Consider the following 57,671-nt stretch of genomic DNA (forward strand, 5'->3'; position numbering starts at 1 on the left):
ATATTGATTATTATAACAATATCCGAATTCAATTGAAATTAAACAGCCAGTCACCAAAAGAGTTTCGGCAACTGGCTGTTTTATAAAGGTGTTTTGATCCCTGTCTCAAAAACGGGGGTCAGTCCCTCTTCTGCAGGCTTTTTGATTATTGACAAAGGGCTAAAATGATCTTGATTTTAGCCCTTTGTCTTCTTTTCAGCGTGATAGAAAACCTTTGCAGTCTAGGAAGGACGAGCATCGGAGCGGAGCGAATTTGACATTCGTGAGCACCGAAGCGCAGAACTGACAAAGAATGCGAGGGTTTGTCTACACGCTGAAGCCTGCAGGTCTTCTGCAGGCTTCTTTCTATAGCTGTGGCAGATGCCATACCTTTTCAAGCATGAGATCGTCTAGACTTTTAAAGGAATATCCTTGTTTTTTCAAAGCGGTGATGGCATCATCCAGCGCTTCGGCATTGTCTCTTGAGACGGTATGAAGTAAGTAAATGGCACCTGGGTGCGCCTGCTTCATCATTTGATCATAAGCATACTGTTTTCCTTTTTGATGATGGATATGCCAGTCGACAAACGCCACTGACCAGAAAACCGTTTGGTAGCCGAGCTGTTTTGTTTCTTTTAATACCCTTTCACTGAACACACCGCGCGGCGGACGAAGATAGAGGTTATCCTGTTTTCCTGTGATTTTGTACACAGCTTCATTGACACGATCCAGCTCTTCTTTGATTTCCTTTGTACTCTTTGTTGTTAAATCTGGATGATGATAGGAATGGTTGCCAATGATATGACCTTCTTCTGCCATACGTTTGACAAGCTCCGGCTGGTCCTTTACAAAGTGACCTGTCACAAAAAAGGTGCCTGGTACTTGATGTTTTTTCAGCACGTCTAAGATCTTGGGCGTGTACCCATTTTCATAGCCATTGTCGAAAGTAAAATAAATCTCTTTCTTTTTCGTGTTGCCTAAATAGAACGCATCATACTTTTTTAAGAGTGCCGTCAATTCTTTGCCCGCATCCGGCGGCCTGTGCTCTTTACTTTTCGCAAATCCCCAGTGGATGGGCTTATTAGACACGGCTCCTGCTTCTGAAAGAGGCATGGAAACAAAAAGCGCACATAAACAGATCAGCATGAATTTTTTCATTTACGTCACTTCCCGGTTTTTCTTCTATTGTGCAGAATAAGACCGAGACTCATACACCGATTCACCTGCCAATTTAAAGAAAAAAGCCCGCACTGCGCGAGCTATTCTTCCTTCCAATCATTTTTAAACCGTTCATATTTCGCTTCCAGGTCGTCAATCATCTGGATCAGTCTGTCTATATCCTCAACGTCTGTTGATTCAGGATCTAATGAATCAATCACATTCATAAACATATCTAACCGGTTCTTTAAATAATCAACCTGCTGCTCTTTGCTGTCTGCTGCCTTACCCATCGATACACTCCCTTTAGCATTTGTTTATAGCTTATCTTTTTTTCCCTTGTAAATCAATTGTGTCCCCCTTGCGTATAACCGTGATGAGGCTTAAAATTAACTGTTGGCGGGTCTACGTTTGCCCGAATGAAAAGGAGATAGATACCATGAACCAAAAAACAGCACTTCGTCCGATCACACCTGCATACGACCCTTGGGAAGCCTATCTCGATGTGCAGGATTACGGAGAAATGAAGCTGACAAATATTGAATTTACGACAACAACGCTGTGTAACATGAGATGTGAGCATTGTGCGGTCGGTTATACCTTACAGCCTAAGGATCCGAATGCGCTGCCGATTGATTTGTTACTTCGCCGTTTAGATGAAGTTCCGCTTCTGCGCTCACTTAGTATTACAGGCGGAGAGCCCATGCTTTCTCTTAAATCTGTACGGGAATATGTCGTCCCTTTATTAAAGTATGCCCATGAACGCGGCGTGCGTACACAAATCAATTCAAACTTAACCCTTGATTTGGCGCGATATGAAGAAATTATTCCATACTTAGATGTCCTTCACATTTCACATAACTGGGGCACTGTCGAAGAGTTTGCAACGGTCGGTTTTGCCATGATGGATCGAAAACCAACCTTTGAACAGCGCGAGAAATTATTTAACCGCATGATTGAAAATAGTCAGGCACTTGTCAAAGCGGGCGTCACCGTATCCGCTGAAACCATGCTGAATAAGCGCACGCTTCCATATATCGAACACATCCACCGACAAATCGTCGAGGAAATGAAATGCCAGCGCCACGAAGTTCACCCGATGTATCCAAGTGATTTCGCCAGCGCTCTTGAATCATTGACGCTTCCGCAAATGCGGGATGCGATTCATCAGCTGCTTGATATTCGTGATCAAAACACATGGATGCTGTTTGGCACCCTGCCATTTTATTCATGCAGCACAGATGAAGAAGACCAGCGACTCCTCAACCGATTGCGCCAGGAGAAAAATGTCACGGTACGAAATGACCCTGATGGACGCTCACGGTTGAATGTGAATATTTTTGATGGGAATATTATTGTGACAGACTTTGGCGATACACCACCGCTTGGAAACATTGCAACTGATACATTGCAATCAGCCTATACACGCTGGATGGACACGAAATTAGCAAAAGAACTAAATTGTCATTGCCCAAGCGTGCAGTGCCTCGGTCCGAATGTTTTAGTGAAAAACAGTTATTATCAAGATGTTGATTTTACTTCTCGTACAGCCAGGGGGTAACCGATAGATGGACGATACATTTCTGACAGTGGTCAAAAATAAATATATTGAAATTCTCCTTGTTGGACTCGTTCTTTGGCTTGCCGTCTTTATGATTAACAAAGCCCTTCAAATTTTCTTTAAACGAACTGAGTTTATAGAGGACAAAAAGAAGAAAACGATCGAGAGCTTGGTCAAATCGGTCACGCAATACACCGCTTCGATTTGCTTTGTGCTCTATGTCATTTCTCTTTTCTTTCATGACTTTGGGAAAATTCTTGCGGGTGCTGGTGTCGCTGGGATCGTCATCGGTTTTGGCGCTCAGACGCTGATTCGTGATATTTTAGCAGGCGTTTTTCTCATCTATGAACGCCAGATTCATAAAGGAGATTATGTGACGGTGAATAACCTCTTTAATGGAACCATTGAAGAGATTGGTCTCCGCTCTCTGCAAATTAGAGAATGGAGCGGCAAGCTGTTAACCATTTCTAACGGAGATATCCGGCAAATCCAAAACTATAACATGCACTACATGCGGATTACGGAATCTGTGTTAATTAGTGCGAATCAAAACCCTGATATCGCCTTTCAAGCACTTGAATCAGCATGTGACAATTTAAATCAAATGCATCATGATTTTCTTAAAAAAGATGAATTCCAAAACGCCATTGAACCCTTTCAGGTTCATGGAATTATGGGTCTGAATAAGCTGAATCGCGGGATTGAAATCACAGTAAAGGGAATGGTCGAAGACGAAAAATACTTCGACGCCGCCCTCGCTGTGCGAAAAGAAATGATCAAACAACTTCATCAGCATGATGTCAAATTGCTTGAGGATCTCGCTTATCCCCAGCCTGCAAAATAACCTCATTTATGATGGGGTTATTTTTTTATTTGTTTTTTGTTAACCAGTTAATTATAATGTAATTTAGTTAATCAGTTAACAAAAGAGAGGATGTATGAAATGACAAAAACAGAAGCAATTTCTTTCATCAAGGAGATGTATCAAGAGGTGTTAACCAAGTTCGATGTAAAAAAGGTGGAGACTTATTTTTCACCTGACTATCAGCAAGTGACCGATGGGAAGGTTTCCACTCTTGATGAATTTAAAAAGCATCTATCCACATTAAAAGAAATGACAACACAGCTTGATATCCCCACCTTTCATGATGTGTTATTTGATGAAGAAACGCAGCAGGCGTGTTTTCGTTACACGGTACATGTTGACCTCACAAGCGGAGACGGGGGTTTAATAGATGTCACAGCTCTTTTCACCTTATTAGATGGCAGGATTATCCGATGTGACGAGCTGACTCGGGCTCACGAAAAACATGAAATGCTTGAAACGCTTGGGCACATTTGCTAACAATTCTCTTCACTTCAGCCCTCTTACTTCTATCCCCTTGACTGATTCATGTATAATAGATAGCAGAATGATTTCATGCAGCATGGGGACCCTCATACTGTGTATTTTCTAAGTGAAAGAGAGTGAATAAGATGGGTCGTAAGTGGAACAACATTAAAGAAAAGAAAGCATCAAAGGATGCCAGTACAAGTCGTATTTACGCAAAATTCGGGCGTGAAATCTATGTGGCTGCCAAACAAGGTGAGCCAAACCCAGAATCAAACCAAGCACTTCGTTTTGTCCTAGAACGTGCAAAAACATATAGTGTCCCAAAACATATTGTGGACCGTGCCATTGAAAAAGCCAAAGGCGGTGCGGAAGAGAACTTCGATGAGCTGCGCTACGAAGGATTTGGTCCAAACGGATCCATGGTGATCGTTGACGCCCTCACCAATAACGTGAACCGTACAGCTTCAGATGTTCGAGCAGCATTTGGGAAAAACGGTGGAAACATGGGCGTAAGCGGCTCTGTTGCCTACATGTTTGACGAAACAGCTGTCATCGGTGTCGAAGGAAAAAGTGAAGAAGAAACGCTTGAGCTTTTAATGGAAGCTGACGTTGATGTACGTGACATCATGGAAGAAGATGAAACGGTGATTGTGTACGCTGAACCAGATCAATTCCATCAAGTACAAGAAGCATTCAAACAAGCCGGCGTAGAAGAATTCACTGTCGCTGAAATCACAATGCTCCCACAAAACGAAGTGACATTAGATGATGAATCGAAAGCACAATTTGAAAAGCTGATCGATGTATTAGAAGAGCTTGAAGACGTGCAGCAGGTTTATCATAATGTGGATTTAGGGGAATAAAAAACTTAAGCCATAGTAGTCGTTAGGTTCATTCAACTTCTACTATGGCTTTTTTATTTTCTTTAAAAATCATGGATAAAGCGTTAATGTCTCTCCTATTGATAAGGAGATTAATTCATCCCTTGAAACCCAAACGTCAAGTGATCCTGAACAGGAATCCAAGCGCCGATTCCTTGTGAGGTTACGTTTTTCACGACGAGTTTTCGTTTATTTCCTTTTAGCACAAGGTACACTTCTCCGTATGTGACCTTACCTTTTTCGTTAATCGCTGGTGCATAGGCATGAAGCGATGCTGCTTTTTTCGGAGAGACGTGGTATGACTGATCTCGTTTTGTTCCTGCACCAATCACGGTGTCAAAAGCGAGGGGCAGCTTTGTTTTTTGAATCGCTTTTTGCATCATCAATGTTTTCACATCTTCTGGGTTCGGCACTTTTGCTGTGAGCCCGCCGCTTACTTTCACTTGCTGCTTTTGAACGTATTTTCCAATGGCTGTTTTGTTGCCGCCTCTGTTATCAATGTGGTTCGTATTCACTTTTTTGTATTCCCAGTTGGCGACCGTTTCGTTTGAATCGTAGCTCAGCGCCCATCTCCCGAGGAAAATGGTCGCACGGTATCCAACCGCTAACGGCGTCCCTGAAATGCTGGATTCATTCAGCATTTTAATCAAATGAGTATTCTCAATCGGTACACTTGTTGTTTTGAACAATTCAGCCGTCAGCTCGCTCGGCTGGAGCAGCGGCTGATCCTGTGACGCGTTTGGATACGTATTCTCCTTGGAGATACTGGCGACAGAGGATGGCACTTTAAATGGCTTTGCCGCCTCCGCTGGAAAGCTGTATAGAAAACTTAAGGATAAGAGAACAACAAACATGATGCGTAGCATCTTTTTCATATCATCACTCTTTCTCATTCATTTTTCCATAGTATTTTCCGCAAAGACGTCCCTTATCCACAAAAGATTATAAAAGGAAAAATCCAATCGCCATAATAAAATAGGCAGCGAGTAATGTGGCGCCTTCAAACCAGTTTGTATCCCCATCATTTGATAAAATCACCGTGAGCAGCACAGAGGATGCCATAGCAATGAGCTCTGGCAAGGAGAAAATGAGCGGCATCTGCTTGTCGAAAAATAGCGAGCTGATGACAAGAATCGGCGCGACCATCATGGCAACCTGAAGCGTGGAGCCAAAGGCGATTTCTACTGCGACATCCATTTTGTTTTTATACGCCATGATGACAGCTGAGGCATGTTCTGCTGCGTTGCCGACGATGGCTACAATAATGACCCCGATAAACAGCTCGCTCCAGCCAAACTGTTCTCCCACCGTATCAAATGTATGAACGAGGCGCTCTGAAATGTACGCTACTGCGATCGTCGAAAGCAGCAAAATCACGGTGGCAAACTTCCCAGACCATTCAGGTGTTTCTTCTTCCGTCTCCGCTTCACCTTCCATGCCCTCCTGCTTGGCAACATAGACACCGCGGTGGCTGACCAGTTTGAAATAGAGCGCCGCGACATAAAGCAAAATCATCACAATGCTGATCCCAATGCTTAAAACAAACTGTTTATTCTCTGCCATCTCCATCGAAAACACTTCTGGAATGACAAACGCTACAATAATGGCAAACATGAGCAAGCCTGAATTGTGCCTTGCATCATGGACATTGAACACTTGGCGCTTATATTTTAATCCGCCAACGAAAAAAGACAGCCCCGCCACAAGCAGTAAATTTCCAATGACTGATCCAGTTAATGAAGCAAGTACGATGGCCGTCAGTCCTTGCTTTAAGGCAAAAAACGATATGATTAATTCCACTGCATTTCCAAATGTGGCGTTTAAAAGTCCGCCAATTCTAGGTCCCGCAATGATGGCAAGACTTTCTGTGGCTCTTCCCATAAAACTAGCAAGGCCAATAATGGCGATACAATAAACGGCAAACATGATGACCTGCGGGAAATGAAGAAAACTGCCAATCACCGATAGCGGAACACCGATTGCGACAATCACAAGAAATAAACGATTCATACAGCCATTCTCCTTTACATATGTCTGACTGTTATTCTTTCGTGAGTGCCGGCATCGTATACATTTTAGATTCGCGCGTGTGAGAAGGTGATATCAATACTCCCTTTCACGGACTGCACCATAGAGCAATGCTTCAATGCAAGGGTGATCACTTTATCGATTTGTTCATCAGATGTATTGATGTCTTCAAATAAGATATGTAAATGAATGCAGGAAATTTTGTTTACAGCTCCTGCCCTTGTCGTTTCAGGTGTGATCGTCATCCCTTCATAGGATATTCGCTTTTTATGGCATACATGAGTGAGCATTTCTCCAAAGCAGCCTGCAATGGCTGAGGTGAACAACTGTGATGGGCGGTACCCCGTTTCTTCTTTTCCTGAAATATGCAGCTGCCCGTCTTCAATATGTGAGATCCAATGATCCTTTTCGTATGTCAGCTTCATTCCTTTCCCACCTTTCTATTGAAACCCCTATGGTTCCATTGTACGATGAAAGCATGAACTTGTAAGGAGCATTTTATGTCGAGAATTCACTTTATGATTTTAATTTTACTTGTATCCGTATCTGGTTTTTCACAGGGTGCATTACTCCCTGTTATTTCCATTATCTTTGAACATGCCGGTACTTCTCCTACGTTAAACGGCCTGCATGCCACAGGCTTATATCTCGGTGTGCTGCTTGCGTCTCCTTTTATGGAAGCACCGCTTCGCCGGTTTGGATTTAAGCCGTTAATCGTCATTGGAGGCGCCGCTGTCTTTTTAAGCTTGTTTAGCTTTGTGTTTTTTGAATCTTATGTCGTCTGGTTCTTTCTCCGGCTCATGATCGGGATTGGTGACCATATGCTGCATTTCTCTACACAGACGTGGGTGACCTATGCTTCATCATCAAGAAATCGCGGACGAAATATTTCATTGTATGGATTATCGTTTGGACTCGGTTTTGCAGCCGGCCCCTTTTTAACGCCGCTCATTGAGATCAATCCATCTTTGCCTTTTATTGTTTCTGGTGCCGTTAGTTTATGTATTTGGCTGCTTGTGTTTGTTTTAAAAAATACATATCCAGATACAGGCGAAGTGCAAACGTCAGAGCAGACAAACAGTTTGAAGCGCTTTAAAAAGGCCTTTCAATTTGGCTGGGTCGCCTTTATGATGCCATTTTGCTATGGCTTTTTAGAAACGACGCTTAATAGTAACTTCCCTGTGTATGCACTCAGAAGCGGTGTGACAGTAGATGCGGTTGCGTTTATTTTACCTGCGTTTGCCATAGGAAGCATTGTCTTTCAGCTTCCTCTTGGGATGCTCAGTGACCGGTTTGGCAGGCGCCGCATCATTTTATGTGTGACACTCGCTGGATCATTCTTTTTCCTTTTGGCAGGAATTTTCATTCAATCCGTTTTGGCTGTTGCCATCTGTTTCTTTATTGCCGGAATGGCTGTAGGCTCTACCTTCTCACTTGGCATCAGTTATATGACCGACTTATTGCCAAAGCATCTGCTTCCCGCCGGGAATTTGATGTGCGGGATGGCGTTTAGTGCAGGCAGTATTCTCGGGCCGGTACTCGGAGGATTCTTTGTGCAAACGTTTGAAGGAATGAATTTACTTTACCTTGTCAGCATCGTGATATTATTTGTGTTTTGCTGCGTTCGATTTGGGAGAACGCAGGCAGTGCTGGAAAGTCACTAAAATGGGGGATCAATCGTTGTTTACACATCACATCACAAATGACTTGACTTTGGCATCTCTACATTTAGATGATGCGGACACACTATTTAGTCTTATTCAAAAGAATAAGGTCCATTTAGGGGAGTGGCTGCCTTGGGTTCATCACTGCAAAAGCATAGAAGCTGTCAAAACGTTTATTCAATCAACTCAAACCACCTACAATGAACAAAAAGGATTGGAAGCTGGCATTCAGCTGAACGAGCAATTAATCGGTGTGTTCCGTCTGACATTTAATCAACAATTAGGCAATATCGGTTATTGGATTGATGAAGACGCGCAAGGACAGGGCATTGTGACAACCATCGTCAAATCTATGACAGAAACCTTTGCTCCTAAAGTCGATGGATTTGAAATTTTTTGTCCTGCTGGTCATGTCAGGAGTGAACGTGTAGCGATAAACGCAGGTTTTCAGCATGATCCTCACTACCAGTCAAAACCTGATACAGCTTTTATCCTTAAGCAATATATACGATTGTCGAAATAAAAACTCCCCTGCACCGCAGAGGAGTTTTTTCATTTAATGATAACCATTTTGCCCGTTTGCACTGCCGCTTGTTTTGTGCTTTGGCTGATGGCCTTTGTTTTGTTTCGTGTTGCTTCCGCCTTTTTTTGATTGTTTGGACATATGTGATTCCCCCATCCATCAAGATTGAACATGTTCGTTCTTCTTTAGGATGCCCGAATTTCTTCACACCTTGCCTGGTACGATTTTACGCTTATGTAAAAGCGCATTGAGCTCGCCGCCCAGGATAATCATGATGCCGGTTAAATAAAACCAGATCATCAAAATAATGATTCCCCCAATACTTCCGTACATCGCGCTGTAATTCGCAAACTCGCCTACGTAAAATGAGAACAGCATGCTCACTAAGATCCATCCAATTGACGCAAAAATGGCACCTGGCAGAACAAATTTCAATTTCAGCCTAATGTTTGGGGCGAAATAGTACAAGGATGTAAACACAATCAATAAAATCAGCGGGCTAATGATCCATCTCATGGCCGTCCAAACGGTGAGAAAGGCATCTGACTGCCCGACTAATTCAGCGAGAAATAAGCCAAGTTCTTTTCCAAAGACAGGCAGCATTAAGGCAAAAATAATCGTGAGAACCATTGCGATGGTTAAGATGATTGATGTTAAACGTACGAGAATGAAGGAACGATTTTCCTCAACTTCGTAAGCATGGTTAAATGCTCTGACGACGGCATTAATCCCGTTAGATGCAGACCAAAGGGCGGCAATAATCCCGAAAGACAGCAGTCCGCCGTTACGGCTGTTCAGTGTCTCTTCGGCAATGGATTCAATCATCGAAAGCGCTCCTTCTGGCGCATAACCAGAGATGACGCTTAGGACATCCTTCGACGTCAGCGGCAAATACCCAACGAGTGTCAGCACGAAGATGAGAAACGGAAATAATGAAAGCAGAAAGAAATAAGCAAGCTCAGCAGATTTTGCCGGTCCTTCATGCAGCAAAAAGCGTTCAATTAACGCTTTAATAAAACCCATACGCCTCATCTCCAATGATCAATCTTTCTATTTCGATCGAAAGTGATCCTTTGTTTCTTCAATAATCTCTAATACTTTTGGGGTTGTTTCCTTTAACTGATTGACTTGTTCATTTAAAAATGACAAATCATCTGAGACTGTTCGCATCAGCTGCTTCGTTTCTTCCATTTTTTCTTTCATGCAAGCAGAAATTCTGGCTGGCTCCTGACGGTATTCCGCCAGCTTTTCCTGACAGTCATCCCATTTGTCTTTGAGCGCGATTCTCGTTGGCCGATGAAATAATGTCAGCAGTGCACCGCAAGCTGCTCCTATCACAGCTCCTCGAAGCATGATTTGATTTTTTTCTTCCATCTCGTCTGATCTCCTTTCAGTTAAAGGTGTTTCTCTTTTTTTACATACGTCAAAAAACGATCAATTCCTTTTTCAATTAAATCATGTACTTCCTCAAAGTTTCCAGTGTAATAAGGGTCTGGCACATCATCTCGATCGTCGTCTTCAACAAAGTCAAGAAGACGGCCAATAAAGTGATGTTTCCCATAGCCGGCTATACTGCGAAGTGCTCCTACATTTTCAGCATCCATCGCAATGATATAGTCGTATGCTGTGATGTCCTCATCTATGATTTGTCTTGCGGACATCCCTTCATAGCTGATTCCTTTTTCATCAAGCAGCTTTCGTGTTCCTTCATGCGGAGGACTGCCTTGATGCCAGCCGCCAATGCCTGCTGAATCAATGACAAAGTGCTCGCTTAGCCCCTCATCTTCTACTCGTTTTCTAAACATGGCCTCTGCCATCGGTGATCTGCAAATATTGCCAAGACATACGAATAATACATGAATCATCCTTCATTCTCCTCCTATCTTTTCCCTAAGACTCCCTTTTGAAAACCTTGACTTTATCATATCAAGTCCTTTTTCTTTTGGAAACTTTGCAAGAAAAGCTCTCATCGCCATTGACAAAATACACAAAAACAGGAGAAACTTTAGGAGAATTACACAAACAAAGGGGGATATTAGATGGGAATAATTGAGCAGTTTGTCACGACGATGAACAATTTTTTGTGGGGGCCTCCCCTGTTGATTTTAATTGTTGGTACTGGAATATACCTCACCTTTCGCGTTCTCTTCATTCAAATTAGATTACTTCCTTATTCTTTAAAGCTCGCTTTTTCAAAACAAGACAAAATATCAGAAGGAGATATTTCTCATTTCCAAGCGTTAATGACGGCTCTTGCTGCAACTGTCGGTACAGGGAATATCGTCGGTGTGGCCTCCGCTGTTATAGCCGGTGGTCCTGGTGCAGTTTTCTGGATGTGGTTTGCTGCATTTTTCGGGATGGCCACCAAGTTTGCAGAAGCTGTTCTTGCTGTAAAATACAGGGTCAAAAACGAAAAAGGCGAAATGTCTGGCGGACCAATGTATTATTTAGAGCATGGATTAAAACAGAAATGGCTAGGGGTACTATTTGCTGTTTTCGGCGCCAGTGCTGCCTTTGGGATCGGCAATCTGGTCCAGTCTAATTCCATCTCAGGCGTCATGAATTCTACATTTCAAATTCCAACATGGGTAACAGGTATCATCATTACGGCTTTTACAGCGCTTGTGATTTTAGGCGGAATCAAAAGCATTGGCCGGGTCACATCTATCTTTGTACCCGTCATGGCTTTATTTTACGTCATTTGCGGTCTAATTATCCTTGTTATGAATGCTGATCTTGTTCCAGGCGCAGTCAGTCTTATTTTCTCAGATGCCTTTACTGGTCAAGCCGTAGCAGGGGGTGCAATTGGGACTGTCATTCGCTGGGGTGTCGCACGAGGAGTTTTTTCCAATGAAGCAGGTCTTGGGTCAGCACCAATTGCTGCTGCAGCTGCGAAAACGGATATGCCTGCCCGCCAGGCTCTCGTCTCTATGACTCAAGTGTTTATTGATACCATCATTGTTTGTTCTATCACTGGCATTACCATTGTCATGGCAGATATGTATTTAACAGTGAAAAGCGATGCGCTGACTTCGTTATCCTTTGCTCACTTCCTCGGTCCAGCTGGCTCAACCATTGTGGCAATCGGACTGCTCTTGTTTGCCTATTCAACCATCATTGGCTGGTCCTATTATGGAGAGAAATGCTTTACATATTTGGCGAAGGATTCGTACGTCATGTATTATCGCATCGTCTTTGTGATGGCTGTCTTTTTTGGTGCCGTGTTTAAGAATGACTTCGTATGGGGCGTAGCAGATATGCTGAATGGTCTGATGGCCATTCCAAACTTAATTGGCCTTATTGGTTTATCGGGCGTTGTCGTATTTGAATCAAAACGAATCATTGAAAAAATTAAACAGGAGAAAAAAGAGAAAAACATCTCGGTGTCGTCTTAATAGCCCTTTTATTCTTTTGCTTTTCTGTTAAAATAGACATATTATTCAACACATATGCAGGAAAGGACGTGCCGCCCTTGTCAGAGCAAAAAGCGGCTGAAGTCAATCAGCTGATTGAAGACATTTCGCAAAAGTTAAATATGCTGAACATTGGAGTCATCAAAGCCGAGGACTTCAGTCCAGACAAGTACGAAGATATTGAATTTCTACACCAAATGGTGATGAAAAAATCTTCATTCAGCCCAAGTGAAATGCAAGCCATCGCAAGCGAGCTAAAAAACTTAAGAAAATAATCGTGCAAAGGAAACTGAATTGCGGTTTACGCCGCTTTCTTCCATCCATGCACAGAAAAAGCCAGCACCCCGCAAGGTGCTGGCTTTGTTTATCCTGTCAAAACTGCTTATTTTGCGAGCAGTTTTAATGATTCACGGTTAAATGCTGGAATGTCATCAGGTGTACGGCTTGTCACAAGCTGATCCTGACAAACAACAACTTCTTCATCTTTGAATTTTGCGCCTGCGTTTTCCATATCTACTTGAATGGATGTATAGCCAGTCGCGCCTCTGCCTTCCAGCGTCTTCGCTGTAATGAGCAACTGTGGTCCGTGACAGATCGCAAATACTGGTTTTTTCTCGTCCATAAATGCTCTTGTGAACTGGACATAGCGGTCATCTGCACGCAGAATGTCTGGTGAGAACCCGCCAGGAATTAGCAGTGCATCGAAGTCTTCAGGCTTCACGTTATCAATGGACGCATCCACTCTCACTTCTGCTTCTCCTTGCTTCCCTTTCACTGTTTTTCCTTTTTCGTTTTCAATTACTGTGATCTCATGGCCTGCATCTTTAAAGGCTTTTGCAGGCTCGGTGAATTCAACATCCTCAAAGTAATCTGTTAATACAACTGCAATTTTCTTACCCATGTAGAAACCCTCCTGCTTGATTATCGTTTACACTACACACTATACCCGGGTACATAGAAATCAAACATCCTATCCCGATCAGAAAACCCCTTATGATAAAAATAAGCATTTAGACTTATTTATATTTCCTCAACAAGGTAATTCGTATGATTTATGTTATCTTTACAATAATCTGCAAAAAATAACTACAAAAGTTAACGAAACATTTCTACAATAGGTATTGTGGTCAAAAAAATTAGAAAGGCGGAGATCAGGTGAAGAAGCAAGCACATAGGTCTAAACGAAGGAAAAACCTGTCTATTCTGCTCACTTCCATTATGATGATTAGTCTCATTCTCCCAGCAGTACCTACTCATGCAGCAATAGAAAACGGCGATGCCGTAAAAGTCAGCATCTTAGCCACAACGGATGTACATGCGAACATGATGAATTACGATTATTACAGCGACAAAGAAACAAATGAATTTGGTTTGGCAAAAACAGCCGAGCTGATTGAAAAGCACCGTTCACAAAATCCAAATACCCTCCTTGTTGATAACGGAGACCTGATTCAAGGGACCCCTCTTGGAGAATACGTTTACAAAAATGAAAAAGACAGTATTATCAATCAAACAAAGGTTCACCCCATTATTCATACACTCAACAAACTAAAGTACGATGCAGGAACACTTGGCAATCATGAATTTAACTACGGATTATCATTTCTTGATGGTACCATTGCCGGCGCTAACTTCCCGATTGTCAATGCGAACGTCAAAAAGCTAAATGGAGAACACCGTTTTACGCCTTATGTGATCCAAGATAAAACCTTTAAAGATGCAAACGGAGCTTCACAAACTGTGAAAGTCGGTTACATAGGATTCGTTCCACCGCAAATCATGACGTGGGATAAGAAGCATTTAGATGGACAAGTTCAAGTGCAGGATATCGTCGAATCTGCCAATGAAACCATTCCTGAAATGAAGGAAAAAGGCGCAGATATCATCGTCGCTCTTGCCCATACAGGAATTGAAAAAACCGCTTCGCCTAAAGGATCAGAAAATATGATCTTTGACCTTGCCACAAAAACGAAAGACATCGATGCGATCGTGTCCGGCCACCAGCACGGCACATTCCCAAGCGCTGAATATAGCGGCGTCGACAAATTCGATGTCTCAAAAGGAACGATCAACGGCATTCCAGTCGTCATGTCAAAAAACTGGGGAAGCTACCTCGGAGTCATTGATTTAACATTAGAGCCTGACGGCAGCAAATGGAAGGTCACAAACGGAACAGGAAAGATTGAATCAGTTGCAGGAGTCACCTCTCAAAACAGCACTGTGAAAGATGCCATTCAAACAACGCATCAAAACACACTTGATTATGTGAGAAAACCTGTCGGTAAAACAGAAGCAGACATTAACAGCTTTTTTGCTCAAGTGATGGATGACCCTTCTATTCAAATTGTGACAGATGCACAAAAATGGTATGCACAAGAAAAAATGAAGGACACGTCATACAAAAACTTACCGATTTTATCTGCAGGCGCCCCGTTTAAAGCCGGCGGCCGAAACGGTGTAAATTATTATACAAATATCGCAAAAGGTGATTTAGCAATTAAAAACATCGGCGATCTCTACCTTTACGATAACACCGTGCAGATTGTCAAACTGAAAGGCAATGAAGTGAAAGACTGGCTTGAGATGTCTGCCGGACAGTTTAATCAGATCAAACCAAACAATTCAAATGAACAGCCTATTTTAAACGAAGAATACCGCTCGTATAACTTTGATGTGATCGATGGTGTCACCTATCAAGTCGATGTGACGCAGCCTGCTAAGTACAGCACAACAGGCACTCTTGTTAATGCGAATGCAAACCGCATCAAAAACCTGTCCTACAATGGGAAACCAGTCTCTGACAATCAAGAATTTTTAGTCGTAACGAACAACTATCGAGCTTCTGGCGGCGGGGGCTTCCCGCATCTGACGCAAGATAAAGTGGTGCTTGCCTCAGCTGATGAGAACCGCCAAGTGCTGATGGATTATATTATCGAACAAAAAACCATCAATCCAAGTGCGGATCAAAACTGGTCCATTGCACCAGTCAAGGGCGCAACAGTCACATTCGAATCTTCTCTTTTGGCTAAGCCGTTTGCTGAAAAATCAAGCAGCGTAGACTTTGTTCGTAACGCCAGCACAGATGGTCTTGGCGTGTACAAGCTAGCCTTTAAAGAGGATGGCACAACAGAACCGCCTGCATCAGACAACTGGAACTTAACGGTGATGCATACAAACGATACACACGCACACCTTGATGATGCGGCAAGACGTGCAACAAAGATTAAAGAAGTTCGATCCGAAAGCAAGAACAACATTTTATTAGATGCTGGAGATGTCTTCTCTGGTGACCTATATTTCACAAAATGGCAAGGACTTGCCGACCTAAAACTCATGAACTTAATGAAATATGATGCCATGACGTTTGGTAATCATGAATTTGACAAAGGTCCTTCTGTTCTTCGTCAATTCCTGACAGGTGATGCATCAGATGTAGATGCGAAAAACCGTCATCAATTTGAAAAGCCTGCATTCCCGATTGTGTCATCAAACGTTGATGTCTCTAAGGAAAAACAATTGAGCGGCTTAGTGAAAAAGCCAGCGACATTTAAAGCTGGTGAGAAAAAAGAAGCTGGGATTTACCCATACATCCTGCTTGATGTAAACGGTGAAAAAGTGGCTGTATTCGGCTTAACCACTGAAGACACGGCCATTACATCCAGCAGCGGTCCTAACATTCAATTCAAGGATGCATACAAGAAAGCAAAAGAAACAGTCAACACGATTCAAACAAAAGAAAAAATCAACAAAATCATTGCTTTAACACACATTGGCTATAACCGTGACCTTGAGCTTGCTCAAAAAGTAGACGGTATTGATTTAATCATTGGCGGTCACACGCACACCCTTGTTGAAAAATTAAAGGTCGTCAATAAGAAAGAACCAACGATTGTCGCCCAGGTAAAAGACTACGGACAATTCTTAGGAAAAGTAGACGTGGCCTTTAATCAAAAAGGAGTCGTACAGCCAAAGGAATCTTCTTTTGACCTCATCACCATCGATGACTCTGTCAAAGAAGATGCCGATGCAAAAGCGATCCTCGATCAGTACAAGGCAGATATTCAAGATTTAAAAACGGAAAAAGTCGGGTCTACCGATGTCCTCTTAGATGGACAACGCGAGCATGTCCGTGCGAAGGAAACGAACCTTGGGAACTTTATTGCTGACGGCATGCTGAAAAAAGCACAAGAATCTGCTGGTGCTGATCTTGCCATCACAAACGGCGGTGGTATTCGAGGCAGCATTGAAAAAGGAGATATCACTTTAGGTGATATTTTAACGGTCATGCCATTCGGAAACACACTCTATGTCGCAGATCTAAAAGGCAGCCAAATTAAGAAAGCACTCGAACAAGGGCTTTCAGGCATTGAGGAAGGCGGCGGCGCATTCCCTCATGTAGCCGGCATTGAATATACGTTTACACTGAGTAAACCAGCTGGCAGCAGACTCATTGATGTCAAACTGAAAGACGAAAACGGCAAACTAACAGACATTGATGATAAGAAAACATACCGCGTGGCGACAAACGCATTTGTCGGCACAGGCGGAGATGGCTACAGCGTCTTTACAGAAGCCTCTCACGGCGAAGACTTAGGCTATGTTGACTATGAAATCTTCAAAGAGCAAATTGAACAGGCAGACGGCGGGCATATTTCTCCTGTCATCGATCACAGAGTGAAAGAAGTGTTCCTTCCGCGTGCGAAAGGAAAAGGCGCCTATGACATTCAAGATGATGAGAAATTCCAAACGTATGTGCAGCATACAAACAAAGCATTGCTCTATTTAGACAAAGCGAGCGAAGCGAAAAACGTTCAATTGTCTCTATCAAAAGCGCAGGTAGCCGAGCTGAAGAAAAGAGAGCAAGATCCAAACGTCACCATCTATCATGACAAAGTGGGACTCGCATTACCGCTCTCCAACTTATCCGAGAAAAGCGCAGATATATGGATGAAAAAGACGAATAAGGTGAAAAATGCATTAACGGATACGTATGATTTCCAAATCAAACAAGATCAGAAAAAGGTTTCTACCTTTAAAGATCCTGTCACACTATCCTTTACATTAGATGAGCCTCAAAAGGCGAAGAAACCTGGTGTATATTATGTAGACCGCAAGAAAAACCGTTATGCCAAAACAAGTAACGGAGCGTTCGAAAATGGGGTCGTATCAGGTCAAACTGAACACTTCAGCGAATATACCGTACTCAACCAAAGCGGGGCAGCTGGAACAACGCCAGATCAAACTGGCGGAGACGGCGGTACATCAGCGCCAGGCGGAGGTACAGATCCAAACCAAGATGGAACCAGACTCCCAGGCGGCACACTGCCAAATACAGCAACGATGATGTATACAGCTGTATTGATTGGCGTACTCATGCTTGCCTCAGGCGGTATCCTATATTACTACCAGCGCAAGCGTACAAGAAATAATGTATCATCCTAAAAAAAGGACAGAGCCTAGGCTCTGTCTTTTCTCATCTCAATCTTGGGATAAATAAATCCAATTGCGTTTATCAAATTGTTTCACATCATCTGATCCTATATGACGCAGCATTCTATTGAAGAATGTGATGTCATCTTCATCATCGACGGCATATAAATCCTCTTGAACATAATCTCTCGTAATAAAATTCGTTAAATTCGTATTATTTACAAATTCAGCAAAATACGATTGAACAAGAGTTAAATCCTCTTCACTTAACTTTTCATCATTAATAATTGAAATATGAAACACATTCAAAATCGCCTGTATATCTTCTTCATCCATATAACATAATGGATCTAGTTTTCGATCTTCTTCCGTAAACGGTTTTCGAGTATCTTCAATAATCACGTAACATAATATTCGATGATCTTTCATCACGCTAAAAATTTCTAAATCCCGTAATTTTAGTGGTCGATTCAGTCTAATCATTTTTCCTCCTATAAATCATGATCTTGTCGTTGTATATCCCCGCTTCTCCAAAACCTGAAAAGGACAGAGCCTATGCTCTGTCCGTTTTTTCTCTTCTAGCAAAATCGACGAATCTGAAGCGGTCTAATCGGTGACGGCTTTCTGTGTATTGAAATAGACTCGTATCCTCTAAGAACACATAATTCTTTACCACAACGACATGGTCAAATCCCTTCAAATCAAGGTACTTGGCATCCTCTTCTGTACATGGCTCTACCACAAATTCCTTTTGAGCATAGCTGATCGATACACCGAGTTCTCCCTCAATATACTCGTAGATTGATCCTTCGCATATGTCTTTAGACAATACTTCGACATGCTTTTGCAAGAAGTAGTCCTTGTCTAAAATCACTTCTTCTCCGCTAATATTACGAGATCGAATGACTTTCCAGACGTCTGTCTGTTCATCAATTTTCAGCTGAGACTGAATATACTGATCCGGTTTAATTAAGCCAAATTCATGAACCGTTGTGACTGTCTTTCGGCCAAGCGTTTGGGAAAGCTCTTTAAAGCTGACAAGACCTGATACAGGGAACTGCATTTTCTCCCGATTCAGTAATACAGAGCCTTTCCCGCGGATTTTTTGAATATAGCCATTTTGCACAAGAATATTTAATGCCTTTCTCACCGTCTCCCGGGACGTGTCGTACATGATAGAAAGTTCATGCTCTGATGGGAGGATGCCTTTATCCTGCCATTCACCTTGCTCAATTCGTCTTGCGAGCTGATCATAAATCACTCGAAACTTATTCTCTTTCATTTTCCCTCCGCCCCATTTTCTAGCGTTTGGTTAAATGATAAACGATTGACTCATATGGGCGCAACGTAAATCCCTTGATATGTGCCGGCACATCCTCATAATTGGATAACAGGACTTGCCCCTCCATCTCATCTACAGCCTGCACAAGCTCATCAGGAAGCGTGAAGTCCGCCTCCCCTGGATAAAAGTGATTGATCACGAGGAGCTTCTCATCCTTGCTTTCTCTAACATAAGCAAACACCTTTGGATCTTCTGCTAAAAGTAAGGAGAAGCTGCCATATGTGATCACATCAAGTTCTTTACGCAGTCTGCAAAGGGCTTGGTAATGATAGAAAATGGACGTCCGGTCTTTTAACGCAGCTTGGACCGAAATGTCGTTATGGGCTGGCTCAATCCAAGGTGTTCCTGTTGAGAAACCTGCATTCTTCTCTGAGGTCCACTGCATTGGTGTTCTCGCATTATCTCTTGACTTGACCTGTAAAATGGCGAGTGCTTCTTCCTTTGATTTTCCCTTTTCAAGCATGACTTCGTACATATTAAGTGATTCGATATCACGGTAAGACGAAATGTCCTCAAAGCGGGGATTCTTCATGCCAATTTCCTCACCTTGATAAATATAAGGAGTCCCCTGCATCAGATGAATCGTGGTCGCCAGCATCTTCGCTGATTGCTGATGATACGTGTCATCATCACCATACCTTGAAACGATCCGCGGCTGATCATGATTGCACCAGAACAGCGCATTCCAGCCGCCGCCCTCATGCATTTTCGTCTGCCATTCAGACAGAATCGACTTCAATTCTTGAAAATCAAATGGTGCGATCGCCCACTTTTCGCCGTTTGGATAATCCACCTTTAAATGATGGAAGTTAAACGTCATATCCAGCTCCTGCCGATCAGGTCTTGTATACCGAATACAGTCTGCGATATTCGTTGAAGACATTTCTCCAACTGTCATGCTATCGTATTTCGAAAAAACCTCCTGGTTCATTTCATGCAGAAATTCATGAATTCTCGGCCCGTCCGTATAGTACATGCGGCCGTCGCCTTGCACAGATTGTCCGGCGTCATCTAAGAAGCGCTGATCCTTTGAGATGTTGTTGATGACATCCAGCCTGAACCCATCAATTCCTTTTTCAAACCAAAAGTGCATGATGTCATATACTTTCCTGCGCACCTCATCCTTCTCCCAATTGAGATCTGCCTGAGTGACATCATATAAATGGAGATAATAATCTCCTGTTACTTCATCTAGCTCCCAGGCTGGACCGCCAAATTTCGACTGCCAATCATTCGGCGGAGATCCGTCCGCTTTTGGCTCCTTCCAAATATAATAATCTCGGTAAGGGTTATCCTTTGACTCACGCGAGGCTTGAAACCACTCATGGAAAATGGATGTATGGTTAACGGCTAGATCCATGATGACCCGTATTCCTCTCTCATGCGCTTCCTTCAGCATGTGTTCAAAATCTGTCATTGTGCCGTACATGTCATGGATTTTTGTATAATTACTAATATCATAGCCGTTGTCATGCTGCGGGGACTCATACATTGGCGTGAGCCAAATACAATCCGCCCCAAGCTCTTTGATGTAATCAAGCTTTTTCGTCACGCCATTGATATCACCTGTACCAGAGCCCGTTGTATCTAAAAAGCTCTTCGGATAAATTTGATAGACCACCGCTTTTTTCCACCATGGTTCATTTGATTGCTGATTCAATTTCCTTCACCACCACTAGTTAAGTTCTTCTGAAAAATCCTTCTTCTTTTTTAGTTTTGCATATAAAAGAGTACCGATGAATGGGAGGATGAGTACAATCACCATTCCAATTGCAAATGCCCCCCAATATTTCGGGATAATGGAGAAAATTCCTGGAATGCCTCCAACACCAACTGAGCTTGCCAGCACCCCTTGAGAGGCGATAAACATACCGGCTAATCCTGAGCTGATCAGTGCAAAAATAAATGGGAATCGATAACGCAGGTTGACCCCAAACATGGCCGGTTCGGTAATTCCTAAATAAGCAGAAATACTTGATGTCAGCGAAAGTCCTTTTTGCTTTTCATCTTTTAAGACAAACATCATTGCCAGTGCAGCTGATCCCTGTGCGATATTGGACAGTGCAAGCATTGGCCATAGGAACGTGCCATGCAGCTTTGAGTTAATCAATTGAATATCAACAGCGAGGAACGTATGGTGCATTCCTGTAATGACTAATGCTGCATACAGACCGCCGTATAATAGACCGCCAAGTGCTGCGAATTGCTGGAATACGGCTACAAGTCCAGATGTTAAAACATTACCGATTGCAAAGGTAACAGGTCCAATGACGATAAATGATAAAAATCCAATGACTAATAACGTAATCGGTGCAACAACTAACAACTGAATACTTTCAGGTGTCCGTTTTGTAATAAATAATTCGAGCTTTGCAAGTAAATAAGAGGCAACGAGTATCGGAAGAACCTGTCCTTGATAGCCTACTTTCTGCACTTCAAGTCCAAATAAGTTCCAAACAGGAATGTCACCGGTCTTTTCAGCCGCACCATAGCCCCATGCGTTTAACAAGTCCGGGTGTACGAGCATCAGACCAAGGACCATCCCTAAAAGCGGATTCCCCCCAAACCGCTTCACAGCTGACCAGCCAATTAATGCTGGCAGAAATGTAAAGGCAGTGCCTGCAATTAAGTTGATCATATTCGCTAAGTCAGCCCATGCCGGATACACATCCACAATCGATTTTTGATCGAAGAAAATATCAGGAGCTGTTAAAATATTATTAATCCCCATTAATAAACCGGCTGTGACGATGGCAGGAAGAATCGGTATAAAGATATCCGCAAGCGTTTTCACAGCACGCTGCAATGGATTTAATTTTTGATCAGAGGCACGCTTCACGTCCTCTTTTGTGGCTTCCCCAATCCCCGTCCTTTTGACCATTTCGGCATATACTCGATTGACAGCCCCTTGGCCGATAACAACTTGGTATTGACCGTTCGCTGAGAAAGATCCCTTCACTTCATCAATTTGTTCAAGTGCTTTCTCATCCACCTTGCCTTCATCTTTCAGCACAAAGCGCAGTCTTGTTACACAATGTGTCGCTTGATCAATATTTTCTTTGCCGCCGATGGCTTTCACAATCTGATCTGCTGCTGCCTGATAATCAGCCATACTATCCCCTCCGAGATCGTTTTTTTATATAAGAAAAAAGAACCAAAAAACTTGTATATACATGTTTGATTCTTATTTTATATTTGTATATACATGTAGTCAACAACAAAATGTAGCGCTTACATAAAAAAAGCTCCCTCAATGTGCTCAGGGAGAGGCAGCGTGTCATCATCTTTTTTTATGCTCCGTTAATTTCTCGTAGACCTTATTTTTATAAAAGGAGGAAGCTGGACGGGCAAAAGTTTGGCGCTTAGATGTAAGTTCATCCAGACGTTTTTGTTTTTCTTCACATATGAGAGACAGCTTTTTTCTCTCCTCTCCGTCTATACTGGAGTGAAGCAGCTCTTTGACAGTCATGAGTTCTTTTTTCAGCGCTGTTTCTTCCCCAGCAAATCCGGCATTTTTCATGATGCGGTAGCCCATTCTAAGTTCTTCTGGTACATGAGCAGCATCATCTTTTGGCAGAGGTTTCCCAAAGCCAGATAATCCTTCAAAAGCCCCGTTATCCATCGCTTTTTTGATCCGTTCTTCTGATAATCTCTGCGCAAAATCCATAGCGTTTCTCCTTTCGCCGCAAGTATTTGATTAAGCATAGCAAAAAAGCTGGCTCTCTCACAAGAGCCGGCTTCAGCATCTAGACACCCCTCGCATTCGGTGTGAGTCCTGCACTCAGGTGCTCGTCCCTTCTTCGCTGAAAAGAGAAAAAGGGCTAAAATATTTTAGCCCTTTCTCGTTATTTATTGTCGACTTTGAAGGTAGAGACCATTTGTGCTAAGTCATCCGACATATCAGAGAGCTGTTCAATCGCACTTGAAATTTGCTGCATACCAGCACTTTGCTGTTCTGTTGCTGCCGCCACTTCTTGAGAGCTGGCTGCATGTTCTTCCGATACAACAGAAATTTGCTCAATCGATGTAGAAATCGTTTGATATGCTTGCTCAACTTGCTTAATAGAAGCAAGCAAATTGTTCGTTCTTCTTGAAAATTGAGATACACCGTCGTAAATCAAAGCGAAATTTTGTGACGTGCCTTCCATTTGCTCACGTCCTTCTTCCACTGCTTTACTGCTTTCCTCTACACTTTCAAGAACGCGCTGACTGTTTTCCTGTGTGCCGATGACAAGGTCTGAAACGGTTTTAGCCGCATCCGCTGATTGTTCAGCTAACTTGCGCACCTCATCTGCCACAACAGCAAACCCTTTTCCTTCTTCTCCAACACGTGCAGCTTCAATTGAAGCATTCAGTGCAAGCAGATTTGTTTGGGCTGAAATGTCCGTAATAATTGAGATGACACTTTCAATCTCCGTTGAATGAGATTGTAATTCTTCTGCTGCCTGCTTTGAGTTGGTCATCTTGTCATGTAGCATATTCAGATGATCAAGCACATGGTTCACTAATTTTTGACCAGATTCTGACTGCTCTTGTACGTTAGATGAAACAGATTTCATTTCATCAACTTCTTTTGTGACGCCTTCGATTTGCGTATCGATCTCAGCAACGGATGTCGTACAATCCGTGATATTTGCGACAGAATCATTGATTCCTTCACTCATATTCGTCATGGCTTCTGATACTTGCTGCGCACTTTGACTTGATTCAGTCGTCACCGTACGAAGCTGTGAAGACATTTTCGACACTTCACTAGATGAGTTTGAGATTTTCGAAATGAGCTCTTTAATCCGTCCCTGCATCTTTTGGAAGGATGCGGCAAGCTGGCCGATCTCATCTTTACTTTCAACCTCTACCATACCAGTTAAATCACCGTCAGCAATTCGGTTCGCTGATTCCATCAATGTACGTGCTGGTTTCGCAATTCTTCTTCCCATAAAGTATGAGAAGAGTAATCCACCGATGAGCACAATGGCAGATGCCACTGTGATATAGATCGTCAGCTTCTGCGTTGTTTGAGGCACGACAGACGCATCTAAATCAATGCCTAAAATCCCTGTCAGCTCACCGCCTGAATCCTTGATTGGCAAAAAGACTGATTTATGTGTACCAAATGAATCTTTGTAAATATCACTTTTGACCATTTTATCTTCAGAAAGAGCTTGTTTCATCTCATCTGAGAATGCATAATCCTGGTCAAAATCATTGTCTTCTCCAGTTAATACGATAATTCTTTCTTTACCGCCTTTATTAGATAACACGTATAAGTTCTCAAGCGTATGATCTTTTTGAAGCTCTGTGAATTTCGTTTTGATCTCGGCATAAATGGGATCATCCTTCCCGCTAATGCTGAGCACGTTTCCATCGATGTTATCGATTTCTTTTTTGGCGGTATCAATATCTGTTGTTAATCGATAATCAAATTGCTTTAATAACTGTGATGATAAATCCTGGCTGACTAGATAAAAGGTTAGAACGAATAATGCAACGGTTGCGAGTAATGTTACGGTAACGACTGACATGATTTTAGAGGATATCGTGTATCCTCCAAATTTCCTTTGTTTCGCCATTTTTTCCTACATCTCCACTCTCAGATTTGATTTAAGCATGTACATTTTCAAATTGTCCACAAACAGATGCAATCACATCTTTTAAATAAGATACGATATGAGGGATATGCTCTGGTAACGTATAAGGTGAGATGACAAAAAACTTACTAACACTTAGATAGAATTCTTGGCCTTCTTTTGAGTTGACAAGTAAAAACTTCGTTGTATCGCCAAAGAACATCTCGTCTCTTTTCTCTCCAAGTTTTTCAAACAGCATTTTGTTCAATTCATTGTTTCGCTCAATTTCCATTGAAGTCGCTTCGCCAGAAATCTCTTCTTGAAAACGCGGTGAGCCGTCTAGGTAAATTCTAAATAATGTAGCCATTCCGACGTTGTCATCATTCACGACTTCTGCTTGCGGAATTTCCCTACTAAGTGCTTCTCTAAAGGCAAGGTTCACTTCTAAAAATTGACCGAGCAAACGCTGATAGCCTTCAATCCCAAATGTTAAGAGCACACTCAGCATACTGATCGAGCTTCCCATTCTTGAGCATTCAAGTGTATAACCCGTATGGTATTCCCCGTAGCCTCTATGGCCAACATATGGTGTCTCCTGTTCTTCCAAGTCCAAACGCTTTAAGTCAGCAGCGTTTTTCACTAAGAATAAACTGGATGTGTAAGGTGTTTGGCCAAGCTTTTGAAAATCAAAGCACATCGAGTCTGCAAGAGACAGATGCTGGAATTTCGCCTTGATTTCTTTTAGCATACGAAGAACACCATCTGAGAATTGCAGCGGGTTTTCAGCTACATCATACTCATTAAAGAAAGCAAAGAATCCGCCGAGCGCTGAATCTGCATGAATATGCGGCACCTTCAGATCATACTTTTCAGCAATTGCTTCTGCTGTTTCACGTACCCCTTTTACATCATCAATTGCAATGGCATCTGTTGTTCCGGTTGTTGCGACAATATAAACGGGAATCCCGCCACCCTGTGCAACACGTTCCATTTGACAACGCAAATCTTCCATATCCATTGAATGATCTTTATTCGTCTTAATTCTGATCAAGTTGTCTGTGCCAAGTCCTGTTGCTTCCATTGACTTAAATAAGCTGTAATGTGCAGCATCAGAACAAAACGCATAAAGATTTTGTGGAACTCCTTTTCGCAGTGACTCCGGCGCAGCTTTTGAAACAGCTAAACGAAGCCCTGAGAAAATAGCCCCTTGACCTCCCCATGTTGTATAACCCCCGCTCATATTTGGATCATATCCGATGAGCTTAGACATCATTGAGACCACTCTGACCTCAGCTTCCGCACCTGCTGGTCCATAAACATCCCAAAGGTTATTTCCATTTACCAGCATAGCTGTCAGCATGCCTAAAATTCCTGGTGTACTTGCCATTGGCAAAATGTTCGTGAAGAAATACTTGGTGTGGTATGGATGGTTATGTAAAAGCTTCAGTAATTCTTCATTCACAAGTTCCGCTTGCTGGCCGTTCATCGGAATTTGACTTGTTTCAGTGAGCTTTTTGTAAAAGTCCTCCCCACGATTCTTTTCACCTTTAAGGTGTGCACGGTTGGGATCTTTCAGGTCATCGACCCCTGAAATGATCTGCTCCATCAATTTGATGAATTCTTTACGCTCTCCTGCATTTCCGTCCTCACTCGGAAACCAGTTCTGAACGAGGTTCTCTGCTCGTACAGTCATATACTATCAATCCTTTCAATGGAAGATTTCCTGTCACTGTCTATATCGACCCCAATTCAGAAGTTTATAGTCTCGATATGTTCACTTAAGTATATTTAGATAATTTGTTCACTTATTAAAATAAATGAAACCCTTAAAAAATACATGAAAACCATTATTTTCGTGGAACACAAAAATATATTGATATATTGTTTGGGAGGAATTTTTATCCATCGTCTTATTCCATTCCATGGCTCATTTTTTTTGTTTAATCTGCATAAACATTAATAAACAATGGAAATACTCTCTAAATGACCATTGTAGAAATCAAATTAATTCTTTAGACTTGTGTCTTTTTGCCTGTTTTATTGATATAGCAACTGGGAAATTGCTGAATTTTCTGTCAATAATAGGTCGTTTTTCATAAAAAGTTTTTCGACGGGCGAATATTTTCATTTTCTCTCCTTTTATTGCTCGGACAGGCTTGCAAAGGCTCTTCACCGGTTATGACTTTTCTATTTGTGCATTTCGTGGTATATTCTAATGGTTCGTTTTCTTTCGTTCCGCCTCTTCCGTTTAACGGAGAAAAGGAGTGTTTATATGAAAACATTTATTCAAAAAAGAGGTCTCGGCTTCTTTCTGATTGCAGCCATCTTACTATGGCTCAAAACGTATTCAGCGTATTTAATCGAATTTAAACTTGGTATATCAAATGTGCTTCAGCATATTTTGCTTTTCGTGAATCCTATTAGCTCCAGCTTGTTCTTTCTTGGCTTTGCTTTATTGTTCAAGAAAAAATGGCAGCCTGCCGCTATCATTGTGATTCACTTTTTCATGTCTTTTTTACTATACGCAAACATCGTGTACTATCGATTCTTCAATGACTTTATCACGCTGCCTACAGTGATGCAGGCAGGAACGAATGGCGGACAATTAGGTGATAGTGCATTTTCACTCATGCGTTGGACTGATGTGTTTTACTTTATTGATACAATCATTTTGATTGTACTTGCAGTCCGCATGAAAAGGCAGCAGCAAACAAGTACAGCCACTGTACCTGTTCAAAAGTCAAAATCGTTTAGACTCGTCCTTGTGTCCTCTGTTGTGATCTTTGTTTTAAACTTAGTGGCTGCAGAGATCGATCGTCCAGAGCTTTTATCAAGATCGTTCGACCGCAATTATTTAGTTAAATATTTAGGTGCTTATAACTTTACTGTGTTTGATGCCATTCAAAATGTGAAATCAAACAGCCAGCGTGCTCTGGCAAATTCAAATGACGTGACAGATGTAGAGAACTATTTAAAAGCGAACAGCGCTGATCCTAACCCTGCTTATTACGGGAAAGCGAAAGGCATGAACGTCATTACAATTTCTCTTGAATCTCTGCAAAACTTTGTCATTGATTATAAGGTGAATGGAAAAGAAGTAACGCCATTCCTTAATTCATTGGCACACGACAACAAAACGTTTTACTTTGATAATTTCTTCCATCAAACAGGACAGGGAAAAACGTCTGATGCTGAATTTATGATGGATACTGGGTTATTCCCATTATCACAGGGCTCTGTTTTTATTAACAAAGCGCAAAACACATATCAAGCACTTCCTGGTATTTTGAAGAAGGATCAATATACGTCAGCAGAATTCCATGGCAATACGAAAACCTTCTGGAACCGTAATGAAATGTTTAAATCCTTTGGATATGACAGATTTTACGATTCTGAGTACTACGATATGAACGAGCAGGATACGAAGAACTATGGACTGAAAGACAAACCGTTCTTCAAAGAGTCAATGCCAATCCTTAAAAACATGAAGCAGCCGTTTTATTCGAAATTCATTACATTATCGAACCATTTCCCATTTGGAATGGATGAAGGTGATACTGATTTCGAACCTGGTGATTTCGGTGACTCTGTCGTAGATAACTACTTCCAATCGGCTCATTATTTAGATGAAGCGATTGAACAGTTCTTCAACGATTTGAAAAAGTCAGGTCTCTATGACAACACAGTCGTCATTATGTACGGAGATCATTACGGTATTTCTGAAAATCATAATGAAGCGATGGAAAAAGTGACAGGGCAAAAAATCGGAGATTATGAAAATGCGCAGCTCATGCGTGTGCCGCTCTTTATCCATGTTCCTGGCGTAAAAGGCGGACAGATTCATAAATACTCTGGTGAAGTCGATGTCGCACCAACCCTTCTGCACCTGCTTGGCGATGATACGAAGAACTATTTAATGTCTGGTTCTGATATCTTATCGAAGAACTTTAAAGAGCTTGTGCCATTTAGAAACGGTGACTTCGTGTCTAAAGACTACACGAAAGTAGGCAATAACTATTACAGCAACAAAACAGGCGAGAAAATCGAGCCAACTGACAAGGCATCACAAGAAAATGAAACGGTGAAAAAGATGCTGGAGACATCTGATAAGATTGTCACCGAAGATTTACTCCGTTTCTACAAGCCTAAAGGCTTTACACCGATTGACCGCAACGACTATGACTATACAAAGAAAGTACAGGATGAAAAGGATTCCTCTTCCGCCAAAGATGAATCCAGCTCTTCTTCAAAATAACGTTCTCATGCTAAGAACCAGCCGATCCTTGATCAGCTGGTTCTTTTCACGTTTGATCATGATGGCACCGGGTATAGGAGAAGAAGGAGGGATTTATCATGAAGAAAACAGCAGCTTTTGTCGTGACTGCCTCACTTGCTTCGTCTGCCCTATTCGGTTTCAGCCCTGCTGTCTCAGCACACGCCATGGCCGCAGAGCAATCCGTTCCTCAAGGTCCAAAAGCCGCGCTTAACAGTATTTATAAGCTGGCACATAAAGGACAAATGCCCTACTATGCGAAGGGCCTGAAAATAGGCGTTCAAACAAAAAAAGACGTTCATCATAAGCTCGGTTATCCATATCCAGAAACAGGTCAAAGCAGCTTTGATTTGTATCATGCGGAAATGGGAAATCCCGGATTTGCTTTTCACTATGATGCAAAAGGCAAAATTGATGAAATCCGTTATTTCGGTACAAATGTAGAAAAAGAAACAAATATCGGCGGTATGACCCCTTCGTTACTAAAGAAACAGCTAGGACCAGCGGATTCAGTGAGCACCATTCCGCAGACAAAAGAGAAAAAATATGTGTATCAAACCGGTGATTATGAACTCGAATTTATCGTAGGCCATGATCCAGATATGAGCCAGCATGAACTCACCGTGCTGCATATCAACTTGATAAAAGCCAATTCTTAAATAAAAAAGCATCCTGAGCGTTTACTCAGGATGCTTTTCTTTTATTATGATGCCACTTCTAACTGCGGCTTTCTTTTCATTGTTCTTTTGAGGACTGGACCTGCGACATAATCAAGTCCAAATTTGCCTGCATTCCCTTTCGCTGCCATGATAATGATGGCTATGAGCAGAAGCAGCGGGTTCACAGAGACGGTTCCAGCTAGTAAGAATGAGACATTCATCACGCTTCCAAAAAAGGCTGCCGTTGTTGTGAATAATCCAACAATTAATCCTAGGCCTACTAAGATTTCTCCCCACATGACCATGGCACTGAATAGTCCGGCATTTGGCAAAGCGACATTTTCTAAAAACCATACATAGAACGGATACACAAGATGACCATCTTTGACGACAGGTTCAGATATCGCAAATTGCAAATAGCCTGATGCATCAAATCCACCTGTTAGTTTTCCAATACCAGATGTCAGCCAAGTCCATCCGATATAAAGTCTTGCTGCCAAAAGGATAACGGCTGCCCATACATTCGTTTGTAAGAATTTTGTAAACATGATGATGCCTCCTTTTAAATTATGTGAAATATTTCACATTTTCTTTATGATCTTATTATACTATGCTATATCTAATTTGTGATCTTTTTCACATATATATTCACAAATTGTTCATGAATATCTAATTGAGGTAAACTTTTCCCTTGCTAAAACCGTCTAAGTCATTTCAGACCGTAAAAAGGGGTTTAATTTTGTATGAAAACACTATTTCATTTTGCTTATTTACAGGCCATCTCATGTCTATTCCCCGTCATGATCTTTGCGGCGCTTGCCCTATCAAAGACGGTGTCTATTCCTTTTCTTCACCGGTATGATTTCATTCTACTGCTTTGCATCGCAGCTCAGATCCTGATGCTGACGCTGCGGCTGGAGACTTGGGCGGAGCTAAAGGTCATTTGTCTATTTCATCTCATAGGAATCTGTTTAGAAGTGTATAAAGTACATATGGGCTCTTGGTCCTATCCAGAAGAAGCTTATACAAAAATATTTGGGGTTCCACTTTATAGCGGCTTTATGTATGCAAGTGTGGCTAGTTATATTTATCAGGCATTTTCACGACTTCATGTAAAAGTGGCCGACTGGCCTCATCCATTTCTTTCAATTGGCATCAGTTTGTGCATTTATCTCAATTTCTTTACGCATCACTGGCTCTATGATGTCAGGTGGTGGCTGACATGTCTGCTTGTTGTTGTGTTTCGGAAAACGTCGGTTTCGTTTCAGGTTGGTCCATCTTCCTTTCGAATGCCGCTTGTTGTTTCATTTCTCCTGATTGGCTTTTTTATTTGGATTGCCGAAAATGTCACCACCTTTTTAGGCGCATGGCAATATCCAAATCAGCAGCATGCTTGGTCCATTGTTCATCTAGGGAAAATTAGCTCATGGTTCTTACTCGTTGTGATCAGTATTGTGCTAGTGATCGAACAGCGTAAACAAAAAAACGTTCAGCCCATTTGACCTGGCTGAACGCTTTTTTTAATCTCGATCGACTTCCTTACGGAGATCATCTGCGACAAATTCTACATTCGTTCCAATAATAATTTGTACGGATGTTTTTCCAGAAGTCAGCACCCCTTTGGCACCTGCTTTTTTCAATGTAGCTTCATTTAATAAATTAGTATCCTCTACTGTTAAGCGAAGACGTGTGGCACAATGATCAATCGTGGTGATATTGTCTTTGCCGCCAAGCCCCTCTACGAGCACACTCGCTCCTCCTGCCGTAACCGCATCATCCGCTGCGATATCTTCTATGTCATCATCTTCCCTGCCTGGTGTTTTCAGCTTTAATAGTTTAATGAGGAAATAGAAAACGACAAAGTACACAACGCCATAAATGATTCCTACTACAAGAAGCAAGATCGGTTTTTGCGCAATACCGAAGCTTAAGACGTAATCAATCGCACCTGCTGAAAAGGCAAAGCCGCTATGAATCCCAAGAGTGTTCACAATAAAAAGCGAAAGCCCCGTCAAAATAGCATGGACACCATATAAAAGTGGTGATAAAAACATAAAAGAAAATTCAATTGGTTCAGTGATCCCTGTTATAAATGATGTAAGTGCCATCCCAATCATCAGACCAGCTGTTGCTTTTCGTTTCTCAGGTTTTGCAGTTACAACCATGGCTAGACATGCCGCTGGCAGACCAAACATCATCACTGGGAAGAATCCGGTCATAAAGACACCCGCGCTTGGATCTCCTTTAAAGAATCGCGCTAAATCCCCTGTTGCCCCGCTGAATTCACCGAATTGAAACCAAAATAAGTTATTCAAGACATGGTGAAGTCCTAATGGAATGAGCAATCGGTTAAAGAAACCAAACAGCCCTGCACCTGTTGCACCTAGACTTAAAATCCATTCTCCTAAATCATTGATTACACTTTGAATCGGCGGCCATACATATCCGAAAACGGCTGCTAATAGAATGGTGAAAAGTGCGGTCATTATAGGCACAAGCCGCCTTCCGCTAAAGAAACCTAAGTATTCCGGCAGTTTCGTATCCTTAAATTTATTGTAAACATAACCTGCCAAAAGCCCGCATAAAATACCGCCCAATACCCCCATATTGTTGGTTGAGTTAATCGACGTTGTACCGGCTGACAAAATAAAATAAGAGATCGCTCCTGATAATGCCGCTGCCCCGTTCCCATCCTTTGAAATACCAATCGCTACACCCATTGCAAAAATTAAAGCCAAGTTCGCAAAAATTGCATTCCCTGCCGCATGAATAAACGGGATATTGAATACATCCTCCCGCCCAATGGCCAAAATAATCCCTGCTGCTGGAAGTACAGCGATTGGAAGCATAAATGATTTTCCTAGCTTTTGAAAAAACTGAAACACCATCTGATTTCCCCCCTTTGTCATCATCATGACCAAATCATTCATGATGTTCATAAAAAATATATCATATGCACGTCTAGTTATCTATACCAATTTGTCCACATTCATTTGAATTCCGCTCTTTACTCTTTTTGCGTAAATTGTGGTAAGCTATTGAATAGAATGAAGATATAGAAAGCGGGAATGAACAGTGATTGTCAAACATGATCATGAGTTAGAAGCCTTAAAAAAAGTCGGCCGAATTGTCGCTTTGGCAAGAGAAGAAATGAAAAGCCAAGCGAAACCAGGCATGTCTACAAAAGAATTAGATTTGATTGGGAAAAAAATATTAGAAGAACATGGGGCCAATTCAGCACCTGAAAAGGAATATGACTTCCCTGGTACCACTTGTATCAGCGTGAACGATGAAGTTGCACACGGTATCCCTAGTGAAAAAACCATTTTACAAGAGGGCGACCTTGTGAACATTGATATCTCAGCAGAACTGGACGGCTATTATTCCGATACAGGCATTTCATTTGTTTTAGGTACAGGTGATGCTCGTCTTGAAGCATTATGTAAGTGTGCGGAGGATGCGTTCCTTGAAGGATTAAAGCATGCAAAAGCCGGTAAAAGACAAAACCAAATTGGCCGTGCGGTCTACAATACAGCGAAAGAACAAGGATTTACCGTCATTAAAAACCTGACAGGACACGGCATTGGGAAGAATCTGCATGAAGCACCTAACCATATCTTGAACTACTATGATCCATTCGATAATGCTTTGTTTAAAAATGGCACAGTCATTGCCTTTGAACCTTTCATTTCAACAAATGCTGAATCGATTTATCAGGCTGATGATGGCTGGACATTTAAAACACCAGATAAAAGTCTAGTCGCACAGATTGAACATACGATTGTGATCACTAAAGACGAACCGATTATTTTAACAAAGCTGTAAGCAGCGGGTCCCCTCCTTCACTGGAGGGGATTTTTTCATGCCCGTTTCACGAATCTGTCACGACTAAACAAAAAAGCCTGTGGTAAAATAGGCAAAGATATGCGAAAGGGGTCTTATTTGATATGTGGTTCATCATCATAGGTGTTATCTTTTTCATCGAAAGTATTATCTTAACGGTTGTAGGGATTAAGAAAAAACAATCCATGATGACCTATCTGGGTGTTATCATCATGATTATGACGGTCGGCATGATCCTCGTTACCCTCAACCCGCCAAATTCATAAATCAATATTTCCAGCATATACATGGATCATAGGCAGATAGAATCAGTTTTCATTTCTTGACACCTGCACGCTTTTCACGTTCTTTTTTGAGATGTTACAATGCAGGCAGTTTCAATTGAAAGGAGTTTTCTATCATGCATTATGGTAGCAAAGGCTGGTATGTCGAAGAATTAAAGAAGCTTGGTGTGACCAAGCATGAAGGAAGAAAGCTTCAAAGCTTAAAAACATATTTCCTTGCAAATCTTCTTGAGCAAAAGAAACGCAGCTCATAAGCGCTGAAAAGCCGTACGCAGCTCATAAGCGCTGAAAAGCCGTACATCTTAAGCTGATGTACGGCTTTTTTTAAATGTGCTGAATTCGTTTTTCTAAAGACTTCCTGACCACATCTGCTAAGGCATCTACTTCAAGAACGGCTTTCAGTCTCTCTGGACTTGTTTGACGATATTTGACTTCATTGACTTCATGGACCGTAATCTGATGGGACGCTTTTTCTACTAGTACAAGCGCAGCATCAGGCGGCACCATGCCTTCTTTCAGTACACGTAAATAAAAGCCTGTATACCCTGTTTTCTGCACTTCCTTTACAAGCTTCATGTTGCCATGCTTAAAAGACAATTTCACACAAGGCTGTCTTGGCTGGCTCACCTCAACAAATGCATCTCCAAGCTGAAACACATCGCCAATATGCACATTCGTTTCGACTAGCTGGCGTACTGTTACATTCTCGCCAAAGGCAGCTTCCTGTAATGGAACCCCTAGAAATTGTTCAAAGTGAGCATAATGATCATACGGAAAGACGCAGACGGCTTTATCATAACCCCCATGATGAACCAAATCCCCCTGACCATCTCCTTCAAAATTGACCTGACTTAAATACACAGGCTCATGAATGCGCCTTTTGTTGATGGCTGTTTTGATTTCTTTTCCATTCGCATAGGTGATGATAGGTTGTCCCACTTGGATTCCTTCTATGTCGTATCTCTTTTGTTCCACGATGGACATCTCCTTTGGTTGTCTACTGGCCTTTATTTTACATCGTTTGACAAACAAATCATAGTCGAGGCGTGAAGATCAGATACAGGCTATGGTACGATGTGAAAAAAGGAGAGATGACCATGATTCAATATCACGCCATTGTAAAAGGACGTGTGCAAGGAGTCGGCTTTCGTTATTTTGTTCAGGGAGAAGCCGTCAATCGTGGAATGAAAGGCTGGGTACGCAACACAGATGAAGGTCATGTCGAGTTAAAGGTAGAGGGTGAGCAGCACAAAGTGATTGATTTCTTAGAGACTGTCCGGAAAGGAAGTCCTTTTTCAAAAGTCACCGACATGCAAATGGAGCCGCTCACCGAGCTTGCTCATTATCAAGATTTTCGAATACGGTCATAAAAAAACCTAGCTCTCGCTAGGCCTTTTCTGTCCCGTGATAGGGCTTGTCCTGATAAAAATAGTTTGGTTTCACAATGGTATTGTCGTAATGCTTGTGGAATATGTGGGTAGCAGCTGGTGATACTGGCGGAATCAGCCATGTCCAGTCCCCAGTCAGCTTGCGGTCAGCCTTTTCTTCCTGCTTTTCAAACTGCTTGAATTGATGTGCTGCTGTATGATGATCAACAATGGTCACCCCTGCTTCACGATAAGAATGGAGAACCGCCACATTCAATTCGACAATGGCTTTATCCTTCCAAAGGGACGCATTCTTGGTTGTGTCCAGTCCTAAAAGAGAAGCAACTTTTTTCAGCATATTGTAGCGGTTTTCATCCGCTAGGTTGCGTGCGCCAATTTCTGTGCCCATATACCAGCCATTAAACGGTGCAGCATTGTAATGAATACCGCCAATCTCTAATTTCATATCAGCAATAATCGGAACCGCATACCATTTTAGTCCCAAATCACGGAATCCATCATATTCAGGATGGGTGATCTCTACCTCTTGGACGATTTCTTTCGGAAGCTCATACAGAACAGGCGGCTGACCTTTTAGCTGAAACATGAGAGGCAAAATATCAAAATGTGTGCCTTCTCCTTCCCAGCCATAGGCTTGACATAATTTTGTTAATTCAAGAGATGCCTCGTCGCCGATGATGCCATATTCCGACTCATAGCCTGCATAACGAATGAGCTGATGATTATAAATGACGACTTCCTTCTGTCTGTTTTTCTCTGGGGGAAAGATCGTAATGGACGGTTTGATTTTCCCGCCATTTGTCGCATACTCAATATGATGAAAGAGCGCCTCCTTCACCTCATCCTCTGTCTTTACATGCCGGCAGTCATGCACTTGCAGGGTAGACCAAAACAAACGGCCAATGCAGCGGTTACTGTTGCGCCATGCCATTTTCGCCCCGTGAGCTAATTCCTCTAGTGTATGCGTATAAATTCCTTCAGACTCAATTTCTTTTTTTATTTCATGCAGACGTGCTGCTTTCTCTTCATTTGACTTGTTTAATTCTTCATAGCATACAGAAATAAAAGCTTCTGCTTCATTCCACAACGCTTCTTGATTACTCAAACATACTCGCCTCACTTTAATACGAATATATCCATTGTAGCGGTTTCTATTGATAAATTCACTCGTTTCAAACCATTTTTTATCATATCATCCGACCATTGTCCTTAGACCATAGATGAATCAATACGTTTAAGGGTCTTTTGGAGCCAGCGGACATAGCCTTTTTCTCTTTCAATTGCCCTTGTCAGCACTAAGTAATACCCAAATTGCGCTGAATGCAGCGATTCAGCAGAAGGGTCTTCCTCTGTCAAAGCGTGCAGCTTCTGTTCCAGCACATCTACTTTCTTGGTGCGCTCTAACAGTTGATAGGCAAACAGGTCAGCCGCTTCTTTTTTGTCCATGGAGGAGATGAAAAAGGTTTTGAGCATGAATTCATCCTTTGTTGTTTCCGGAATCGGATCTTTTGTTTTTAACCACTGACGCAATTCTTCTTTTCCTGCCGCTGTGATTTGATAGACCTTCTTCTCTAGCTTTTTTCCTTGTATATGAATATCAAATTCAATAAACCCTTCCTCTGTAAGACGCTTCAGCTCAGGGTAAATCTGACTGTGCTTCGCACTCCAAAACTGTCCAAGAGAATCCTTAAAATGTTTCGTGATATCGTATCCCGTCAGCTCACGCTGATCCAGCAAGCCAAGAATGGCATATTTTAGTACTCTCATGATGTGCCTCCAACGCTTATTCTTTGACAATAGTATACCATAGACTTTAAAATAAACATGTAAATCACAACATGTTTGAAAAAACATCATTCTAATGAAAGAAGGAATAAACATGGATCAATTCGTTGGACTTCATATGATTTATACGTATGAAAATGGCTGGGAATATGAGATTTACATTAAAAACGATCACACCATTGATTACCGCATTCATAGCGGAATGGTTGGAGGACGCTGGGTCCGTGATCAAGAAGTAAATATTGTGAAGCTGACAAAAGGCGTATACAAAGTCTCTTGGACAGAACCAACTGGGACAGACGTCTCTCTGAACTTTATGCCTGAGGAAAAACGCATGCATGGCGTCATCTTCTTCCCTAAATGGGTGCATGAACGTCCAGATATCACAGTTTGCTATCAAAATGACTACATCGATCTCATGAAAGAATCTCGTGAAAAATACGAAACCTATCCGAAATATGTTGTCCCAGAATTTGCGGACATTACGTATATCCATCATGTAGGTGTGAATGACGAAACCATTATCGCAGAAGCACCATATGAAGGCATGACAGATGAAATAAGAGCTGGACGAAAATAAAAAAAGCGGCATGCCTAGTGCCGCTTTAGATTGTTGACAAAGGGCTAAAATGATCTTTATTTTAGTCCTTTTTTATTGAATACCTAACGTCTTTTGAGGAAGCACGAAACGATAGACTGGCAGTTCATCACCTGTTTTTGAAGCAATAAACCCTGATGACATATAGCTGTCCTTTGATTCTGGTTCAAGGGCAAGTGAGAGCAAATTGGTTTGCGGCTGTGCCGTGACATATACCTTTGTTCCTTTTGGCAGCTGACGTTTCTTGTCAACGAGTTTTGTTTCAAGCTGAATATCTGTTTTGCTCTTTTCCTCTCGCTTTGTCACCTGATAGGCTTGTACCGGCACTTTCATGCCAGCCGGCAATGTGACACTTTTTAATCCTAATGTTCTGAGTTTCCTCTCTATTCCTTCATGCCCCGGAAGAATGAGATAAGCTGTCGGCCGTTCTCTTGTTAAGACGGGAACAGCATCGCTCGCACTGTGAAAGCGTACAGGAACTTGAGTTGTTTGTCCTTTCTCAATATCGACCATTTCCAGCGAGTCATTGACAGGTGCTTGGAAATCGTCTTGAATGACCACCTGATCATCATCATTTGGCTGCAGTCCTTTTTTGACCAGCTTCAGCCGCTCCGTCACCATTTGCTGCTTCACCTGTTTGGCATGTTTCACCGTGGTCTCAATGATTTTTTCATGGGTGGCTACTTGTGCAGCGACGCGGCGGGCAAAATCCTCTCTTCCAATCCCAATCCCTCTGCTTTCTACAAGAAATGACAGGGCTGGCGAAAGTGCAAGGGCATTACGGCCAATTCGCGCATCCGTTCCACCTTCATAGATGTCGATCTTTCCATCCTTTCCTCTTGTGTTTGTATAATACAAATCGTTAGAAAATCCTTTATTCGTCAGCGTTTCACGAACTCCGTTAACGTATAACTCATTTGATGTCAGCCGGATGCTTTCAGGAATGTTTAAATTCTTACCTGAAAGAATAAGCAAATCATGATATTTGAGAGCGCCTGATGAACCGATATCTTCAAACTGCTTTTGACCCACATCGTATTCATGGGCATCAATAACCACCTCTGGCGCATACCGATTAAATTCTTGATGCAGGGCTGTCAGTTCTGGAGACTCTAATGTCATATGATCACGGTTTCCGTCTAATCCGTTTGCCAGTCTGCGGTCAAACGCATAAGAACCATCAGGATTGATTCTTGGGACAATGATGATATTGACATGATTGAGTATACGCTCTCCTTCTTCACCTGCTAATCGTTTTGCAATGACGAGAGCAGATTCACCGGAGGCTGGTTCATTTCCATGTATTTGTGCTTGGAGCCAGATGGTTGGCTTTTTTGAAAGTGGCGTGATGGAGCGATCCTTTGTAAAGTACAGGGCCGGAATGGATCTACCTTCAATGGATGTTCCAATTTGTTTCTGCGTGGCGTAAGGACTTTTGCGGACAATGTCTCGTAAGAAAGCTTGAAGCTCTTCTTGTGTCGTAAATGCTTCTTCTTTTTTCTGAAAGGCAGGGGTATCAAACGTCTCGTCAGGCTTAGGGTATAGCTTTTTCACTGAAGCTGGTTGTTCATAACTCTTTCCATAATAAGGGGTTTCTGCATGAGCTGAAGCTGGGCTCACCATCGACAAACTGCCTGCCAAGAGGCATGCAGCAGCAAAAAGAATCGTGCCTTTTCGTTTGGACATGCTATCCTCTCCCTTCGTTGATTTGCATTATAAAGAAAAAAACAGAAAAAGTGTCAGTATTTTTCAAAAATAAATCTTTTGGAGGAACAGGCATGTCTTTGTCTAGGGCAAATGAATGGAGCCTGCCCGGCAATATGACCTAAAAAAAGTGCCTGCCCGCAGCAGACACTTTTTTATTTACCAGATGGAAATGGCCCCAATGAGAACCGCCATGACGGTCATAGCGACGACTGCCAGCACAGCCCATTTCATCCCAAATTTCTGATGCTGATCCAGTGATACGCCAACAAGTCCAACAAGTAAATGAGTTGATGGAACAAGTGGACTTAACATATGAATCGGCTGACCAATAATAGAGGCTCTGGCAATCTCAATTTTATCGACACCGTATGCTGCCGCTGTTTCTGATAGGATCGGCAGTACGCCATAAAAGTATGCATCATTCGGCATAAAGAAAGTAAAGATCCCGCTTGTTAATGCGACAATGACTGGAATAAAGCCGCCAAGCTGCTCTGGAATTGCAGATACAATCGAAATCGCCATTTCATCGACCATTTTCGTTCCAGTTAGAATACCTGTAAAAACACCTGCCGCAAAAATCATCGAAGCAATGGCTAAAACGTTTGTTGAGTGAGCGGCAATTCGCTCACGCTGCTGATCCAAGTTCGGATAGTTCACGATGATCGCCACACAGAAAGCAAGAACAAATAGAACAGTTAAGCTGACTTTACCTGATACAAGCAGCAGCACCAATAACAAAGTCAGCGCCAGGTTAAACCACCAAAGCTTCGGCCGTTTGATGTCATCTTGCAGTGCCGCTGCCATTTCATTTGCATGAATCGGCTGTTCAAGTTCAATCACACCAAGGCGTTTTCTTTCGGCTTTTCCAAGAAAATAAGCAACAATAATCATACTGAGAACCCCTGCACCAATGACTGGAATCATCGGTCCAAATAAAAGTGAAGGATCAACGCCAAGTGCACTCGCCGCTCTAGGTGTAGCTCCTCCCCATGGAATTGTATTCATAATTCCCATGCCAACCCCGGCAATACCCGCTAAAATAATTGGACGGATGCCAAGCAGCGTAAATAGTGGAAGCATCGCTGTTGTTGTAATCATATACGTTGTCGTTCCGTCACCATCAAGTGCAACAAGCATCGTCAGGACAGCTGTTCCGACCACGATTTTTAATGGATCGCCTTTAACGATTTTTAAAATTTTCGCCACCATTGGGTCAAATAAACCCGCATCAATCATAATGCCAAAGTACAAAATCGCAAACATGATCATGACCGCTGTTGGTGCGACTTGTTGCACGCCTTTGACAATCATGTCTGAAATTTCAGTAAAATGAAAACCTGCAATAAGAGCAAATGCAATTGGTGTTAACACCAATGCCGTTAAAACAGACATACGTTTCGTCATAATCAAAACCATAAATACAATCATCATAAGAAATCCTAAGATTGCTAACATATTGTTCACCCCTTATGTTGTATACGCTTTCATTAATGTGTTGGTATCCCATTTCCAACCCTTTTTGTCATCATATCTGAGGTGTGAATTGAAGTAAATATTATGAATTTTAATTCTTTTTCGGTCGATAAATGCTTTTTGTTCATTTTGTTCAACCATTGGGCTTTTTGATTCCATGAAAAAAACAAAGGGTTTATTTTAGCCCTTTGTCTTCTTTTCAGCGTGATAGAAAACCTTCGAAGTCTAGGAAGGATGAGTACTGGAGCGGAGCGAATATAGATTCGTGAACACCGGCACGCAGGAATGACAACGAATGCAAGGGTTTGGCTACACGCTGGAAGCGGTCTCACTCGACCGCTTGTTCTCCTTGTATCAATTGCTCATATTGCCTTAATTGATCTTCCATAAAGATCTTTGCCTCTTTGCTGTTCATATAACGACTTGTCCAGCCCTTTTGCTTTAATCGCTTTTTCCAGGACTTCGTTTCCGTCATTTTTTGAAGAAGCTGATCCCATTCACGAATGTCATGCTGACTCATTTGTTTAGAGCCCATCACACCGCGCCAATGGGAGAAGATGAGCGGAATGCCCTGCTCTTTCCATGTCGGCACATCTTCAAATCCATCTAAGCGCTGGCTGGTTGTCGTCGCTACGAGCTTCAGCCTCTTTTTTTCATAATCATGACGAACCTCTGTAATGGTAGTCGTTGCTGCATCCACTTCATGGTTGATGAGCGCCTGAAATAAATCATCTGCACTGTCAAATTTCAAAAATTGAATGCGATAGGGATCAATCCCTGCCATTTCTGCTGCCCGGGCGAATGAGATTTGATCATCATTTCCAAAGTCAGGGGCAAACCCAATTTTTAAGGAATCTGGTTTTTTCTTGAGGGCGTGTAACAGCTCCTTCCCATTTGCAAAAGGAGAATCCATCGGGACTGCGACGACCTGCCACTCTTCTGCAAGGATTGCCAGCGGTGTCACATCATTCATCGTCACGTTACTGCTGCCAAGTAAATTACGGCTTAACAATAAGCTTGAATTTAAACTGATATAGTTGGCTTCTCGCTCCATCATGTATGTCCATCCTTTATCCACCGTTCCGCCTCTTTGATAAAGAATGTTCACAGGCCGGTTCACCAGTTTCTCTTGTTCAAGCACTGATTTCATCACCTGAGCCGTTTGGTCAAATCCTCCATCTGGTACACCCGACACCACAATATATAAGGAGCTTTGCTGTAGGAAAGAGTCTCCGGCTTTTTTTTCATTGAAGGTGAGTGTCATACAAAGGCAGAGCACGATCACAAAAAGTATTCCTTTTTTCATCTTTTAAGACTCCGCTTGTTTGGCAGGGTAATATTTACGTTCAGGTCTGCCAATGATTCCGTATGCAAGCTCTGCCCGGCATTCCCCTGTTGTCACGAGATACTCTACGTACCGTCTCGCAGTTGTACGTGATGCGCCCATCTTTTCCCCGAGTTCTTCTGCTGTAATTCCGCTATTCTCTGATGTCATCAATGTTTTCACTTTGTCCAAGGTCAGTGAATTGATGCCTGTGGGGAGATCTCTGTCATCCCTTTGTTTTGGCTCTTCCTGCATCTGCCCAAAAAACAAATCAATCATCGTTTGATTGACTTCATCCTTTGAATTGATGATGTCTTTCTTCTCTTTATATTCGGTTAAAACTTGTGCAAACTTTTGTGCGGTCACCGGTTTGATTAAATAATGAACCACTCCGTAATGAAGCGCATCTCTTAAAAGCGTCGTTTCCGTTGCAGCCGTGATAATGATCACATCTACTTCAGGACAGCGTTCTCTTAAAAGCGGCAGCAAGTTTGTGCCGAGTTCATCAGGCATATAGACATCAAGCAAAATGAGATCAACTTGTTCCCTTTGGAGCGCCTCCCACATATCCTTTGCACTCTTTGCCTTTCCGGCGACCTTAAATCCTTCTATCTTTTGTATATAAGATTCATGAATGGCAGCGATTCGAAAATCATCCTCCGCAATGAGTACCTTAATCACCATCTATTCCCCCTTTGTGCCTTTCGGTATGTATACAGTGAAGATGGCACCGCCTTCTTTTTGGTTCGCAACTTCAATCCAGCCCCCAAGCTCGTCCAATACTTCTTTCACATTCGCAAGCCCGTAGCCTCGTCCTTCTCCCTTTGACGAATGGCCTCTTGTGAAAATCTGTGACAGTTCCTCTTCATTCACTCCATCACCTGAATCTGACACTTCTATGATAATATCAAACCCAATATCTGTGATGAATAGGTCTACCTCGCGCTTCTCCTTATTTAATACAGCTTCAAAAGCATTGTCTACGAGATTGCCAATGATGGTGATAAAGTGAGATAGACTTAAATGAGCTGGGAGCGGCTCAAGTGAGCTATTTTCATCAATGTGGAAATGGACTTTCTTCTCTGATGCTTTCCCTAACTTGCCAAGTAAGATGGCTTGTATTTTAGGAGACCGAATCTGCTTCATGAGTAAATCGTGCTGACGGTTTTGCAGATGATATTCTTCTTTAATTAGGTCGATGGCTTCATCGACTTGATTCAGCTCAAGCAGGCCTAAGATGGCGTACAGCTTATTTGAGAATTCGTGCGTTTGTGCCCTTAGGTCTTCTGAATATTGGCTGACCTCTGTTAATGTATCCAGCAGCTTCGTCAGCTCTGTTTTCTCTCTGAAGCTCACAATCCCTCCGAATACTCGATGATCCTGCATTACTTTTTTCACATTTAAGACATAGGTTTTATCATTGACGACGGTTTCGATGTTAGGTTCAATCGTCTCTGCCTTTAAATAGAGAAGAAGTTTGGCATTTGGCAAGACTTGATCAATATGAAGTGGCAGCTTTGATGAGACGCGCAGCATGTGCTCAGCTGATGTATTCATCATCGTAATCGCGCCTTTCTGGTCAAACGCAATGATCCCTTCTTTTATAGCGAGCAGCATCGCTTCTCTTTCTCGATACAACGAAGCTATTTCATGCGGCTCAAGCCCTAATGTATCTTTGCGAATACTCTTCGTTAAAAAAATCGCACCGAATATGCCAGGCAAAAGCACGAGAAGTGCAATATAGCTAAGCTTGAATAGCTGATGAGCTGTCGCTTGATCAATTTCCTTTTTTAAAAATTCGACGGTGACTGTGCCGATAATTTCTTCATGCCCTTCTGTTTCTTTCATAATGGGTGCACTGCCTCTGACAACGGTTTCACCATTAGAATCATCAGTTGATATGGAAGTTCCTCCAAATAAGAGGGTACTTCTTCCTTCCGATACACTGATGGTTTTTCCTACGTCCTCATGATTCGTATGAACAAGGACCTTTCCTTTTCGATTGGTAATGAAGATGGCATGTGCTCTTACTTGCTCCTTCATTTGCTCAAGCACTGCCTGTTCTTCATTTTGGGACGCTGATAGAGCCACCGATGCTTTAATGGGCGGCATATATGATATCGTTCTAGCGGTCTGCACCGCCAGCTGTTCAGCTTGTCCCTGCCTTTCTGATGTCTGCAGAAAACCAAAACAAATGGTTAATAACGCAATGACAACAAGCAAAAGCCCGATAATTAACCCCAAAATTTTCGTTTGTAAAGTCACTTTCCTTTTGCCCATCCTCACCGCTACAACCCCTAATTCAGTAGATTCACCCGAATAGACTCTAAGAAAATGATATCATTTTTTCTGACTAAGTTAAGAGAAAATTATTTCAAACAAAAAAGGACGACTCAGGCATCGAGTCGTCCCTGTATGCCTATTACGTGATTGATAAACCCGCACTCGCATAGCCTGCTACGGTATTCACTAAGGAAAGACCTGTAGCTGATGCGGAGAATACAACAAGCAATCGTGTTTCCGGTGTGACTGGTACATTTAGACCAGTCGCAATACCATTTGCGATCGCACCCAGCGTTAAAACACCGGTTAAAGCTGGTGCTAAAGTGACACTCGCTACTTGAGTGAAACTGTTATTTGGTGTCGGTGAAGCAAACAAACTAGCTGTGACCGTAATACTTGTGCCAAGCAAAGAAAGAGCAGCTGTCGTACTGAAATAGCCAGCAAATGATGTGATTGTTCCGGCTCTAGGAACTGAGAACGCCATGTTGAGTAAAGTGCCTGCAGCGCCGGTTAAATCAATCACTCCGCCTAAAATACTGACACCTGTCGCTGAGTTACCAAATCCGATCAAGCTGGATGTTCCAACAAGACCGCCTGCAATTGTTGTCAGGACAGCAGGTGTACCTGAAGCAAACGGAATGATCGCACTTGAACCTGTCACTCCTGTTGGACCGGTGGCGCCGGTGGCTCCTGTACCTGTGACTCCGGTGGCGCCTGTTGCACCGGTTACTCCAGTTACTCCAGTTGCTCCGGTTGCACCGGTCGCTCCTGTTGCACCCGTTACCCCAGTTGCTCCGGTAACACCTGTGACGCCGGTTGCACCAGTATCGCCCGTTACCCCAGTTGCACCTGTGGCTCCAGTAACTCCGGTAGCTCCGGTAACACCTGTGATGCCGGTGGCTCCTGTGGCTCCAGTAACTCCGGTAGCTCCTGTATCACCCGTTACCCCAGTTGCTCCGGTTACTCCGGTGGCTCCGGTAACACCTGTGACGCCGGTGGCTCCTGTGGCTCCAGTAACTCCGGTAGCTCCTGTATCACCCGTTACCCCAGTTGCACCTGTGGCTCCAGTAACTCCGGTAGCTCCTGTATCACCCGTTACCCCAGTTGCACCTGTGGCTCCAGTAACTCCGGTAGCTCCGGTAACACCTGCGGCTGCCAATAACGTATAGTCTGGCGACGTATCTGGTGTACCTGTTGGTGGTGCTGTATTCACAACATAGGTTCCACCTTCATATGTCACCACTTGACCTACTGGATAGGTTGGCGCTGTTGCTGGGTCAAATGTCAGAATACCAGTTAATCCTACACCGGTTACTCCGGTGGCTCCTGTGACTCCTGTTGCCCCTGTATCACCAGTTATCCCAGTTGGGCCTGTGACGCCGGTTGCACCAGTTTCTCCTGTCGCTCCTGTGATCCCTGTTGCTCCTGTGCCAGTAGCTCCGGTTGGGCCAATTTCCCCCGTCGCTCCCGTAACACCAGTGGCTCCGGTTGGGCCAATTTCTCCCGTAACTCCTGTGACGCCGGTAGCTCCGGTTGGACCAACTTCCCCCGTTGGTCCTGTCACTCCTGTTGCGCCGGTGGAACCCGTGACTCCTGTACCGGTTGCACCCGTAACGCCAGTCGCTCCTGCAGCGGCCAATAACGTATAATCTGGTGACGTATCTGGTGTGCCTGTTGGCGGCGCCGTATTGACGAGGTAAGTTCCTCCTTCATATGTCACCACTTGACCTACTGGATATGTCGGCGCTGCCGCTGGATCAAACGCTGTGACGCCGGCTAGACCTACTCCCGTCGCTCCTGTGATTCCTGTTGCACCGGTTGCTCCTGTTGCTCCTGTTGCTCCCGTATCACCAGTTGGACCTGTGACACCGGTTGCTCCTGTTGCACCGGTGGTACCCGTTGCTCCTGTGACTCCTGTGCCAGTAGTTCCGGTTGGGCCAATTTCTCCCGTCGCTCCCGTAACACCAGTGGCTCCGGTTGGGCCAATTTCTCCCGTCGCTCCCGTAACACCAGTGGCTCCGGTTGGACCAATTTCTCCTGTTGCACCCGTGACGCCGGTGGCTCCCGTTGCTCCAGTTGCACCCGTACCGGTAGCGCCTGTAACGCCAGTCGCGCCTGCGGCGGCTAATAACGTATAATCTGGTGATGTATCTGGTGTACCTGTTGGTGATGCTGTATTCACAAGATACGTTCCACCTTCATATGTCACCACTTGCCCCAATGGGTATCCTGGCGCTGCTGCAGCATCATACGGTACGACTCCTGTTAAACCCACGCCGGTGGCGCCTGTGGCTCCAGTTGGACCTGTACCTGTTTCCCCCGCTGCGGCTAATAATGTATAATCTGCCGACGTATCCGGCGTACCTAATGGCGGTGCTGAATTGACCACGTACGTACTGCCATCGTATGTCACCACTTGACCTACTGGGAAGGTTGGTGCTACTGCTGGATCAAATGCCAAGATACCTGTTAAACCTACGCCTGTTGGACCGATTGGACCTGCTGGACCTGCTGGGCCTGCTGGGCCTGCCGGACCCGCTGGACCCACTGCACCCGCCGGACCTGCTGGGCCTCTTCTTCCTCTCCCGCCTGGCGGACCTTGAATCACACAAACACAAGGATCTTTTCCGCAGCAAGGATTTTTCACTGGTTTCCTTGGCTTTTCTGCTATCCCTTTCTTACAACTATCACATTCCCAGCCATCATCCTTATACGCATCATACCAGCTTCCTTTTTGGTAGTGGTCTGTCGAATGAGTTGGATATGTCTTACCACATTGCCTACATTTTTTCATGGAATCACCCCCATCCATCGTATTCATCATGACTGGGAATGGTGTATGTACACTTTTATTTTTTAAAATAATCAAAAGACCTTGCACTTTCTTGCACAAGGTCTTTCTTTCATTAAAGTCTCATCGTCATTTTTAAATCTTTTCCTACCATACTATAATCCATATCTACCGGCCGGATGGCTTCTTTTAATGTTTTCGTACCTTCTCCTTCAAAGAAAGTAGGTGCATCTTTCCCTCCAATTAATAATGGTGCCATATAAATAATGACTTCGTTCACAAGGGACGCTTCTAAAAAGGATGCGCTCACACTGCCTCCCGCCTCTACAAGCACCGACATCACAGAGCGCCTTTTCAGCATACGTAACACCGCATGAAGATCTGTCCGATTTTCTCCGCTTGTGACAAATACTTGATGTCCTTTTTGCACCAGTTGATGGTATTTTTTTTGATCATACTTGTTTGAGGTACAAATGATGGTTTCTGCCATATGATCATTTAAACATTTCGCATGAAGCGGAATCCTTAATGTGGAATCTAAAATGACACGAATAGGCTGTGTCACGATTGAATCTTTCACAATAAGGCCTGCATCATCTTGAATAATGGTTTCGACGCCTGTTATCACAGCATCTGCTTCTTGACGTAATTGCTGCACTTCATTCCTTGCTTCTGTCCCTGTAATCCATTTGCTTTCTTGATGAGCTGTTGCGATTTTCCCGTCTAATGAAATGGCTGTTTTTAATATGACATACGGAAGGTCTGATTGTATCGAATGAAAAAAAGGGAGATTTAAGCTGTCCGCTTCCCGCTTACATACCCCTTCTTCTACTTCTATCCCTGCTTGTTTCAACATCGTGACCCCTTTACCTGCTACAAGTGGATTTGGGTCCCCAGTGGCAATGACCACACGTTTCACCCCGCTCTTTATAATGGCTTCTGAGCAAGGACCTGTTTTTCCTTGATGCGAACAAGGTTCAAGCGTCACATACATATGAGCTCCTTTCGCCTTATCTCCTGCCATTTGCAGCGCATGAATTTCAGCATGCGGCTCGCCCGCCTTCATGTGAGCACCAATTCCCACGATCTCACCTTTTTTGACTACCACTGCCCCGACAAGCGGATTTGGCGAGGTTTGTCCTTTCATGGCCTTTGCGTTGGCAATTGCTAGCTTCATATAAAAAACATCGTCTTTCATGTAAGTCTCCTTTCCTCTCTTTCAAGGGAAAGAACTCCTTCAGGGAATGAAGGAGTTCTATTCTCATGTGCTATATTTTTTCCATCCGTTTCTTTTCAGATCGATCATAGTAAGGCAAGGAATAAAAAAGTTTATAAGATGCTCGTTGTTTACAAAAACAGCATTTGCGACATTCATATTTATTAATGAGGAGCACATGCGGACAATTGAGTACAGACAGACCTTTTTTCATATGTTCCTTGCAAACACTTATCATGAGAATCCCCCGCTTACATTCTTTTTCTTAATGAGAGATTACTTCTTTCGGAAATTGGTCAAATAAGCGTAGTACTTCGGTATGCGTCCCATCTTCTCGAACGTGATAAATTCCGCCGTCATATGAGCTTGCATATACATCATTGCCTAATTGTCTAATGGCACTAATCCCATTTAGGGCAATTCTAATTGGGCCGGTGTTGACACCCAGCTCTGGATTCCACACAACGATATAGCCCCAATAATCACCGCTTACAATATAGCCTGAGTCTGTGACTGTGACCGATTTAATCGAATACTGGTGCTCGTTATGCTGGTCTAAAATTCTTCCTGTATGCAAATCAAACAATCTCACATTTTTGTCGCGGCTGACAATGGCGATACGGTCTCGTTTACTATCAATAAAGACATCATTTAACAGCTCTGTCGCACCAATGTATTCCGCTTTTAAGGACAAACTCTTTTTATCTAAAAGACAGATGGTTCCTTCAACTGCTGCTGTGATGATAAGATCTCCTTCTACCTTTAATGCTTTAACTGCACAATCGTGTGCTTTGGAACGGCCGATTTCCTTTAAGTGTTCTGTCGAAATGACATGGACATAACCGCCGTAAGTTCCAATATAAAATTGACGATCCTCCTCGTGGAAATACACGCTGTTGACCGGACCTGTGTTAAGATCAAACGAAACCATTTGCTGTAATGACTCATGAACAATATGCACCTGACTTGCATGATCTCCCCACGCATAATAGCTTCCATCCCGTGCAACAGCTACTCCATTTGTTAAAACGCCCGTCGACTTGGCAATTTCAATCCCGTTTTTTCTGAATTTTCCATCATCGGATGCGGTAATAATATCACCCGCATCAGTCAGCGCAATATCATTGATAGATGGTGTCGCCATTTCGATCTCATCTGATATGACTTTGCCCTTTTCGATCGACCATTCACAATATGTTTTTCCAAAGCTGGCTCCTAGTATTGACTTCTCATCCTCTGTCCAGACAAGCGAGCGCTCCCACTGATATTTATGAGGCAGCAGCGTATCGACTAAATCACCTGTTTCATAATTCCACAGCTTAATTAAATGGTCGTAGCCTGCTGTCAGCAAGTAATTGCCGCTTGGAGAAAAATTCACGCGCTTGACGCCCTGTAAATGGGCTTTGATGATTTTCTTCTCCTGTAAAGTAGCTGCATCGTAAATAATAACGGTGCCATCATCTCTGCCAAGTGCGAATACTTCTTTTTGATTGCTGCCGCTGATCGTATCGAGCTCATAATCAAACGGCCCGATTTCCCCTACAATTTCTCCGGTTTCATACAGCCATACAAGGACATATCCATCATCACCTGTTGTATAAGCTTTATCACCATGTATCCATACAGCTAATACATCCTTGCTATGGCCATGGAATTCTCTTAAAATAGCGCCCGTTTCGATATCCCAGACTAAGCATCTTCTATCTCTGGACACGGATACAAGCAAAGTATCCTGCTTCGCAAAAGCGACGGCTTCTACATCATCTGCATGACCAAACAACGTGCGGATTCGGGTATTTGTGCCAGTATCATACAATTGAATGGTATAGTCTGACGATGCACTCGCTAAATACTTTCCGTTTTCAGAAAGAGATATGGAATTAATGATATGCTCGTGACTGCCAATAAACGTTCCTTCTCCCGTCGCCCGGTTCCACTGATAAATACAGCGGTCATAGCCGCCAGTGTAAACAATTTGGTCGTGCTGAGTTGATAAAACAGATGTAATTGGTCCTCTATGCATAGTTTTACACTCCCACCTTTATATATTGTTTTTGACGAGTCACTAAACGAAAACCAGTAAATCGAAAAACAGGATCTGGGTGCTTCCCGTGTCTTCTTGCGACTCTGCATAAATCTCCACCTCTTGCGAAAGAGCCGCCTTTTAAAATGTAGTAATCACTTCCGAGTGTTTCCGTTAAATCATCGACGACCTCGATGCCGCCTTCATATACGTGATATCTGGTGTTGACCCATTCCTCGACGTTGCCCCCCATATCATAAAGACCAAATAAAGATCGGCCCTTTTCGTAATGACGGACAGGCGTCGTTTTTTCAATATTTGATTCGTGCGTATTGCAGTAAGAAGGATCAAACTCATCTCCCCACGGGTATTGATTTCTCGTGTTTCCCCGGGCAGCATACTCCCATTCTTCTTCAGTAGGAATCGAAACATCAATCCCAAGTTTCCCGCTCAGCCACTGACAGAACGAGAAAGCATCCTCAATGTCCATGCCCCAAGCTGGATGATCTTTTCCCCCGCCAAGCTCTTCGTTCGTTAAACTCTCTGGGTATGTCTGGCCTGTTTCATCACAATAGCTTTGATACAATTCATTGCTGACGACCGTATCTGAGATAAAAAATTCGTTAATATACGGCTGATAGGATGGAAATTCTTTGTACAGCCATTTTTGAAACTTTTTCTCACGGCCGTAGGTTGGATTGAGCAGCTTGTCCTTCCAGAATTCTGCTGCCTTTTTCATATCTTCTTCATTACTTCCAATCGTTGCATAGCCGCTTGGGATTTGAATCCAATTGATATCAGGTTTCACGCTTTTCTCCCGCCTTCTTTCAATAAACTCGTCTATTGATTAATTAATTTCTTCTCATCGACCATATGCCCTGAGGCTGCTTTTGCCTTTAAATAGGCTTCATTGTAGAGAGAGGCTTCGACCGTATGATCAAACCGCAAAACAGGAAGACCATAAGCTGCAATTGAATCGACTTTATCTGGATTGTTCGTTAGTAAATGCAATGGTTTCCCTTTGTTTAAATAGTGCAAAACAGCTGCTGCTTCCTCGTAATGCCGATCATCATCCCCGCAGCCGATCAGGCGGTTGGCTTCAAAAGTATCCAGCTGCATCTCCTGTAGTTTATACGTCAACGCTTTTGCCATCAGCCCAATAGACCGACCTTCTTGATTGGCCATATACACAAGCATGCCTTTTCCGTAATCGGTGATTTTCTTCAGCGATAATGCAAGCTGTGGACCACAATCACATTTCAGTGATCCAAACACATCCCCTGTTTGGCAGACACTATGGATTCGCACAAGCGGCGGCCGTTCATTTTCAAAGTCGCCAAATAAGAGACAAGAGGAAAAGGTTTGCTGCGCGGTACTCATTTGGACAATAGATTCGATTGTTGGTTTTGTATCCCGTTCAACAGGCGCGAAGGCATACCACTTAAATGGCACTTCTTCATGTTGAATGGAAATTGGCAAATTCACAGGCCCCACGAGCAAATAGTGTTTATCTTGAAAGGTAAAATGATGAATCATTGATTGTAATTCATCTACAAACTTGTTCATTTGTCTCCCCCCTATTCATCACTGCACCCAAATCGACTCCCATAGCGCAGTGATGGAGTGATGAATATGTGTACGCACTCCCTCAGCCTGTGTGTTCCCGCAGAAGGAAATGGATGTGCAGTGTCTCTCATCGTTTTAGACCTTGTCCTTTTCCAGTACAAAGGAGCAGAAATCTTGGTTCATATGCTTTATTTTCTGTCAGAGCAGCAAACGCCCTTGATTGGCAGCCGCTCTTTCTTCCCATGAACACCTCTGCTAGCTTTGAATGACTCACCTTTGTACTAGATTTTGACGGCAATGACATGATGCTGGCTTATTCCGGCCTTCGCTTGTAACGGTGATATGGATACAAGCTCAAGACCTGATGTACAAATTTTTTCGCCAAGCTGAGAATCTGAAAATGAAAAATGGAAACGGCCATCTTCTCCGATTAATCCTGTTTTCCACTGTTCTCCCCAGACAACAAGTGAAAAGACACCGCCTTCATGAAGTAAAGAAGAGACCTGTTTTAAATAACGTTCATGATCATCAGGATGTTGATGATGAAAGCAGCCATGATCTAAAATTAAATCAAACTGCATCCCGCGTCCCTGATCCATGGACCATGACATAAAATCTTGATGAACAAAATGGACAGGAACTGTTTCTCTTTTCTGTAACCCTTCCCACTCCTCATGCTCATACAGGTCGATACCGACATATGCGGAAAGCCCGCTTAAATGTTCTAGTGCACGGCCGTTGCCGCACCCGATATCCAGCACAGAAGCAAGTGCATTCTTTTCCCTTGAACGCCATGCCTTTAATGACATCACTGCTGCGTCTGTTAAGGATGGATCAGTAGACCACATATCTGTTCTTTGCTCGTAATGCTCTTGGAATGCCATGCGCATCTTTTCTAAATACAATCCACTGTCTTCATGGTACAAAGCCTTTTTCATCATGAAACCTCCTTCAATTCACAATCTTCTTTTCAGGCAAAGGTGGTTTTCAAGCCAAAAACCTTATGTTAAAATGAAAGATGGATTTTTTAGGAAAATCTGTTTTTCTGAAAAAGGAGAGAAGCACCCCACATGTTCACTCTTCTTTTTCAGCATTCATCCTCATATGCAGCCGTTCGAAGGCCGCATCGCCTCAGCTTGTTCTCTCTTTTTTTCATATGAGTTCACCTCCTTCACCGTTCGATCAACTCACATTTCTTATTGAAACCGCTTTCTCTTTTTTATAAGGACTTAACGTCTTTTGGACAATCTCTTACACTGTGCTTTTAGTAGAAAAATGAATCTACTGTTTAGAATGGCGATCATTTTTTCTTCAAGTAAACGACGATTTGCTCTGTTCTAGTAGACATTTTTGCATCTAAGAGGCGCTTACGCTTTGGTTCTTGCCACCTCCTTTCACTAGATTATGCTTCGAATAAACCCACCGGAAATTTAACAACTAATTCCATAATGACTGGATTAAGCCAAATATATTGTTTTTAGTTTATTTTGTCAACGAATTATTTCCTAAACATTAAAATTAATTTTCTAATTGAAAATACAGGTAATTTTCGTGGTTTTTTGACCTTAAAACACTTGTTTCTACACAAAAATACAACTTAAACCTATAGAACTAAGAAATTTATCTACTAAATTACACAAGTTTTTTATTTAATTTTAAATCAAAATAGAAAGATACAATAATTATTTCCCGAATGGATTTTTGTGATATTTCGACTATTTTCTTCTGATGCTTCATGATTTTCATTGGTATAACGGCATTTTCAATTAGAGAGTTTACTATTTATTCCATACTTCTGTATTTACTTATTATCGTAAAAAAGATATATGTCTCTCTTTCAGACATGAAAGCATGAAAAAAAGCCCCTTACAAAAGTAAGAGGCTTTTTCGATTGGCGTTTATGCCCAGTTTTTCACTTTTTCATGATCTGTGACAAAGAGAAGGACTTTCCCTTCGTCTAAATGTTCTTCAAATGTCTCAGCTTCTTCTTTTGAGAAACCAATTTCATGAATTTTATTGCGGAGCTCATCGCCCTTTTTACTAAAGATGTTCCCAACCGCATGTTTGAGTCCAACTTCTCTTGAGCCAATCGTATTGGCATCTGCATTATTTGCAATACGCTCTGTTCGATCATCGTCATGGGACAGAACATAAATGTCCTCTCTTGCAACACCGAGTGCCTTTAATTGCTCTACATCTTTTTGAAGTGTTTCATCATTTGAATACTCTCTTACAACAGGTTTCATTTTATATTCCTCCTTTAACGTCTTACGATTCTTTTACCCGTCACTTTTGACATTAAACCTTCCACGAGCACATCCAATTTGCTTGAAGGACGTACCATGTCTATCGACTTATTTTTGACAAAAATCCTGTAAAAATGACTAAATTTTCTGAATTATTATGTTCAATCCTGTTGATTTGTTGTACAATTCTTATACTGGAGGCTAGAAATGAGGGAGAGCTGATGTATTACTTTTCAGCGGAGCAGCAGTTTAATGCTTGGGTTGTCAGTGATTTGGTGAAACAGCTTTTTCAAAAGTGGAATCCTGAAGAAGCAAATACAAAGCCGCTTACGTTGTTTGCCGAACAGCACTTTCGCATCTCCATTGATTATCTCTTTTCCATCATTATTAACATTGGAGATATCGAGTCAATTGAACAAGATCCACAAGACATGTTGTCCTCATATTTAAATATCCTTTTTCCTTTTGTGACGCGCGATATGATGAAAGCCTCCATGCAAAATGCAAACGAATATTTGTTAAAAGAACGTGATGCGGATGTGTATCAGCTGTTTGGCTGTCTCCCGCCGCTCCTCTCTGTATCTTTTCAGAAAAAGTAGTCCCCTTCGATGAGATGGCGGCTGCTTTTTTGTGTGTGTTTTGAAAAGACCGTATGTTTTGAACGAAAAGAAGCATCATGTTAATGTAAATCTAGGCTGTAAGTGAAAGGGAGGATTTGACATGAGTCAACAAAAGCAAATTCAATTAGCTAAACGTCCAAAAGGATTACCTACAAAAGATGTTTTTCATTTTGAAACAGTCGATATACCTGTGCCGCAAGATGGAGAGGTCTTGATTCAAACGAAATATGTTTCTGTAGATCCTTATATGAGAGGGCGAATGCAGGATACAAAATCCTATACACCTCCGTTCAAGCTAAATGAAGTGATTCAGGGCGGTGTTGTCGGAGAAGTCGTTGAGTCGAAATCGCCTCAATTTGAAAAGGGTGATTTTGTCCTTGGATTCCTTGGATGGCAAGAATACTCCACTGCCAAAGCTGAATCTCTGACTAAAATTGATCCGTCCATTGCGCCATTGTCCTATTATTTAGGCATTTTGGGCATGCCAGGGCAAACCGCTTACTTCGGCCTGCTTGCGATTGGCCAGCCAAAAGAAGGCGAGACGGTTGTCATCTCTGGAGCAGCAGGAGCTGTTGGTTCTGTTGTGGGACAAATCGCTAAGATCAAAGGCGCACACGTCGTGGGAATTGCCGGATCTGATGATAAACTCGCTTATTTAAAAGAATTGGGCTTTGATGAAACGATTAATTATAAAACAACAAATGATTTAGATGATGCCATTGCAAAAGCCTGCCCTAACGGCGTTGATGTGTACTTTGACAATGTAGGCGGCGAGATTTCAGATGCGGTGATGAATCATTTAAACCGTTTTGCGCGCATTCCAGTGTGCGGCGCCATTTCTTCTTATAACATTAGCGCAAGTGAAGACATCGGACCACGTGTGCAAACAAAACTCATCAAAACAAGCGCATTGATGCAAGGCTTCATCGTTGCCAACTACTCAGATCGTTTTGGAGAGGCAGCGAAGGATCTCGCACAATGGGTAAAAGAAGACAAACTCACATATAAAGAAACAATCATAGAAGGCTTTGACAACATTCCCGATGCATTCCTTGGACTATTCAAAGGAGAAAATGTCGGAAAACAGCTTGTCAAAATTTCATAACAAAAAAGGACCCTGCCATTTGGCGGGGTCTTCAGATTGTTGACAAAGGGCTAAAATGATTTTATTTTAGCCCTTTGTCTTCTTTTCAGCGTGATAGAAAACCTTTGAAGTCTAGGAAGAGCGAGCACCGGAACGGAGCGAATTTGACATTCGTGAGTACCGGCGCAGAGACCTGACACCGAATGCGAGGGTTTGTCTGCGCGCTGAAAGGACCCTCCATGTGGAAGGGTCCTTTTCTTATGCCTGCTTGGGCGCAAGGTGCAGCTGGCCTTGCTTATACACAATTTCTTCAAGCGAAAGATTCAGCTTTTTCGCCATTTTTTTCAGCATTGATTGCTCTTGAGGTGTGACAAGACTGATGACTGCGCCTTCTTTTCCTGCGCGTCCGGTTCTGCCTGAACGGTGAATGTAGCCCTCTTCATTTGGCATGTCTGCATGAATCACATATGGTAGATCATCAATATCGATTCCTCTTGCTGCAATATCTGTTGCAAGGAGGAGCGGGAATTCACGCTGTTCAAATGATTTCAAGATCACAGCACGTTCAGCTTTTTTTGCCTCACTATGAAGGACACCAAGGTCGACATGATGGTACGCTAATTTCTCTGCATAAATGCTCAAGTTCGTAATGTCACGCACAAAAACGAGCGCCTGCATGTCCTCAAGCCGTGATAGCTTTTGCAGCAGTTTCACTTTGTCACGCTGATCACATAACAGATAATAGTGACCCACTTTCTGCGCTTCTTCCTCGCTTCTAGCAATTTTCAATACTTCTGGTTCAGATGTCATTTCTTTGATCAGCTGAACGGTTTCTTCTTTCAACGTTGCAGAAAAACAAAGGATTTGTCTTTCTTTTAATGTGGACTTAATGATCGCTTGGATCGTTTTCATATGCTCTGGCACAAGAAGCTGATCTGCTTCGTCTAATACAATCGTTTTGACTTCATGCATTTTCAGTTTCTTGATTTTGATTAATTCTTGTACTCGGCCCGGTGTCGCCACAACGATGTTCGGATGTTTCTTTAGTTTTTCTTGCTGCTTCTTGATGTTCGCTCCACCAATCAAGGAGACTGCTTTGATGTCTGATCCTTGTTTGAACTCTTGCACGACATCAAAGATTTGCATCACAAGCTCTCTTGAAGGTGCCAAGATTAAGACTTGCGGATGCTTGATATTGACATCAATTTTATTTAAAAGCGGCAGAACATACGCAAGTGTCTTCCCCGTTCCAGTTGGCGATTCTGCGATCACATCACGCTTCTCCGTAATCCACTCTGCTGTTTTTTCTTGTATAGCTGTTGGTTTTTCGAAGCCAGCCGCTTGAAAGTTTTTCTGAATAAATGGCTTTGCTTCTTTCAAAAATGCCCAATTTTCCGTCATGTCGATCTCCTTTATCCTCATTCAATCTATCCTTTAGTATCTCAAAATCAGCTTTGAAACGCAATTTTTCTTTTGATGCTTTTATCGAGCCGGACAGTTCGATATAATCATGAGAGGCACTAGCCGTTTTGAATCTATTTGAGGTGTAAAAAATGATATTATCTGTTAAAGATTTAAGTCATGGCTTTGGCGACAGAGCCATTTTCCACGAAGTGTCCTTCCGTTTAT

The 57,671-nt window shown here is 42.6% G+C and carries 55 protein-coding genes (1 of these 55 running past the window's edge); 21 read left to right on the forward strand and 34 right to left on the reverse strand.

Features of this window, described 5'->3' with window-relative positions; translation table 11 throughout:
- Positions 1-32: 32 nt before the first annotated feature.
- Positions 33-86 carry a hypothetical protein gene (locus AAZR19_RS15965; RefSeq protein WP_421727775.1) on the forward strand — a complete coding sequence of 18 codons (54 nt, stop codon included), beginning with the start codon at positions 33-35 and terminating at the stop codon, positions 84-86.
- Positions 87-345: 259 nt separating this feature from the next.
- Here the strand turns inward: AAZR19_RS15965 and pdaA are convergent, their stop codons facing one another.
- Both pdaA and AAZR19_RS15975 read right to left on the reverse strand, forming a co-directional pair.
- Complete coding sequence (pdaA, locus tag AAZR19_RS15970; protein WP_163115609.1) at positions 346-1,137, reverse strand: delta-lactam-biosynthetic de-N-acetylase; 792 nt, start codon at positions 1,135-1,137, stop codon at positions 346-348.
- Between the two features lie 101 nt (positions 1,138-1,238).
- Complete coding sequence (locus tag AAZR19_RS15975) at positions 1,239-1,430, reverse strand: SE1561 family protein (RefSeq protein ID WP_012009274.1); 192 nt, start codon at positions 1,428-1,430, stop codon at positions 1,239-1,241.
- 146 nt (positions 1,431-1,576) lie between these two features.
- Between AAZR19_RS15975 and yfkAB the strand changes: the two genes are divergently transcribed.
- From yfkAB to AAZR19_RS15995, 4 genes are all read left to right on the forward strand, one after another.
- Positions 1,577-2,698, forward strand: coding sequence for a radical SAM/CxCxxxxC motif protein YfkAB (yfkAB, locus tag AAZR19_RS15980; RefSeq protein WP_041106321.1), 1,122 nt, complete (start codon positions 1,577-1,579; stop codon positions 2,696-2,698).
- A 7-nt stretch (positions 2,699-2,705) separates the two neighbouring features.
- Positions 2,706-3,542, forward strand: a complete 837-nt coding sequence (locus AAZR19_RS15985) for a mechanosensitive ion channel family protein (protein ID WP_048240110.1) — start codon at positions 2,706-2,708, stop codon at positions 3,540-3,542.
- Positions 3,543-3,641: 99 nt separating this feature from the next.
- Complete coding sequence (locus AAZR19_RS15990) at positions 3,642-4,043, forward strand: nuclear transport factor 2 family protein (protein ID WP_041106317.1); 402 nt, start codon at positions 3,642-3,644, stop codon at positions 4,041-4,043.
- Positions 4,044-4,174: 131 nt separating this feature from the next.
- Positions 4,175-4,894 carry a YebC/PmpR family DNA-binding transcriptional regulator gene (locus AAZR19_RS15995; RefSeq protein ID WP_024425262.1) on the forward strand — a complete coding sequence of 240 codons (720 nt, stop codon included), beginning with the start codon at positions 4,175-4,177 and terminating at the stop codon, positions 4,892-4,894.
- 110 nt (positions 4,895-5,004) lie between these two features.
- Here the strand turns inward: AAZR19_RS15995 and AAZR19_RS16000 are convergent, their stop codons facing one another.
- The 3 genes from AAZR19_RS16000 to AAZR19_RS16010 all read right to left on the reverse strand — a co-directional run bounded on the left by AAZR19_RS16000 (position 5,005) and on the right by AAZR19_RS16010 (position 7,365).
- Entirely contained in the window at positions 5,005-5,787 is a 783-nt protein-coding gene (locus AAZR19_RS16000) for a YfkD famly protein (protein ID WP_024425268.1), read from the reverse strand.
- 67 nt (positions 5,788-5,854) lie between these two features.
- On the reverse strand, positions 5,855-6,922 hold the full coding sequence (cax, locus tag AAZR19_RS16005; protein WP_226015329.1) for a calcium/proton exchanger: 1,068 nt from the start codon (positions 6,920-6,922) through the stop codon (positions 5,855-5,857).
- 65 nt (positions 6,923-6,987) lie between these two features.
- Positions 6,988-7,365, reverse strand: a complete 378-nt coding sequence (locus AAZR19_RS16010) for an OsmC family protein (protein WP_226015330.1) — start codon at positions 7,363-7,365, stop codon at positions 6,988-6,990.
- Positions 7,366-7,440: 75 nt separating this feature from the next.
- On the opposite strand from AAZR19_RS16010, the gene AAZR19_RS16015 reads away from it, so the two are divergent.
- Both AAZR19_RS16015 and AAZR19_RS16020 read left to right on the forward strand, forming a co-directional pair.
- Positions 7,441-8,604, forward strand: a complete 1,164-nt coding sequence (locus AAZR19_RS16015; RefSeq protein WP_041106310.1) for an MFS transporter — start codon at positions 7,441-7,443, stop codon at positions 8,602-8,604.
- 16 nt (positions 8,605-8,620) lie between these two features.
- Positions 8,621-9,127 (forward strand): GNAT family N-acetyltransferase, encoded by a 507-nt coding sequence (locus AAZR19_RS16020; RefSeq protein WP_226015331.1) that lies wholly within the window; start codon positions 8,621-8,623, stop codon positions 9,125-9,127.
- Between the two features lie 204 nt (positions 9,128-9,331).
- Here AAZR19_RS16020 and AAZR19_RS16025 read toward each other — a convergent pair whose 3' ends face one another.
- The 3 genes from AAZR19_RS16025 to AAZR19_RS16035 are packed head-to-tail and all read right to left on the reverse strand — an operon-like array spanning position 9,332 to position 10,992.
- Entirely contained in the window at positions 9,332-10,150 is an 819-nt protein-coding gene (locus AAZR19_RS16025; protein WP_056767701.1) for a YihY/virulence factor BrkB family protein, read from the reverse strand.
- Between the two features lie 27 nt (positions 10,151-10,177).
- Positions 10,178-10,501 (reverse strand): YtxH domain-containing protein, encoded by a 324-nt coding sequence (locus tag AAZR19_RS16030; protein WP_041106306.1) that lies wholly within the window; start codon positions 10,499-10,501, stop codon positions 10,178-10,180.
- A 20-nt stretch (positions 10,502-10,521) separates the two neighbouring features.
- A complete protein-coding gene (locus AAZR19_RS16035) occupies positions 10,522-10,992 on the reverse strand; it encodes a low molecular weight protein-tyrosine-phosphatase (RefSeq protein WP_024425273.1) in 471 nt (156 codons plus the stop codon).
- 174 nt (positions 10,993-11,166) lie between these two features.
- Between AAZR19_RS16035 and AAZR19_RS16040 the strand changes: the two genes are divergently transcribed.
- Both AAZR19_RS16040 and AAZR19_RS16045 read left to right on the forward strand, forming a co-directional pair.
- Positions 11,167-12,522 carry an alanine/glycine:cation symporter family protein gene (locus AAZR19_RS16040; RefSeq protein ID WP_041106305.1) on the forward strand — a complete coding sequence of 452 codons (1,356 nt, stop codon included), beginning with the start codon at positions 11,167-11,169 and terminating at the stop codon, positions 12,520-12,522.
- A gap of 77 nt (positions 12,523-12,599) precedes the next feature.
- Positions 12,600-12,815: a DUF1128 domain-containing protein gene (locus AAZR19_RS16045; protein ID WP_003214000.1), complete on the forward strand. Its 216-nt coding sequence runs from the start codon at positions 12,600-12,602 to the stop codon at positions 12,813-12,815.
- Positions 12,816-12,922: 107 nt separating this feature from the next.
- Here AAZR19_RS16045 and AAZR19_RS16050 read toward each other — a convergent pair whose 3' ends face one another.
- Complete coding sequence (locus AAZR19_RS16050; RefSeq protein ID WP_024425275.1) at positions 12,923-13,441, reverse strand: type 1 glutamine amidotransferase domain-containing protein; 519 nt, start codon at positions 13,439-13,441, stop codon at positions 12,923-12,925.
- Positions 13,442-13,695: 254 nt separating this feature from the next.
- Between AAZR19_RS16050 and AAZR19_RS16055 the strand changes: the two genes are divergently transcribed.
- The gene (locus tag AAZR19_RS16055) at positions 13,696-17,982 is read left to right on the forward strand and encodes a multifunctional 2',3'-cyclic-nucleotide 2'-phosphodiesterase/3'-nucleotidase/5'-nucleotidase (protein WP_434703727.1); all 4,287 of its coding nucleotides are present in this window, start codon (positions 13,696-13,698) and stop codon (positions 17,980-17,982) included.
- Between the two features lie 36 nt (positions 17,983-18,018).
- On the opposite strand, the gene AAZR19_RS16060 is transcribed toward AAZR19_RS16055, so the two are convergent.
- The 7 genes from AAZR19_RS16060 to AAZR19_RS16090 all read right to left on the reverse strand — a co-directional run bounded on the left by AAZR19_RS16060 (position 18,019) and on the right by AAZR19_RS16090 (position 26,572).
- The gene (locus AAZR19_RS16060) at positions 18,019-18,453 is read right to left on the reverse strand and encodes a hypothetical protein (RefSeq protein WP_024425853.1); all 435 of its coding nucleotides are present in this window, start codon (positions 18,451-18,453) and stop codon (positions 18,019-18,021) included.
- Positions 18,454-18,523: 70 nt separating this feature from the next.
- Complete coding sequence (treR, locus tag AAZR19_RS16065) at positions 18,524-19,252, reverse strand: trehalose operon repressor (protein ID WP_024425854.1); 729 nt, start codon at positions 19,250-19,252, stop codon at positions 18,524-18,526.
- 19 nt (positions 19,253-19,271) lie between these two features.
- The gene (treC, locus tag AAZR19_RS16070) at positions 19,272-20,972 is read right to left on the reverse strand and encodes an alpha,alpha-phosphotrehalase (RefSeq protein ID WP_218677557.1); all 1,701 of its coding nucleotides are present in this window, start codon (positions 20,970-20,972) and stop codon (positions 19,272-19,274) included.
- A gap of 15 nt (positions 20,973-20,987) precedes the next feature.
- Positions 20,988-22,424 (reverse strand): PTS system trehalose-specific EIIBC component, encoded by a 1,437-nt coding sequence (gene treP, locus AAZR19_RS16075; RefSeq protein WP_024425856.1) that lies wholly within the window; start codon positions 22,422-22,424, stop codon positions 20,988-20,990.
- Positions 22,425-22,592: 168 nt separating this feature from the next.
- The gene (locus AAZR19_RS16080) at positions 22,593-22,979 is read right to left on the reverse strand and encodes a DUF1992 domain-containing protein (protein ID WP_034283684.1); all 387 of its coding nucleotides are present in this window, start codon (positions 22,977-22,979) and stop codon (positions 22,593-22,595) included.
- 178 nt (positions 22,980-23,157) lie between these two features.
- On the reverse strand, positions 23,158-24,882 hold the full coding sequence (locus AAZR19_RS16085) for a methyl-accepting chemotaxis protein (protein WP_076839114.1): 1,725 nt from the start codon (positions 24,880-24,882) through the stop codon (positions 23,158-23,160).
- A 31-nt stretch (positions 24,883-24,913) separates the two neighbouring features.
- Positions 24,914-26,572, reverse strand: a complete 1,659-nt coding sequence (locus tag AAZR19_RS16090) for a pyridoxal phosphate-dependent decarboxylase family protein (RefSeq protein ID WP_076839116.1) — start codon at positions 26,570-26,572, stop codon at positions 24,914-24,916.
- 579 nt (positions 26,573-27,151) lie between these two features.
- Here AAZR19_RS16090 and AAZR19_RS16095 point away from each other — a divergent pair.
- Together AAZR19_RS16095 and AAZR19_RS16100 are read left to right on the forward strand one after the other, a co-directional pair.
- The gene (locus tag AAZR19_RS16095) at positions 27,152-29,134 is read left to right on the forward strand and encodes an LTA synthase family protein (protein WP_056767679.1); all 1,983 of its coding nucleotides are present in this window, start codon (positions 27,152-27,154) and stop codon (positions 29,132-29,134) included.
- 98 nt (positions 29,135-29,232) lie between these two features.
- Positions 29,233-29,811 carry a YjgB family protein gene (locus AAZR19_RS16100; protein ID WP_056767677.1) on the forward strand — a complete coding sequence of 193 codons (579 nt, stop codon included), beginning with the start codon at positions 29,233-29,235 and terminating at the stop codon, positions 29,809-29,811.
- A 44-nt stretch (positions 29,812-29,855) separates the two neighbouring features.
- Here the strand turns inward: AAZR19_RS16100 and AAZR19_RS16105 are convergent, their stop codons facing one another.
- On the reverse strand, positions 29,856-30,359 hold the full coding sequence (locus AAZR19_RS16105; RefSeq protein ID WP_034283676.1) for a DoxX family protein: 504 nt from the start codon (positions 30,357-30,359) through the stop codon (positions 29,856-29,858).
- 195 nt (positions 30,360-30,554) lie between these two features.
- Here AAZR19_RS16105 and AAZR19_RS16110 point away from each other — a divergent pair, with 195 nt between their 5' ends.
- Positions 30,555-31,313, forward strand: coding sequence for a DUF817 domain-containing protein (locus tag AAZR19_RS16110; protein ID WP_041106285.1), 759 nt, complete (start codon positions 30,555-30,557; stop codon positions 31,311-31,313).
- Positions 31,314-31,331: 18 nt separating this feature from the next.
- On the opposite strand, the gene nagE is transcribed toward AAZR19_RS16110, so the two are convergent.
- The gene (gene nagE, locus AAZR19_RS16115; protein ID WP_056767674.1) at positions 31,332-32,699 is read right to left on the reverse strand and encodes an N-acetylglucosamine-specific PTS transporter subunit IIBC; all 1,368 of its coding nucleotides are present in this window, start codon (positions 32,697-32,699) and stop codon (positions 31,332-31,334) included.
- A gap of 187 nt (positions 32,700-32,886) precedes the next feature.
- Here nagE and map point away from each other — a divergent pair, with 187 nt between their 5' ends.
- The 3 genes from map (at position 32,887) to AAZR19_RS16130 (ending at position 34,192) form a co-directional block, all read left to right on the forward strand.
- On the forward strand, positions 32,887-33,636 hold the full coding sequence (gene map, locus AAZR19_RS16120) for a type I methionyl aminopeptidase (protein WP_024424611.1): 750 nt from the start codon (positions 32,887-32,889) through the stop codon (positions 33,634-33,636).
- A gap of 122 nt (positions 33,637-33,758) precedes the next feature.
- Entirely contained in the window at positions 33,759-33,920 is a 162-nt protein-coding gene (locus AAZR19_RS16125; protein WP_087976421.1) for a hypothetical protein, read from the forward strand.
- A 134-nt stretch (positions 33,921-34,054) separates the two neighbouring features.
- Positions 34,055-34,192, forward strand: a complete 138-nt coding sequence (locus AAZR19_RS16130; protein WP_064497716.1) for a YflJ family protein — start codon at positions 34,055-34,057, stop codon at positions 34,190-34,192.
- Between the two features lie 70 nt (positions 34,193-34,262).
- On the opposite strand, the gene AAZR19_RS16135 is transcribed toward AAZR19_RS16130, so the two are convergent.
- Complete coding sequence (locus tag AAZR19_RS16135) at positions 34,263-34,913, reverse strand: MOSC domain-containing protein (RefSeq protein ID WP_056767670.1); 651 nt, start codon at positions 34,911-34,913, stop codon at positions 34,263-34,265.
- 122 nt (positions 34,914-35,035) lie between these two features.
- Between AAZR19_RS16135 and AAZR19_RS16140 the strand changes: the two genes are divergently transcribed.
- The gene (locus AAZR19_RS16140; protein ID WP_056767668.1) at positions 35,036-35,308 is read left to right on the forward strand and encodes an acylphosphatase; all 273 of its coding nucleotides are present in this window, start codon (positions 35,036-35,038) and stop codon (positions 35,306-35,308) included.
- 16 nt (positions 35,309-35,324) lie between these two features.
- On the opposite strand, the gene AAZR19_RS16145 is transcribed toward AAZR19_RS16140, so the two are convergent.
- A complete protein-coding gene (locus AAZR19_RS16145; RefSeq protein ID WP_056767665.1) occupies positions 35,325-36,431 on the reverse strand; it encodes a nitric oxide synthase oxygenase in 1,107 nt (368 codons plus the stop codon).
- 104 nt (positions 36,432-36,535) lie between these two features.
- Positions 36,536-37,093 carry a PadR family transcriptional regulator gene (locus AAZR19_RS16150; RefSeq protein ID WP_434703735.1) on the reverse strand — a complete coding sequence of 186 codons (558 nt, stop codon included), beginning with the start codon at positions 37,091-37,093 and terminating at the stop codon, positions 36,536-36,538.
- Between the two features lie 112 nt (positions 37,094-37,205).
- Between AAZR19_RS16150 and AAZR19_RS16155 the strand changes: the two genes are divergently transcribed.
- A complete protein-coding gene (locus tag AAZR19_RS16155) occupies positions 37,206-37,691 on the forward strand; it encodes a phenolic acid decarboxylase (RefSeq protein ID WP_056767659.1) in 486 nt (161 codons plus the stop codon).
- A 72-nt stretch (positions 37,692-37,763) separates the two neighbouring features.
- Here the strand turns inward: AAZR19_RS16155 and AAZR19_RS16160 are convergent, their stop codons facing one another.
- The 12 genes from AAZR19_RS16160 to AAZR19_RS16215 all read right to left on the reverse strand — a co-directional run bounded on the left by AAZR19_RS16160 (position 37,764) and on the right by AAZR19_RS16215 (position 54,338).
- Positions 37,764-39,395 carry a M14 family metallopeptidase gene (locus AAZR19_RS16160; protein ID WP_056767656.1) on the reverse strand — a complete coding sequence of 544 codons (1,632 nt, stop codon included), beginning with the start codon at positions 39,393-39,395 and terminating at the stop codon, positions 37,764-37,766.
- A 177-nt stretch (positions 39,396-39,572) separates the two neighbouring features.
- Positions 39,573-40,871: a citrate:proton symporter gene (locus tag AAZR19_RS16165; protein ID WP_056767653.1), complete on the reverse strand. Its 1,299-nt coding sequence runs from the start codon at positions 40,869-40,871 to the stop codon at positions 39,573-39,575.
- A 346-nt stretch (positions 40,872-41,217) separates the two neighbouring features.
- Positions 41,218-42,195: a tripartite tricarboxylate transporter substrate-binding protein gene (locus tag AAZR19_RS16170; protein ID WP_056767649.1), complete on the reverse strand. Its 978-nt coding sequence runs from the start codon at positions 42,193-42,195 to the stop codon at positions 41,218-41,220.
- 3 nt (positions 42,196-42,198) lie between these two features.
- A complete protein-coding gene (locus AAZR19_RS16175) occupies positions 42,199-42,894 on the reverse strand; it encodes a response regulator (protein WP_056767862.1) in 696 nt (231 codons plus the stop codon).
- A gap of 3 nt (positions 42,895-42,897) precedes the next feature.
- Positions 42,898-44,493: a sensor histidine kinase gene (locus AAZR19_RS16180; protein WP_041106267.1), complete on the reverse strand. Its 1,596-nt coding sequence runs from the start codon at positions 44,491-44,493 to the stop codon at positions 42,898-42,900.
- A gap of 142 nt (positions 44,494-44,635) precedes the next feature.
- A complete protein-coding gene (locus AAZR19_RS16185; RefSeq protein WP_434703739.1) occupies positions 44,636-47,290 on the reverse strand; it encodes an exosporium glycoprotein BclB-related protein in 2,655 nt (884 codons plus the stop codon).
- A 112-nt stretch (positions 47,291-47,402) separates the two neighbouring features.
- The gene (gene ribD, locus AAZR19_RS16190) at positions 47,403-48,485 is read right to left on the reverse strand and encodes a bifunctional diaminohydroxyphosphoribosylaminopyrimidine deaminase/5-amino-6-(5-phosphoribosylamino)uracil reductase RibD (RefSeq protein ID WP_218677194.1); all 1,083 of its coding nucleotides are present in this window, start codon (positions 48,483-48,485) and stop codon (positions 47,403-47,405) included.
- A 283-nt stretch (positions 48,486-48,768) separates the two neighbouring features.
- Positions 48,769-50,526, reverse strand: coding sequence for a WD40 repeat domain-containing protein (locus AAZR19_RS16195; RefSeq protein WP_076839132.1), 1,758 nt, complete (start codon positions 50,524-50,526; stop codon positions 48,769-48,771).
- 4 nt (positions 50,527-50,530) lie between these two features.
- Positions 50,531-51,334: a formylglycine-generating enzyme family protein gene (locus AAZR19_RS16200; protein WP_087976414.1), complete on the reverse strand. Its 804-nt coding sequence runs from the start codon at positions 51,332-51,334 to the stop codon at positions 50,531-50,533.
- Positions 51,335-51,366: 32 nt separating this feature from the next.
- On the reverse strand, positions 51,367-52,092 hold the full coding sequence (locus AAZR19_RS16205) for a GTP cyclohydrolase II (protein WP_024424596.1): 726 nt from the start codon (positions 52,090-52,092) through the stop codon (positions 51,367-51,369).
- A 281-nt stretch (positions 52,093-52,373) separates the two neighbouring features.
- Positions 52,374-53,030 carry a class I SAM-dependent methyltransferase gene (locus AAZR19_RS16210; protein ID WP_024424594.1) on the reverse strand — a complete coding sequence of 219 codons (657 nt, stop codon included), beginning with the start codon at positions 53,028-53,030 and terminating at the stop codon, positions 52,374-52,376.
- Between the two features lie 960 nt (positions 53,031-53,990).
- Positions 53,991-54,338 (reverse strand): general stress protein, encoded by a 348-nt coding sequence (locus tag AAZR19_RS16215; protein WP_034282732.1) that lies wholly within the window; start codon positions 54,336-54,338, stop codon positions 53,991-53,993.
- Positions 54,339-54,559: 221 nt separating this feature from the next.
- On the opposite strand from AAZR19_RS16215, the gene AAZR19_RS16220 reads away from it, so the two are divergent.
- Positions 54,560-54,937, forward strand: coding sequence for a YfmB family protein (locus AAZR19_RS16220; protein WP_041108602.1), 378 nt, complete (start codon positions 54,560-54,562; stop codon positions 54,935-54,937).
- A 121-nt stretch (positions 54,938-55,058) separates the two neighbouring features.
- Positions 55,059-56,063 carry an NADP-dependent oxidoreductase gene (locus AAZR19_RS16225; RefSeq protein ID WP_041108604.1) on the forward strand — a complete coding sequence of 335 codons (1,005 nt, stop codon included), beginning with the start codon at positions 55,059-55,061 and terminating at the stop codon, positions 56,061-56,063.
- A gap of 237 nt (positions 56,064-56,300) precedes the next feature.
- Here AAZR19_RS16225 and AAZR19_RS16230 read toward each other — a convergent pair whose 3' ends face one another.
- Positions 56,301-57,443: a DEAD/DEAH box helicase gene (locus AAZR19_RS16230; protein ID WP_041108606.1), complete on the reverse strand. Its 1,143-nt coding sequence runs from the start codon at positions 57,441-57,443 to the stop codon at positions 56,301-56,303.
- A 152-nt stretch (positions 57,444-57,595) separates the two neighbouring features.
- Here AAZR19_RS16230 and AAZR19_RS16235 point away from each other — a divergent pair, with 152 nt between their 5' ends.
- On the forward strand, positions 57,596-57,671 hold the start of the coding sequence (locus tag AAZR19_RS16235; RefSeq protein WP_024426645.1) for an ABC-F family ATP-binding cassette domain-containing protein. The gene runs 1,478 nt beyond the window's last position; only the first 76 of its 1,554 coding nucleotides appear in the window; it begins with the start codon at positions 57,596-57,598; its stop codon lies off the right edge, out of view.

It is taken from the genome of Bacillus sp. Je.9.29.b (genome assembly GCF_051129925.1).
Lineage (GTDB): Bacteria > Bacillota > Bacilli > Bacillales > Bacillaceae > Bacillus > Bacillus safensis.

Bases quoted from the DNA above. Each gene is read 5' to 3' on its own strand.
- pdaA (WP_163115609.1), bottom strand. From the start codon at position 1,137: ATGAAAAAATTCATGCTGATCTGTTTATGTGCGCTTTTTGTTTCCATG.
- AAZR19_RS15975 (WP_012009274.1), bottom strand. From the start codon at position 1,430: ATGGGTAAGGCAGCAGACAGCAAAGAGCAGCAGGTTGATTATTTAAAG.
- yfkAB (WP_041106321.1), top strand. From the start codon at position 1,577: ATGAACCAAAAAACAGCACTTCGTCCGATCACACCTGCATACGACCCT.
- AAZR19_RS15985 (WP_048240110.1), top strand. From the start codon at position 2,706: ATGGACGATACATTTCTGACAGTGGTCAAAAATAAATATATTGAAATT.
- AAZR19_RS15990 (WP_041106317.1), top strand. From the start codon at position 3,642: ATGACAAAAACAGAAGCAATTTCTTTCATCAAGGAGATGTATCAAGAG.
- AAZR19_RS15995 (WP_024425262.1), top strand. From the start codon at position 4,175: ATGGGTCGTAAGTGGAACAACATTAAAGAAAAGAAAGCATCAAAGGAT.
- AAZR19_RS16000 (WP_024425268.1), bottom strand. From the start codon at position 5,787: ATGAAAAAGATGCTACGCATCATGTTTGTTGTTCTCTTATCCTTAAGT.
- cax (WP_226015329.1), bottom strand. From the start codon at position 6,922: ATGAATCGTTTATTTCTTGTGATTGTCGCAATCGGTGTTCCGCTATCG.
- AAZR19_RS16010 (WP_226015330.1), bottom strand. From the start codon at position 7,365: ATGAAGCTGACATACGAAAAGGATCATTGGATCTCACATATTGAAGAC.
- AAZR19_RS16015 (WP_041106310.1), top strand. From the start codon at position 7,441: ATGTCGAGAATTCACTTTATGATTTTAATTTTACTTGTATCCGTATCT.
- AAZR19_RS16025 (WP_056767701.1), bottom strand. From the start codon at position 10,150: ATGGGTTTTATTAAAGCGTTAATTGAACGCTTTTTGCTGCATGAAGGA.
- AAZR19_RS16030 (WP_041106306.1), bottom strand. From the start codon at position 10,501: ATGGAAGAAAAAAATCAAATCATGCTTCGAGGAGCTGTGATAGGAGCA.
- AAZR19_RS16035 (WP_024425273.1), bottom strand. From the start codon at position 10,992: ATGATTCATGTATTATTCGTATGTCTTGGCAATATTTGCAGATCACCG.
- AAZR19_RS16040 (WP_041106305.1), top strand. From the start codon at position 11,167: ATGGGAATAATTGAGCAGTTTGTCACGACGATGAACAATTTTTTGTGG.
- AAZR19_RS16050 (WP_024425275.1), bottom strand. From the start codon at position 13,441: ATGGGTAAGAAAATTGCAGTTGTATTAACAGATTACTTTGAGGATGTT.
- AAZR19_RS16060 (WP_024425853.1), bottom strand. From the start codon at position 18,453: ATGATTAGACTGAATCGACCACTAAAATTACGGGATTTAGAAATTTTT.
- treR (WP_024425854.1), bottom strand. From the start codon at position 19,252: ATGAAAGAGAATAAGTTTCGAGTGATTTATGATCAGCTCGCAAGACGA.
- treP (WP_024425856.1), bottom strand. From the start codon at position 22,424: ATGGCTGATTATCAGGCAGCAGCAGATCAGATTGTGAAAGCCATCGGC.
- AAZR19_RS16080 (WP_034283684.1), bottom strand. From the start codon at position 22,979: ATGGATTTTGCGCAGAGATTATCAGAAGAACGGATCAAAAAAGCGATG.
- AAZR19_RS16085 (WP_076839114.1), bottom strand. From the start codon at position 24,882: ATGGCGAAACAAAGGAAATTTGGAGGATACACGATATCCTCTAAAATC.
- AAZR19_RS16090 (WP_076839116.1), bottom strand. From the start codon at position 26,572: ATGACTGTACGAGCAGAGAACCTCGTTCAGAACTGGTTTCCGAGTGAG.
- AAZR19_RS16095 (WP_056767679.1), top strand. From the start codon at position 27,152: ATGAAAACATTTATTCAAAAAAGAGGTCTCGGCTTCTTTCTGATTGCA.
- AAZR19_RS16100 (WP_056767677.1), top strand. From the start codon at position 29,233: ATGAAGAAAACAGCAGCTTTTGTCGTGACTGCCTCACTTGCTTCGTCT.
- AAZR19_RS16105 (WP_034283676.1), bottom strand. From the start codon at position 30,359: ATGTTTACAAAATTCTTACAAACGAATGTATGGGCAGCCGTTATCCTT.
- AAZR19_RS16110 (WP_041106285.1), top strand. From the start codon at position 30,555: ATGAAAACACTATTTCATTTTGCTTATTTACAGGCCATCTCATGTCTA.
- nagE (WP_056767674.1), bottom strand. From the start codon at position 32,699: ATGGTGTTTCAGTTTTTTCAAAAGCTAGGAAAATCATTTATGCTTCCA.
- AAZR19_RS16125 (WP_087976421.1), top strand. From the start codon at position 33,759: ATGTGGTTCATCATCATAGGTGTTATCTTTTTCATCGAAAGTATTATC.
- AAZR19_RS16130 (WP_064497716.1), top strand. From the start codon at position 34,055: ATGCATTATGGTAGCAAAGGCTGGTATGTCGAAGAATTAAAGAAGCTT.
- AAZR19_RS16140 (WP_056767668.1), top strand. From the start codon at position 35,036: ATGATTCAATATCACGCCATTGTAAAAGGACGTGTGCAAGGAGTCGGC.
- AAZR19_RS16150 (WP_434703735.1), bottom strand. From the start codon at position 37,093: ATGAGAGTACTAAAATATGCCATTCTTGGCTTGCTGGATCAGCGTGAG.
- AAZR19_RS16155 (WP_056767659.1), top strand. From the start codon at position 37,206: ATGGATCAATTCGTTGGACTTCATATGATTTATACGTATGAAAATGGC.
- AAZR19_RS16160 (WP_056767656.1), bottom strand. From the start codon at position 39,395: ATGTCCAAACGAAAAGGCACGATTCTTTTTGCTGCTGCATGCCTCTTG.
- AAZR19_RS16165 (WP_056767653.1), bottom strand. From the start codon at position 40,871: ATGTTAGCAATCTTAGGATTTCTTATGATGATTGTATTTATGGTTTTG.
- AAZR19_RS16170 (WP_056767649.1), bottom strand. From the start codon at position 42,195: ATGAAAAAAGGAATACTTTTTGTGATCGTGCTCTGCCTTTGTATGACA.
- AAZR19_RS16180 (WP_041106267.1), bottom strand. From the start codon at position 44,493: ATGGGCAAAAGGAAAGTGACTTTACAAACGAAAATTTTGGGGTTAATT.
- AAZR19_RS16185 (WP_434703739.1), bottom strand. From the start codon at position 47,290: ATGAAAAAATGTAGGCAATGTGGTAAGACATATCCAACTCATTCGACA.
- ribD (WP_218677194.1), bottom strand. From the start codon at position 48,485: ATGAAAGACGATGTTTTTTATATGAAGCTAGCAATTGCCAACGCAAAG.
- AAZR19_RS16195 (WP_076839132.1), bottom strand. From the start codon at position 50,526: ATGCATAGAGGACCAATTACATCTGTTTTATCAACTCAGCACGACCAA.
- AAZR19_RS16205 (WP_024424596.1), bottom strand. From the start codon at position 52,092: ATGAACAAGTTTGTAGATGAATTACAATCAATGATTCATCATTTTACC.
- AAZR19_RS16210 (WP_024424594.1), bottom strand. From the start codon at position 53,030: ATGAAAAAGGCTTTGTACCATGAAGACAGTGGATTGTATTTAGAAAAG.
- AAZR19_RS16215 (WP_034282732.1), bottom strand. From the start codon at position 54,338: ATGAAACCTGTTGTAAGAGAGTATTCAAATGATGAAACACTTCAAAAA.
- AAZR19_RS16220 (WP_041108602.1), top strand. From the start codon at position 54,560: ATGTATTACTTTTCAGCGGAGCAGCAGTTTAATGCTTGGGTTGTCAGT.
- AAZR19_RS16225 (WP_041108604.1), top strand. From the start codon at position 55,059: ATGAGTCAACAAAAGCAAATTCAATTAGCTAAACGTCCAAAAGGATTA.
- AAZR19_RS16230 (WP_041108606.1), bottom strand. From the start codon at position 57,443: ATGACGGAAAATTGGGCATTTTTGAAAGAAGCAAAGCCATTTATTCAG.